The organism is Arthrobacter sp. CMU6 (genome assembly GCF_059090205.1).
Genome location: NZ_JBNHFL010000001.1, coordinates 1 through 56,252, shown reverse-complemented (window position 1 = coordinate 56,252; position 56,252 = coordinate 1). Strand labels below are relative to the sequence as shown.

Annotated in this window: 54 protein-coding genes, 1 tRNA gene, 1 pseudogene and 2 riboswitches (1 of these 58 running past the window's edge); of the genes and pseudogenes, 23 read left to right on the top strand and 33 right to left on the bottom strand. The window is 67.1% G+C overall.

Annotation, left to right across the window (positions count from 1 at the left end; genetic code table 11):
* The 7 genes from AC5RWD_RS00280 to AC5RWD_RS00250 all read right to left on the bottom strand — a co-directional run.
* Positions 1–176, bottom strand: partial view of a tautomerase family protein gene (locus AC5RWD_RS00280; protein ID WP_494018119.1) — the beginning only. The gene continues 229 nt to the left of window position 1, outside the view; only the first 176 of its 405 coding nucleotides appear in the window; its start codon is at positions 174–176; the stop codon falls past the left edge of the window.
* Between the two features lie 173 nt (positions 177–349).
* Complete coding sequence (locus AC5RWD_RS00275; protein WP_494018118.1) at positions 350–823, bottom strand: SRPBCC family protein; 474 nt, start codon at positions 821–823, stop codon at positions 350–352.
* A 171-nt stretch (positions 824–994) separates the two neighbouring features.
* Positions 995–1,897, bottom strand: coding sequence for a succinate--CoA ligase subunit alpha (gene sucD, locus AC5RWD_RS00270; protein WP_494018117.1), 903 nt, complete (start codon positions 1,895–1,897; stop codon positions 995–997).
* 30 nt (positions 1,898–1,927) lie between these two features.
* Entirely contained in the window at positions 1,928–3,094 is a 1,167-nt protein-coding gene (sucC, locus tag AC5RWD_RS00265; protein WP_003804621.1) for an ADP-forming succinate--CoA ligase subunit beta, read from the bottom strand.
* A gap of 224 nt (positions 3,095–3,318) precedes the next feature.
* Positions 3,319–3,990 (bottom strand): hypothetical protein, encoded by a 672-nt coding sequence (locus tag AC5RWD_RS00260; protein ID WP_494018317.1) that lies wholly within the window; start codon positions 3,988–3,990, stop codon positions 3,319–3,321.
* Positions 3,991–4,046: 56 nt separating this feature from the next.
* Positions 4,047–6,602 carry a DNA helicase PcrA gene (gene pcrA / locus AC5RWD_RS00255; protein WP_494018116.1) on the bottom strand — a complete coding sequence of 852 codons (2,556 nt, stop codon included), beginning with the start codon at positions 6,600–6,602 and terminating at the stop codon, positions 4,047–4,049.
* A gap of 100 nt (positions 6,603–6,702) precedes the next feature.
* Positions 6,703–7,551, bottom strand: a complete 849-nt coding sequence (locus tag AC5RWD_RS00250) for an inositol monophosphatase family protein (protein ID WP_494018115.1) — start codon at positions 7,549–7,551, stop codon at positions 6,703–6,705.
* A 99-nt stretch (positions 7,552–7,650) separates the two neighbouring features.
* Between AC5RWD_RS00250 and AC5RWD_RS00245 the strand changes: the two genes are divergently transcribed.
* A complete protein-coding gene (locus tag AC5RWD_RS00245; protein WP_494018114.1) occupies positions 7,651–8,295 on the top strand; it encodes a hypothetical protein in 645 nt (214 codons plus the stop codon).
* Positions 8,296–8,322: 27 nt separating this feature from the next.
* Here the strand turns inward: AC5RWD_RS00245 and AC5RWD_RS00240 are convergent, their stop codons facing one another.
* Positions 8,323–9,219: a DUF998 domain-containing protein gene (locus AC5RWD_RS00240; protein WP_494018113.1), complete on the bottom strand. Its 897-nt coding sequence runs from the start codon at positions 9,217–9,219 to the stop codon at positions 8,323–8,325.
* Here AC5RWD_RS00240 and AC5RWD_RS00235 point away from each other — a divergent pair.
* From AC5RWD_RS00235 to AC5RWD_RS00220, 4 genes and pseudogenes are all read left to right on the top strand, one after another.
* Positions 9,193–9,265, top strand: a tRNA-Arg gene (locus AC5RWD_RS00235). The two genes, AC5RWD_RS00240 and AC5RWD_RS00235, sit on opposite strands and share 27 nt — an antisense overlap.
* Position 9,266: 1 nt before the next feature.
* On the top strand, positions 9,267–9,818 hold the full coding sequence (locus tag AC5RWD_RS00230; protein ID WP_494018112.1) for a DUF6314 family protein: 552 nt from the start codon (positions 9,267–9,269) through the stop codon (positions 9,816–9,818).
* Positions 9,815–10,219, top strand: a complete 405-nt coding sequence (locus AC5RWD_RS00225) for an NUDIX hydrolase (RefSeq protein WP_494018111.1) — start codon at positions 9,815–9,817, stop codon at positions 10,217–10,219. Before AC5RWD_RS00230 ends, AC5RWD_RS00225 begins: the two co-directional genes overlap by 4 nt.
* A gap of 148 nt (positions 10,220–10,367) precedes the next feature.
* A pseudogene (locus AC5RWD_RS00220) lies at positions 10,368–10,907 on the top strand (discoidin domain-containing protein); the annotation flags it as partial.
* 200 nt (positions 10,908–11,107) lie between these two features.
* On the opposite strand, the gene AC5RWD_RS00215 reads toward AC5RWD_RS00220, so the two are convergent.
* The gene (locus AC5RWD_RS00215; protein ID WP_494018331.1) at positions 11,108–11,245 is read right to left on the bottom strand and encodes a hypothetical protein; all 138 of its coding nucleotides are present in this window, start codon (positions 11,243–11,245) and stop codon (positions 11,108–11,110) included.
* 103 nt (positions 11,246–11,348) lie between these two features.
* On the opposite strand from AC5RWD_RS00215, the gene AC5RWD_RS00210 reads away from it, so the two are divergent.
* Positions 11,349–13,139: a galactose oxidase-like domain-containing protein gene (locus AC5RWD_RS00210; RefSeq protein WP_494018316.1), complete on the top strand. Its 1,791-nt coding sequence runs from the start codon at positions 11,349–11,351 to the stop codon at positions 13,137–13,139.
* A gap of 25 nt (positions 13,140–13,164) precedes the next feature.
* Here the strand turns inward: AC5RWD_RS00210 and AC5RWD_RS00205 are convergent, their stop codons facing one another.
* Positions 13,165–15,078, bottom strand: a complete 1,914-nt coding sequence (locus AC5RWD_RS00205) for an ABC transporter ATP-binding protein (protein WP_494018110.1) — start codon at positions 15,076–15,078, stop codon at positions 13,165–13,167.
* Positions 15,075–16,739 carry an ABC-F family ATP-binding cassette domain-containing protein gene (locus AC5RWD_RS00200; RefSeq protein ID WP_494018109.1) on the bottom strand — a complete coding sequence of 555 codons (1,665 nt, stop codon included), beginning with the start codon at positions 16,737–16,739 and terminating at the stop codon, positions 15,075–15,077. The genes AC5RWD_RS00205 and AC5RWD_RS00200 overlap by 4 nt, the downstream gene beginning before the upstream one ends.
* Before the next feature lie 193 nt (positions 16,740–16,932).
* Here AC5RWD_RS00200 and AC5RWD_RS00195 point away from each other — a divergent pair, with 193 nt between their 5' ends.
* The 7 genes from AC5RWD_RS00195 to AC5RWD_RS00165 all read left to right on the top strand — a co-directional run bounded on the left by AC5RWD_RS00195 (position 16,933) and on the right by AC5RWD_RS00165 (position 22,544).
* The gene (locus AC5RWD_RS00195) at positions 16,933–17,688 is read left to right on the top strand and encodes a hypothetical protein (protein ID WP_494018108.1); all 756 of its coding nucleotides are present in this window, start codon (positions 16,933–16,935) and stop codon (positions 17,686–17,688) included.
* On the top strand, positions 17,685–18,419 hold the full coding sequence (locus AC5RWD_RS00190) for a hypothetical protein (protein ID WP_494018107.1): 735 nt from the start codon (positions 17,685–17,687) through the stop codon (positions 18,417–18,419). Before AC5RWD_RS00195 ends, AC5RWD_RS00190 begins: the two co-directional genes overlap by 4 nt.
* A gap of 48 nt (positions 18,420–18,467) precedes the next feature.
* On the top strand, positions 18,468–19,199 hold the full coding sequence (locus tag AC5RWD_RS00185) for a hypothetical protein (RefSeq protein WP_494018106.1): 732 nt from the start codon (positions 18,468–18,470) through the stop codon (positions 19,197–19,199).
* A complete protein-coding gene (locus tag AC5RWD_RS00180; RefSeq protein ID WP_494018105.1) occupies positions 19,196–19,930 on the top strand; it encodes a hypothetical protein in 735 nt (244 codons plus the stop codon). The genes AC5RWD_RS00185 and AC5RWD_RS00180 overlap by 4 nt, the downstream gene beginning before the upstream one ends.
* Before the next feature lie 285 nt (positions 19,931–20,215).
* Positions 20,216–21,037, top strand: a complete 822-nt coding sequence (locus AC5RWD_RS00175; protein ID WP_494018104.1) for an amino acid ABC transporter substrate-binding protein — start codon at positions 20,216–20,218, stop codon at positions 21,035–21,037.
* On the top strand, positions 21,038–21,703 hold the full coding sequence (locus AC5RWD_RS00170) for an amino acid ABC transporter permease (RefSeq protein WP_494018103.1): 666 nt from the start codon (positions 21,038–21,040) through the stop codon (positions 21,701–21,703).
* Positions 21,690–22,544, top strand: coding sequence for an amino acid ABC transporter ATP-binding protein (locus AC5RWD_RS00165; protein ID WP_494018102.1), 855 nt, complete (start codon positions 21,690–21,692; stop codon positions 22,542–22,544). The genes AC5RWD_RS00170 and AC5RWD_RS00165 overlap by 14 nt, the downstream gene beginning before the upstream one ends.
* 20 nt (positions 22,545–22,564) lie before the next feature.
* Here the strand turns inward: AC5RWD_RS00165 and AC5RWD_RS00160 are convergent, their stop codons facing one another.
* The 10 genes from AC5RWD_RS00160 to AC5RWD_RS00115 form a co-directional block, all read right to left on the bottom strand.
* A complete protein-coding gene (locus tag AC5RWD_RS00160) occupies positions 22,565–25,609 on the bottom strand; it encodes an alpha-mannosidase (RefSeq protein WP_494018101.1) in 3,045 nt (1,014 codons plus the stop codon).
* 171 nt (positions 25,610–25,780) lie between these two features.
* A complete protein-coding gene (gene fdhD / locus AC5RWD_RS00155; RefSeq protein ID WP_494018100.1) occupies positions 25,781–26,653 on the bottom strand; it encodes a formate dehydrogenase accessory sulfurtransferase FdhD in 873 nt (290 codons plus the stop codon).
* Positions 26,654–26,699: 46 nt separating this feature from the next.
* A complete protein-coding gene (locus AC5RWD_RS00150) occupies positions 26,700–28,247 on the bottom strand; it encodes a molybdopterin molybdotransferase MoeA (protein ID WP_494018099.1) in 1,548 nt (515 codons plus the stop codon).
* The gene (locus tag AC5RWD_RS00145) at positions 28,244–28,591 is read right to left on the bottom strand and encodes a DUF6457 domain-containing protein (protein WP_494018098.1); all 348 of its coding nucleotides are present in this window, start codon (positions 28,589–28,591) and stop codon (positions 28,244–28,246) included. Before AC5RWD_RS00145 ends, AC5RWD_RS00150 begins: the two co-directional genes overlap by 4 nt.
* A 36-nt stretch (positions 28,592–28,627) precedes the next feature.
* Positions 28,628–29,221: a molybdenum cofactor guanylyltransferase gene (gene mobA, locus AC5RWD_RS00140; RefSeq protein WP_494018097.1), complete on the bottom strand. Its 594-nt coding sequence runs from the start codon at positions 29,219–29,221 to the stop codon at positions 28,628–28,630.
* Between the two features lie 35 nt (positions 29,222–29,256).
* Complete coding sequence (locus AC5RWD_RS00135) at positions 29,257–29,757, bottom strand: HNH endonuclease (protein WP_377962333.1); 501 nt, start codon at positions 29,755–29,757, stop codon at positions 29,257–29,259.
* Between the two features lie 221 nt (positions 29,758–29,978).
* Positions 29,979–30,767: an NlpC/P60 family protein gene (locus tag AC5RWD_RS00130; RefSeq protein WP_494018096.1), complete on the bottom strand. Its 789-nt coding sequence runs from the start codon at positions 30,765–30,767 to the stop codon at positions 29,979–29,981.
* 100 nt (positions 30,768–30,867) lie between these two features.
* Positions 30,868–31,578: a C40 family peptidase gene (locus AC5RWD_RS00125; protein ID WP_494018095.1), complete on the bottom strand. Its 711-nt coding sequence runs from the start codon at positions 31,576–31,578 to the stop codon at positions 30,868–30,870.
* Between the two features lie 52 nt (positions 31,579–31,630).
* A riboswitch (cyclic di-AMP (ydaO/yuaA leader) is annotated at positions 31,631–31,800 on the bottom strand.
* 137 nt (positions 31,801–31,937) lie between these two features.
* Positions 31,938–32,762, bottom strand: coding sequence for a M23 family metallopeptidase (locus tag AC5RWD_RS00120; protein ID WP_494018315.1), 825 nt, complete (start codon positions 32,760–32,762; stop codon positions 31,938–31,940).
* Positions 32,763–32,773: 11 nt separating this feature from the next.
* Positions 32,774–33,015: riboswitch (cyclic di-AMP (ydaO/yuaA leader) on the bottom strand.
* Between the two features lie 143 nt (positions 33,016–33,158).
* On the bottom strand, positions 33,159–33,854 hold the full coding sequence (locus tag AC5RWD_RS00115) for an iron-dependent transcriptional repressor DtxR (protein ID WP_494018094.1): 696 nt from the start codon (positions 33,852–33,854) through the stop codon (positions 33,159–33,161).
* A gap of 348 nt (positions 33,855–34,202) precedes the next feature.
* Here AC5RWD_RS00115 and serC point away from each other — a divergent pair, with 348 nt between their 5' ends.
* Positions 34,203–35,333 carry a phosphoserine transaminase gene (serC, locus tag AC5RWD_RS00110; protein WP_494018093.1) on the top strand — a complete coding sequence of 377 codons (1,131 nt, stop codon included), beginning with the start codon at positions 34,203–34,205 and terminating at the stop codon, positions 35,331–35,333.
* A gap of 150 nt (positions 35,334–35,483) precedes the next feature.
* Here serC and AC5RWD_RS00105 read toward each other — a convergent pair whose 3' ends face one another.
* Positions 35,484–36,029, bottom strand: coding sequence for a DUF3027 domain-containing protein (locus AC5RWD_RS00105; RefSeq protein ID WP_494018092.1), 546 nt, complete (start codon positions 36,027–36,029; stop codon positions 35,484–35,486).
* An 8-nt stretch (positions 36,030–36,037) separates the two neighbouring features.
* Positions 36,038–36,421, bottom strand: coding sequence for a cold-shock protein (locus AC5RWD_RS00100; RefSeq protein WP_003804678.1), 384 nt, complete (start codon positions 36,419–36,421; stop codon positions 36,038–36,040).
* 183 nt (positions 36,422–36,604) lie between these two features.
* Between AC5RWD_RS00100 and AC5RWD_RS00095 the strand changes: the two genes are divergently transcribed.
* The 6 genes from AC5RWD_RS00095 to AC5RWD_RS00070 all read left to right on the top strand — a co-directional run bounded on the left by AC5RWD_RS00095 (position 36,605) and on the right by AC5RWD_RS00070 (position 43,794).
* Positions 36,605–36,838: a hypothetical protein gene (locus tag AC5RWD_RS00095; protein WP_494018091.1), complete on the top strand. Its 234-nt coding sequence runs from the start codon at positions 36,605–36,607 to the stop codon at positions 36,836–36,838.
* Between the two features lie 10 nt (positions 36,839–36,848).
* Positions 36,849–39,341, top strand: a complete 2,493-nt coding sequence (locus AC5RWD_RS00090; RefSeq protein ID WP_494018090.1) for a helicase-associated domain-containing protein — start codon at positions 36,849–36,851, stop codon at positions 39,339–39,341.
* A gap of 13 nt (positions 39,342–39,354) precedes the next feature.
* Positions 39,355–40,998, top strand: coding sequence for a DNA repair helicase XPB (locus AC5RWD_RS00085; protein ID WP_494018089.1), 1,644 nt, complete (start codon positions 39,355–39,357; stop codon positions 40,996–40,998).
* 61 nt (positions 40,999–41,059) lie between these two features.
* The gene (locus tag AC5RWD_RS00080; RefSeq protein WP_043419482.1) at positions 41,060–41,773 is read left to right on the top strand and encodes a response regulator transcription factor; all 714 of its coding nucleotides are present in this window, start codon (positions 41,060–41,062) and stop codon (positions 41,771–41,773) included.
* Between the two features lie 74 nt (positions 41,774–41,847).
* The gene (locus tag AC5RWD_RS00075) at positions 41,848–43,380 is read left to right on the top strand and encodes a sensor histidine kinase (RefSeq protein ID WP_494018314.1); all 1,533 of its coding nucleotides are present in this window, start codon (positions 41,848–41,850) and stop codon (positions 43,378–43,380) included.
* 126 nt (positions 43,381–43,506) lie between these two features.
* Positions 43,507–43,794 (top strand): WXG100 family type VII secretion target, encoded by a 288-nt coding sequence (locus AC5RWD_RS00070; RefSeq protein ID WP_494018088.1) that lies wholly within the window; start codon positions 43,507–43,509, stop codon positions 43,792–43,794.
* A gap of 66 nt (positions 43,795–43,860) precedes the next feature.
* Here the strand turns inward: AC5RWD_RS00070 and AC5RWD_RS00065 are convergent, their stop codons facing one another.
* The 6 genes from AC5RWD_RS00065 to AC5RWD_RS00040 form a co-directional block, all read right to left on the bottom strand.
* Positions 43,861–44,958, bottom strand: a complete 1,098-nt coding sequence (locus AC5RWD_RS00065) for an RNase H family protein (protein ID WP_494018087.1) — start codon at positions 44,956–44,958, stop codon at positions 43,861–43,863.
* 130 nt (positions 44,959–45,088) lie between these two features.
* Positions 45,089–46,717 (bottom strand): chaperonin GroEL, encoded by a 1,629-nt coding sequence (gene groL / locus AC5RWD_RS00060; protein ID WP_494018086.1) that lies wholly within the window; start codon positions 46,715–46,717, stop codon positions 45,089–45,091.
* 290 nt (positions 46,718–47,007) lie between these two features.
* Positions 47,008–48,282, bottom strand: coding sequence for an ABC transporter substrate-binding protein (locus tag AC5RWD_RS00055; RefSeq protein ID WP_494018085.1), 1,275 nt, complete (start codon positions 48,280–48,282; stop codon positions 47,008–47,010).
* A complete protein-coding gene (locus AC5RWD_RS00050; RefSeq protein ID WP_494018084.1) occupies positions 48,282–48,485 on the bottom strand; it encodes a cold-shock protein in 204 nt (67 codons plus the stop codon). The genes AC5RWD_RS00055 and AC5RWD_RS00050 overlap by 1 nt, the downstream gene beginning before the upstream one ends.
* 167 nt (positions 48,486–48,652) lie before the next feature.
* Positions 48,653–49,291 carry a LytR C-terminal domain-containing protein gene (locus AC5RWD_RS00045; RefSeq protein WP_494018083.1) on the bottom strand — a complete coding sequence of 213 codons (639 nt, stop codon included), beginning with the start codon at positions 49,289–49,291 and terminating at the stop codon, positions 48,653–48,655.
* Positions 49,292–49,339: 48 nt separating this feature from the next.
* Positions 49,340–49,645: a DUF3263 domain-containing protein gene (locus AC5RWD_RS00040; RefSeq protein WP_494018313.1), complete on the bottom strand. Its 306-nt coding sequence runs from the start codon at positions 49,643–49,645 to the stop codon at positions 49,340–49,342.
* A 233-nt stretch (positions 49,646–49,878) separates the two neighbouring features.
* Here AC5RWD_RS00040 and AC5RWD_RS00035 point away from each other — a divergent pair, with 233 nt between their 5' ends.
* Together AC5RWD_RS00035 and AC5RWD_RS00030 are read left to right on the top strand one after the other, a co-directional pair.
* On the top strand, positions 49,879–50,667 hold the full coding sequence (locus AC5RWD_RS00035; RefSeq protein ID WP_494018082.1) for a uracil-DNA glycosylase: 789 nt from the start codon (positions 49,879–49,881) through the stop codon (positions 50,665–50,667).
* Between the two features lie 15 nt (positions 50,668–50,682).
* Positions 50,683–51,522: a siderophore-interacting protein gene (locus tag AC5RWD_RS00030; RefSeq protein ID WP_494018081.1), complete on the top strand. Its 840-nt coding sequence runs from the start codon at positions 50,683–50,685 to the stop codon at positions 51,520–51,522.
* Here the strand turns inward: AC5RWD_RS00030 and AC5RWD_RS00025 are convergent.
* The 3 genes from AC5RWD_RS00025 to AC5RWD_RS00015 all read right to left on the bottom strand — a co-directional run bounded on the left by AC5RWD_RS00025 (position 51,519) and on the right by AC5RWD_RS00015 (position 55,068).
* Positions 51,519–53,015, bottom strand: coding sequence for a threonine/serine exporter family protein (locus AC5RWD_RS00025; RefSeq protein WP_494018080.1), 1,497 nt, complete (start codon positions 53,013–53,015; stop codon positions 51,519–51,521). The genes AC5RWD_RS00030 and AC5RWD_RS00025 overlap by 4 nt on opposite strands.
* Positions 53,016–53,064: 49 nt before the next feature.
* Complete coding sequence (locus AC5RWD_RS00020; protein ID WP_494018079.1) at positions 53,065–54,138, bottom strand: lipid II:glycine glycyltransferase FemX; 1,074 nt, start codon at positions 54,136–54,138, stop codon at positions 53,065–53,067.
* A gap of 108 nt (positions 54,139–54,246) precedes the next feature.
* Positions 54,247–55,068, bottom strand: a complete 822-nt coding sequence (locus AC5RWD_RS00015; protein WP_494018078.1) for a DNA/RNA non-specific endonuclease — start codon at positions 55,066–55,068, stop codon at positions 54,247–54,249.
* Between the two features lie 80 nt (positions 55,069–55,148).
* Between AC5RWD_RS00015 and AC5RWD_RS00010 the strand changes: the two genes are divergently transcribed.
* Complete coding sequence (locus tag AC5RWD_RS00010; protein WP_494018077.1) at positions 55,149–55,718, top strand: TspO/MBR family protein; 570 nt, start codon at positions 55,149–55,151, stop codon at positions 55,716–55,718.
* Position 55,719: 1 nt separating this feature from the next.
* Here the strand turns inward: AC5RWD_RS00010 and AC5RWD_RS00005 are convergent.
* The coding region (locus AC5RWD_RS00005; RefSeq protein WP_494018076.1) for an L-serine ammonia-lyase, iron-sulfur-dependent, subunit alpha at positions 55,720–56,252 on the bottom strand (533 nt) is incomplete at its 5' end.

Below are 56,252 nucleotides of genomic sequence, written 5' to 3'. Positions count from 1 at the left end.
CCAAGGCCCGCGTCCTGCGCCACAATCTGGCCCGGCGCGTGTTCGGTGACGATATGGAAGTAGTCGCGTTCCGGGATGCCATACTCAGCCAGGATCGCGTCATGGATGCCTCGGCTGAGGCGGTTGAGTTCATCCTGGCTGCGCCCCGAGTGGACGTCGATTCGTACTAGCGGCATGCGATCTCCTTTGATAGTTTGTCCTGACATATTATCAAAGTGACAAGCTGGCGCAAGGGCCCTTCCCTGCGCCCGCCCAAACGTGAGCTTCGCGACAAAGCCCGACGGCGGCCGGTGACCTTCAATGTGAAAGTCACCGGCCGCCGTCGGACGATTTTGCTGCGGTGCGTGCCCTACCCGGCCAGCACCTCCTCGAGCCGCTCATACCCGTCGCGGAGTCCGGTTTCCATCCCGGAGTTGGCCATGCCGTCGCGGGCCTCCAAGGTGGGACAGACAACATGGTTGTGGAGCCGGGACCGTCCGCCGCCGAGATCCTCGAAGTGGGTGAACTCGATGCAGACAATGTCCGGGTAGCCACTGAACTCAAAGGTCTGGACGGCAAACTCGTTCTCCCGGACGGTGTGGAAGAGACCGTTGGCGAGGTAGGTCACACCATCGGGTGCGGCGTGGCTGTAGAGGTAGCTGCCGCCGGTGCGGAAGTCGTAATGGTCGATGTCCACGCTGGTTCCGCGCGGGCCGAGCCACTGCGCGATCAGCCCGGGCTCGCTGTGGGCGCGGAACACGTCCGCCACCGGAAAGTCGAACTCCCGCTCAATATCGATGAAGGGTACGCCTGCCGGGATGGTGAGTTTAAGTGCGTTGGTCATGATCGGTCCTTGTCGCTGCTGCCGTGCTCCGAGACCGCCAACATAGACCTCACGGCACGCATAGGCAAGGCTCTGCCGGCCCGGCTTAAACGAAGAAACGCGGGGTCACTCTGCGCCCAATCCGGGGGGTGGATTGGGCTGGGAGTGACCCCGCGTTGCCTGAGGTGGGGCTTAGAGCGCTGCGTAGACTTCGCGCAGCAGCTTGGCGGTCTCGGACGGCGTCTTGCCGACCTTCACGCCGGCAGCCTCGAGGGCTTCCTTCTTCGCCTGGGCGGTACCGGCGGAACCGGAGACGATGGCGCCTGCGTGGCCCATGGTCTTGCCTTCGGGCGCGGTGAAGCCGGCCACGTAGCCGACAACCGGCTTGGTGACGTTGGCCTTGATGAAGTCGGCGGCACGTTCTTCGGCATCGCCGCCGATTTCGCCGATCATCACGATGGCCTTGGTCTCCGGGTCGGCCTCGAACGCAGCCAGGGCGTCGATGTGGGTGGTGCCGATGACGGGGTCACCGCCGATGCCGATGGCGGTGGAGAAGCCGAGGTCGCGCAGTTCGTACATCATCTGGTAGGTCAGCGTGCCGGACTTGGACACCAGGCCGATGGGGCCCTTGCCGGTGATGTTCGCCGGGGTGATGCCCACGAGGGCCTCGCCGGGGGTGATGATGCCGGGGCAGTTCGGTCCGATGATGCGGGTGACCTGGTTGCCGTCGGCGTCGACCTTGGACTGTGCCAGTGCCCAGAACTCGGCGGAGTCCTGGACCGGCACGCCTTCGGTGATAACGACGACGAGGCCGATGCCGGCCTCGATGGCTTCAACGACGGCGTTCTTGGTGAATGCCGGCGGGACGAAGACGATGGAGACGTCTGCGCCGGTCTCTGCCATGGCTTCCTTGACGGTGCCGAAAACGGTGATCTCGTTGTCGCCGTGCAGGACGGTGGTGCCGGCCTTGCGGGCATTGACGCCGCCAACAATGTTGGTGCCGGCCTTGAGCATGAGGGCGGTGTGCTTGGTGCCCTCGCCGCCCGTGATGCCCTGGACGATGACCTTGGAGTCCTTGTTCAGATAAATAGACATGTTTTCTTTCCTAGATCTCGGCAGGCTCGATCAGCGGGCGTTGGCGAGCTCGGCGGCCTTGTCGGCGCCCTCGTCCATGGTGGCAGCCAGGGTGACCAGCGGGTGGTTGGCCTCGGCGAGGATGCGGCGGCCTTCTTCGACGTTGTTGCCGTCGAGACGGACAACCAGCGGCTTGTTGGCGGAGTGGCCCAGCTCGGCCAGGGCGCCCACGATGCCCTTGGCGACAGCGTCACAGGCGGTGATGCCACCGAAGACGTTGACGAACACGGACTTGACCTGCTCGTCGCCCAGGATGACATCCAGGCCTGCGGCCATGACCTCGGCGGAGGCTCCGCCGCCGATGTCCAGGAAGTTGGCGGGCTTGACGTTGCCGTGGTTCTCGCCGGCGTAGGCGACGACGTCCAGGGTGGACATGACGAGGCCTGCACCGTTACCGATGATTCCGACTTCACCGTCCAGCTTGACGTAGTTCAGGTCCTGCGCCTTGGCCTTGGCCTCGAGCGGGTCTGCGGATTCCTTGTCCTCAAGCTGGGCGTGCTTGGGGTGGCGGAACTCAGCGTTCTCATCGAGCGTGACCTTGCCGTCGAGGGCAACGATCTCGCCGGCGCCGGTCTTGACCAGCGGGTTGACCTCCACGAGGGTGGCGTCTTCCTTCTTGAAGACGTCCCAGAGCTTTAGAATCACGCCGGCGACTTTGCCGCGCAGTTCTTCAGCGAAGCCGGCGGCAGCGACGATTTCGTCAGCTTTGGCCTGGTCTATGCCCACGGCGGGGTCGATGGCTACCTTGGCCAGGGCCTCGGGCCGCTCAACGGCGAGCTGCTCGATTTCCATGCCGCCTTCAACCGAGCACATGGCCAGGTAGTTGCGGTTGGCCCGGTCCAGCAGGACGGAGAAGTAGTATTCCTCGGCGATGTCCGCACCCTGGGCGATCATCACCTTGTTGACGGTGTGGCCCTTGATGTCCATGCCCAGGATGTTGGTGGAGTGCTCAAGTGCCTCGTCCGCGGACTTGGCCACCTTGACGCCGCCGGCCTTGCCGCGGCCACCGACCTTAACCTGTGCCTTGACGACAGTTACGCCGCCGATCTTCTCGGCAGCTGCCTTTGCTTCTTCAGGGGTGTGCGCCACGATGCCGGCGAGCACGGGTACACCGTGCGCTTCGAACATATCGCGCGCCTGATATTCAAACAGGTCCACGGTTTAGTGTCCTTCTACGTCGAAGTAGTTTCTGTACAGCCGGACAACACCAAAGGGTGCGGACCGGGCTGCGGAATTAACGCGCCCTGCGGCAGGTCCGGAAACGAGCCACGCGGCGCAATGCTCCTTTGGGAACTCTAGTCCTTTGGAGGGACCGGCCCGTTCCAGACTACCTGTTCTGTGAGTAAGGACACTATTCTATGGACCGTAGAAAAACCCCGGGATTACGGGGTTTTTGAGGCCTTGGCGGGCGCCGGTTGGACGTTTTTGCCGTTCGCGGAGATGAGTTCGTAATGATCCCGGCTGACAAAGAAACCGACGCCGCCGGAGACGTTTCCGCAGGCCACACCGGAGCGGTAGACGGAGCACCGCAGGCCGTTCCGTTCGAGGTTGCCGCCCTCCGGCAGGACCGGAAGCTTGGAGACGGGCCCGTTGGGCGTGCCCTTTGGCCCGTACTCGGCCTCCATCTGGGTGACGCCGGACCGGCATTCACCGTACCGGGCCCGGCCGGGCGTCAGGAGGGCCGCGCCGCCCAGGTAGCCGAGTCCGGTCCCCGCGCAGTCGTCGCCGACGTCCGCGGCCTCCGGCGCCGGGTACACCGCGAGCTCGCAGTGCGCCACGGGCACGGTTGCCAGTTTTTGGTTGTCGGAATCGCTGAAGTTGTTGGTTTCGTAGGGCAGGTTCAGGTGCGGTCCGCGGGCTGAGGTCAGGGCGCACACCACATTCCGGTCTGCGGTCGCGAATGCCAGCACGTCGTCGCCTGCGGCAAACCCGGCGGGGTCTGTGAGCGGTGCCTGTTTCAGCTGCTCCAGGGCGGGCAGCGGCGGCGGAGGGGTGTACTCCGGATCCGCGACTGTGACGGAACAGCCAGCCAGGACCAGTGGGAGCAGGGCCATCGGGAACAGCAGCACCCGGCCGGCGGCAACGCGATCAAGGCGCCCCACCGGCACGCTCAGGCGTCGATCTTGGTCAGCGGCGCGTAACGGAGCAGCAGCCGCTTCTCGCCGACGTCGAACTTCACCTTCGCCACGGTTTTGTCCCCGGCTCCTTCGACAGCGAGCACGGTGCCGTTGCCGAAGCTGGTGTGGTTGACCTTGTCCCCCACGCTGACCGCAATGACTTCCTTCTGCGGCTGCACGCGGTTTTTTGCGACGGCGGCCGGAACGTCCGCGTTGAAGCCCGCGGAGGAATCAGCCCTGGTGCCGCGGGCCGATCCGGCGCCCCAGAAGGATCCGCTGTACCGGCCCGAACCGATAGCGGCGCCGCTCCCCCAGCCGCCGGCCTGCCGGCTTGTGCCCTCGCGCTTCCATTCGACGAGCTCGGAGGGGATTTCCTCCAGGAACTGGCTGGCCGGGTTGTACTGGCTTTGCCCCCACATGTTGCGGACCTCGGAGCGCGTGACGTACAGGCGTTTCCGGGCGCGCGTCAGTCCCACGTATGCGAGCCGGCGTTCCTCCGCCAGTTCCTTGGGGTCCGTTGCGGAACGCTGGTGCGGGAAGAGCCCGTGCTCCATGCCGGTCAGGAAGACCACGGGGAATTCGAGGCCCTTGGCCGTGTGCAGCGTCATGAGCGTGACCACGCCCAGCCTTTTCGCCTCAGCCACCGCGGCGTCGATGTCCGCGCCGGGGGCGTCCGGGATCTGGTCGGCGTCGGCCACCAGGGAGACCTGCTCGAGGAAGGCGCCGAGGGACCCTTCGGGATTATCGCGCTCGTACTCGCGGACGACGGCGACAAGCTCGGCGAGGTTCTCCACCCGGGACTCGTCCTGCGGATCGTTGCTGGAGCGCAGGGTGGCGAGGTAGCCGGTCTGTTCCAGCACGGCCTCGAGCGCGGCCGCGGCGCCGGAACCCGCGGCGACCTCGGCGAGGTCGTCCAGGAGCTTCACGAAGCCGAGCACGGCGTTGACGGAGCGGGTGGCCATGCCGGGCGCCTGGTCGGCGCGGCGGGCCGCAGCGATGAAGGACGTGCGCTCCCGCGCGGCAAGGGCCGCCACGGCACCCTCGGCCCGGTCCCCGATCCCGCGCTTGGGTTCGTTGAGGACGCGGCGGAGGTTGACGTCGTCGTCCGGGTTGACCAGCACGCGCAGGTACGCCAGGGCGTCCTTGATTTCCTTGCGCTCGTAGAACCTGGTGCCGCCAACCACTTTGTACGGCAGCCCCACCCGCACCAGGACGTCCTCGATGGAACGGGACTGGGCGTTGGTGCGGTAGAAGATGGCGACATCGCCCGGGCGGAGGTTGTCCTCGTCCTGGAGCCGGTCGATTTCCTTGGCAATGAACTGGGCTTCGTCGTGCTCGTTCTCGCCGACGTATCCGATGATCTTGTGGCCCTCGCCCTCCGCGGTCCAGAGCCTTTTCTCGGGGCGGTTGGGGTTGCGGGAGATCACGGAGTTGGCCGCGCTCAGGATGTTCTGGGTGGAGCGGTAGTTCTGCTCCAGCTTGATGGTGCGGGCGTCGGGGTAGTCCTTCTCGAACTCCACGATGTTCCGGATGTCCGCGCCGCGGAACGCGTAGATCGACTGGTCGGAGTCGCCGACGACGGTCAGCTCCGCCGCCCCGGGCCCCTCGCCGACGATTTCCCGGACCAGGGCATACTGCGCGTGGTTGGTGTCCTGGTATTCGTCCACCAGGACATGCCGGAACCGGCGCCGGTAGGAGTCTGCGAGCGCCGGGAAGGCCCGGAACATGTAGACCGTCTGTGCGATCAGGTCATCGAAGTCCATGGCGTTGGCCTGGCGCAGCCGCTGGGTGTAGCCCTTGAAGACGTCTGCCACGGCGCTTTCGAAGGGGTCACTGTGGTTGGCGGCGGACGCGAACGAGTCGTCGTCGATCAGTTCGTTCTTGAGCGCGGAAATCTTGTGCTGGATTGCCTTGGGCGCGAACTTCTTGGGGTCAAGGTCCAGGTTCTTGGCCACCAGCGTAATCAGCCGAAGGGAGTCGGCGGAGTCGTAGATGGAGAAGTTGGACTTCAGGCCGACGTTGGCGGCCTCGCGCCGCAGAATCCGGACGCAGGACGAGTGGAACGTGGAGATCCACATGGCCTTGGCCCTGCCGCCAACAAGCGCCTCGATGCGTTCGCGCATTTCGGCGGCGGCCTTGTTGGTGAACGTGATGGCCAGGATTTCACCGTGGTGGGCCCGCTTGGTGGCAATCAGGTAGGCGATCCGGTTACTGAGGACGCGGGTCTTGCCGGAGCCGGCTCCGGCCACGATCAGCAGTGCGCTGCCGGAGTGTTTGACCGCTTCCTCCTGCTGAGGGTTCAGGCCGGCCAGCAGCGCCCCGGCGTCAGGCAGCTGGTGCCGGGCGTGTTCCTCCGGGCCCCCGCCGCCCGGGCCCCCACCGGCAGGTCCGGCCGCGGGCGCGGCTGCCGGGCGGCCTGCGGATTCACGCGGGCCGCCGCCGAACGCGGGCGTCATCAGCCCTGTTTCGGGGCGCGACTTGGTGATGGCACCGGCGTGGGAACCAGCCTTGAACGGACCGTCAGCGTAGGGGTCAAACAACATATCCATGGTGACTACAAGTCTAGGCGGTGGGGCTGACACTGGATTCCGCCCTGTGGATAACCCCGCCGCGGGGCGCTCCCACGGGGGGAAACAAGCCAGCGGCTATCTAGTCGACGGAGCCTGACTCGAGGGCGGCACGCAGCTGGTGCACCGCCGTCGTTCCTCCCGCCATGAACCATTCCAGGCCGTTGACGTGGACGCTGCCGGCGAGGCCGCCCGCGGCCGTCACGATCGCTTTCCCGGGAAGCCAGTCCCATTCGGGGCAGCTGTGCTGGAACCAGCAGCCAAGCTGCCCGTCGGCGACCCGGCCGAGGTCGCACGAGCCGGACCCGAGCATCCGCAGCGTCGCGGCCGAGGTCGCTGCGGCGTGCCACGGCATGGCGCACATCGGGTCGGAGAGCCAGCGCGGGTGGATGTAGGTGGCGGCGCCGAGGTGGGACAGGTCGGCGGCGTTGCGGTTGGTGCCATCCTCCCTGAAGGTGGTGACGGGATCGCCGTTGAGGGTGGTGGCCCGTTGCTTGCCGCCGATCCAGAGTTTGTCCTCCTCGGGCTGGAAAATGGCCCCGAGCAGCACATCGGATTCGTCCTTGAGGGCGATGGCTGAACACCAGTAGGTGGAGCCCTGCAGGAAGTTGTAGGTGCCGTCCACCGGGTCGATGACCCAGGTCCGCCCGCTGCTGCCATGCACCGCGGCGCCTTCTTCGCCGAGGACGCCGTCGTCCGGGCGGCAGCGCTGCAGCTGCTCCAGCACATACGCTTCGGCTGCGTGGTCCGCGGCTGTGACGATGTCGGAGATCGAGGTCTTGCGCTGGGCGTCGAGGCCACCCTGGCGCATGAGTAGCGCCAGCTGCCCGGCCTCGCGGACCAGTTCAGCCGCCAGCTCATAGTCGTCGAGCTCGGGGCTCAGGTTGGTGGCGCTGTGTTTGCCGAGTTTGTGTCTGCCCAGTTCCGTCACGGTTCCCACCCTATCGGCGCCGGGCACGCCCTGCACAGCAGGGGCAGTACCCAGCAGCGGTGCAGGCGGCCCCGGTTTGCGGCGGGCGATAATGGACGCATGGCCAAAACACCTGCACAGCGGATCAAGAAGCACGGCGCGAAGGCCGCAGTACCCCAGCACCACCTGCCGCCGGTCATCAACCCCGGCACCGCCCGCACTCCCGCGAAGGCGCAGAACAACGCCAACCTGATTGTTATTGCCGGCGTGGTGGCCAGCCTCTTCCTGTTCTGGTACGTCCACCTGCTTACGCTGAACCAGCTCACCCAGCTGTCCGGCGGGCTGGCCATGCCCGATTCCCTGATCGGCGGCTTCGATACCGGCTATACCGAGCAGCTCCGCCGCGCCCTGAACGCCGACGCCCGCGGCCAGCTCAATTACGTCCACAAGACGGCGGGCACCCTGTTTCCGCTGATCTTCGGCTTCACCTGGCTGCTTCTGATCGGCACCAACGTTGCCCGGAAGGCGCTTCGCTGGGCGCTCTGGGCGCTGCCGCTGCTGTTCGTCGTGGTCCGGCTGTGGGGCACCGTCACCATCGACTCCATGATCGCGGCGGTAAACCTCGACGCCGGCCAGGTCGCCTTGGCGTCGGGCCTTACCGTGACCGGCTGGGTCCTGTTCGTGGCCAGCCTTATCGCCGGCGGGGCCGCCGTGCTCCTGGGGCGCCGGTCCCCGAAGAAAGCCGCCCCGCAGCAGGAAGCCTAAGCGCCTGGTCTGCCCAAAGCGGGAAGCCTAGGCGCTCCGGGCCGCCCGGACCCGGGCGGCGGCCCTGCGCACCTGCCGTTCCTGCCGGACGCGCTGGGCGATGATCAGGCCGGCGGCGGCGAGGCCAATGGTGATCGGGTAGCCCATCAGCCGTTCGAGGGTTCCCGGCTCGGGGACGTCGAGGCCGGTGACGGCCGCCGTAACGAGCGCGGCCGCGGACACCCCGCCGCAGGCCAGAACGAACCAGCCCAGCGGCGTCTGCCGGAGCCACAGGGCGCCGAGCACCAGCAGCGCCAAAGAGCCGGCAATGAAGTACATCACCGCCCCGGCGTAGTGCCAGCCGGATTCCAGGTCCTCCGGGACCAGCCCCACGATGATCGTTCCGGCACCCGCTGTCCCGGTCAGGATCCGCGCCGCCACCGCCGAGTACCAGGGCACTTCACCGGAATGGGTTGCCGCCACCCGCACGCCGGCCCGGGCGGCCACCCGCAGCAGCGCCGAGCTCAGCAGCAGCGCGCCCAGCAGCATCCCCAGGCCCTGCACCACGAAGGAGGAATTCATCAGCACGTGCAGCGGCGAACAGATGCTGCGGCCGTCGTAGAGCCCGCAGGTGACGGCCCCCAGGTCGCTGATGAGGCCGGTCCGCCGGCTGTAAGGGTCGGGACCGGCCCAGGCGCCGATCACGGCGGCCTCCGCCACGAAATACTGGACCACGCTGAGCACCGCCCACGCCCCGATGTACTGGCGCGTGGAGGCTGTGTCTGGCAGGAACGTTGCCCGGACGGTCGGGACTTGAGCTGCGGCGGCCATGCCAAGAGCGTAGTACGCGCCGTCACCTTGTATGCTTGTAAGCGTGCCCGAACGGGCCGGTCCAAAACCCGGCCGCGGCGGGCGCCCGCCCTCGTAGCTCAGTGGATAGAGCACGGCTCTCCTAAAGCCGGTGTCGTTGGTTCGATTCCAATCGAGGGCACTTGAATCTGCAGCACCCGCCAGGGCTCCGCGACTATCTGCTGGGCACAACGCCGGCGGACCCATCCCCCGGCCGTCCCCAGGCAGGGCGCTGGTCCGTGGAACGGACACTGCTGGACCGGGCCGCCGTCACCCGCGGCACCTTCACCGGCGTCGTGATCTTTTCCCCCGACGGCGACGGCGGGCTCCGCTTCCACGAGGAAGGGACCGTGGTCTGGCCTTCAGTGACCTGGCCCGCCGGCGACGGCGACACCTTCACCGGCCCGGCCACCCGCGACTACCTGCTCAGGCCCGCGGACACGCCGGACGCCATGGACATGCTGTTTCCCGACGGCCGCCCATTCCACCGGATGAGCTTCTCGCCGGAGGCCAGCCAGGACCGGCACTGGTGCGATCCGGACACCTACCGCGTCACCTACGTCCGCCACGGCGAGAACGAGTTCAGCTATGTCTGGGATGTCACCGGCCCGCGCAAGGACCTGCTGCTGGAATCGGTGCTGCGGCGGCTGCCCGGAAGGGCGGAAGCCGCAGAGAGGCTAGGCTCGAAACCGTGAATCCGCGCATCATCGTTTCCGCCGTGTGTGTCTACGACGCCGCCGGCCGGCTCCTGACCGTCCGCAAGCGCGGCACGGACAAGTTCATGCATCCCGGCGGCAAGCCCGAACCCGGCGAGACCGCAGTGCAGGCCGCCGCACGGGAGCTCCAGGAGGAAGTCGGCATTATCGTGGATCCGCGGGAACTGACCCTCATGGGCGTCTGGCTGGCCGAGGCCGCCAACGAGGCAGCCACGGAAATCGAAGCCACCGTCTTCACCGCGCCGGGCACCTGGGTGGCCCACCCATCCGCGGAGATTGCCGAGATCAGGTGGCTGGACCTCGCGGCGGAGTTGCCCGGGGACCTGGCGCCGCTGCTCACGGACCACATCCTTCCGGCGCTGGCGGAATCCCGGCGCTGACGCCGCCCTACGGCCATTTCCCCGTCTCCGCCTTCGGCGGCCGCCATCCTACGGACCGCCCAAGGGTCCATGCTGGTGCCAAGGTTTTTGCAAGCCGCCCCGCCTAGCCTTTGTCCTGTCATCGGTCACTGGAACCGGCGGAGGCAAAATGTATTCATATGCCGCACTTGTGGTCGTGCTGCTGTTGACCGCGGGCTGCGCGGCGACCGCCCCCTCTCCTACCGCGACCTCGCGGGGAACGCACGAACACGTCATGCTCCTGCCGGCCGAGGCGGCGCAGGCGGCGCCGGACGCCCTGTCACGGGCTGGATGGACAGTCACCCCAAGTGACGAAGAGATCTCGGGTGACAACGGCCGGGGGGCGAACGTACTTGACGGGGACATCACCACCTTCTGGCAGAGCAGGACAACCGCCCCCGCAGTCCAACTGCCGCACGCCCTGATAATTGACACCAAGGTAACTCAAAGAATCTCGGGCTTCCGCTACCTCCCGTCCAAGGAGCCAAACGGGCGGATAGGCGGCTTCGAGATCCGCGTCAGCACGAACGGCACTACCTGGAGCGCGCCGGTGGCCCGCGGCACCTGGGCGGACACCGGGGACGAGAAGAGTGTGACGTTTGCGCCAGTCTCCGCCCGCTATGTTCAGCTGCGCGCCACTGCGGAAGCCGGGCACCGCGGGCCCTGGAGCAACGCCGCGGAGATCAATCTAATCGGCCAGACCGGTAGCAAGTTGTCAGTGCAGGCAGTGGCAACCGGCTCCCCGGGAGCCTGGGGGCCCACAATTAACTTCCCGATTGTCCCCGCCGCAGCGGCGCTGCTGCCAGGCAATCGGCTACTGACTTGGTCTGCCAGCGCTCCCGCCACGTTCGGTGGCGGCGGGAGCTTGACTCAGACGTCCACGCTGAACTTGACCACAGGGGAAGTGGCCCAGTCCCAGGTGGCCGCCACCGGCCATGACATGTTCTGCCCCGGGATTTCGATGTTGCCGGACGGACGGATTATGATCACCGGCGGCAACAGCAGCACCAAAACCACCCTGTATGAACCGGGGACCGACACGTGGACTGCGGGACCGCCCATGACAACCGCCCGCGGGTATCAGTCCACGGTGACCACGTCAGCAGGCGAGGTGTTCACCGTCGGCGGGTCATGGTCCGGTGGCGTCGGCTACAAACACGGTGAGGTCTGGTCCGCCGCCAGCGGCTGGCGCCCGCTGCCTAACGTGCTTTCAAGCGGCATCCTGACCAAGGATCCTGCGGGCGAGTTCCGTTCCGATAATCATGCGTGGCTGTTTGCCGTCTCCGGCGGCCGGGTTTTCCACGCAGGGCCGAGCCGTCAAATGAACTGGATCTCAACAACCGGGGCCGGCACCATCACCCCGGCCGGGTTGCGTTCCGACAGCGCAGACGCGATGAACGGAAATGCCGTGATGTACGACATCGGCAAAATCCTTACCGTGGGCGGGTCCACAGCCTATTCGGGCGCCCCTCCCACGGCGCGGGCGTACACCATCGACATCAATAACGGCGTTACCGTTGCCCCGACCGCGAGTATGGCCGTCGACCGGCAATACGCCAACGGGGTGGCGCTGCCTGACGGCCAGGTACTCGTGATTGGCGGTCAGGGCACTCCGGTGACCTTCGGCGCCAGCGGGGCCAGACTGTCGCCGGAAATCTGGAACCCTAAGACCGGGCAATGGACCACGCTGGCCCCCATGACCATTCCCAGGACTTATCACAGTATCGCCACGCTCCTCCCCGACGGCCGGGTATTCGCAGGCGGCGGCGGACTATGCGCGGGCGCCTGCGCCACCAACCACCTGGACGGGCAGATTTTCACGCCGCCATACCTGCTGGACGAAAACGGCAACGAACGGGTCCGACCAAAAATTGTTAACGCGCCCGCCAGTGCAGGGAACGGCGCCACCATATCGGTAACCACCGGTTCACCGATCACCAAGTTCTCGCTGGTGAGGATGAGCACGGTGACGCACAGCGTGAACACCGATCAGCGGCGGATCCCTCTGACGGCAACTTCGGTGTCGGGAAACACCGCCTCGCTGAGGTTGCCGGCGGATCCCGGCGTGCTGGTGCCAGGCAATTATTTACTTTTTGCGATGGACGATTCCGGAGTTCCCAGTGTTGCAACCACCATCAGCATCGGATCCCAGACGGCTCCCGCTGCAACCGGGCTGGCCATCGGCAGCGCCGCTGACACCGTAGCACCCGCTCCGGATGGCGTGCTATGGAACTACCGACCGACCGGGCAGGGCAGCTTTCAGGCCCGGAAAAAAATTGGCAGCGGCTGGGCAGCGCTAGCGAAAGGCTTCGTGACCGACTGGAACGCCGACGGCGTGTTCGACATCATCGCGCAGTGGAAGGATGGGCGACTGAGTCTCTACCCTGGTAGGTCCGATGGAGGATTCGCACCGGCCCGGCAGATCGGTTCGGGATGGGGCGGGTACCACCTTGTGGTGGGCCGCTGGCGATCGAGCGACAAATACCCAAGCATCATTGCCTACGATTCCGCCGGAACCCTCTGGCACTACGGCAATGGCAGCGGACAGACATTGAGCACACGCACCAGAATCGGGCCCGGTTGGAAGGGCCTTTACCTCACAATGGCAGATTTCGACCAAGACGGGAGGCAGGACCTCCTCGCCAAGCGGAGCGACGGCAGCCTGCTGCTGTACCGGTCCACGGGGGCCGGCGCCTTTATCTCCGAGCCCAGAAGCATTGTGGGCACCGGGTGGAGCATCGTCAACAGCGTCACCAAGGTGTCGGGATTCACGCCCGGAAATCAGGGATTAATCACTCGGCTTACTGACGGCAGGCTGGCCCACTACCCATACAGGAACGGGAGCTGGGGCGCGCGGACGATTGTCGGATCAGGCTTTAGCGGCTACAACATCTTCCGGTAACGCGGTGGCTAGCGGCGCCGAAAACTCAGTACTCCGGCACGGCTTCCTCCGCCACAGCCGTGGCCTCGGCGAACTGGGTCCGGTACAGTTCGGCGTAGCGGCCGTCCGCGGCCAGCAGCTCGGTGTGGGTTCCGCGTTCCACGATCCGTCCGTCCTCCACCACCAGGATGACGTCCGCCGCGCGGATCGTCGAGAGCCGGTGGGCAATAACGACGGCGGTGCGGCCTTCCAGCGCAGCACCCAGTGCCGCCTGCACGGCGGCTTCGTTCGTGGAGTCCAGCGCGGCGGTGGCTTCGTCGAGGATGACCACGCGCGGCTGGGCGATCAGCAGCCGGGCGATGGTGAGCCGCTGCCGTTCCCCGCCGGAGAGCCGGTAACCGCGCTCCCCCACCACGGTTTCCAGGCCGTCGGGAAGCGAACGGATCATGGTCTCGAGCCGGGCCTGGCGCAGCACCGCCCACATGTCCTCGTCGGTGGCCTCCGGGCGGGCCAGCCTGAGGTTGGAGGCGATGGTTTCGTGGAACAGGTGCCCGTCCTGGGTGACCATGCCCAGGGTGGCGCGGATGGAGTCGAAGGTCAGGTCGCGCACGTCCAGGCCGGTGGCCGGGGCGGTGCCGCCAAGGCGCACGGCGCCGGAGTCGACGTCGTACAGCCGTGACAGCAACTGGGCCACGGTGGACTTGCCGGCGCCGGAGGAGCCCACGAGTGCGACGGTCTGGCCAGGTTCCACCCGGAAGCTGATGCCGTGCAGCACTTCCTCGCCGCCGCGGGTGTCCAGTGTGGAGACCTCCTCCAGCGAGGCCAGCGAGACCTTGTCCGCGGAGGGATAGGAGAACCGCACGTCGTCGAACTCCACGGCTACGGGCCCGGGCGGGACTGCCAGTGCACCGGGCTTTTCCTGGATGAGGGGCTTGAGGTCCAGGATTTCGAAGACCCGTTCAAAGCTGACCAGGGCGCTCATGATCTCCACGCGGGCGTTGGACAGCGCGGTGAGCGGCGCGTAGAGGCGGGTAAGCAGCAGCGCCAGCACCACGACGTCGCCCGGGGCAAGCTGTCCGCCGATGGCCAGCCAGCCGCCCAGGCCGTAGACCAGGGAGAGAGCCAGGGCCGAGACGAGCGTCAGCGCGGTCACGAACGTGAACTGGAGCATGGCCGTCCGCACGCCGATATCGCGGACCCGGCCGGCACGGAGCGCGAACTCGCGGGATTCCTCGTCAGGCCGGCCGAAGAGCTTCACGAGGGTGGCGCCGGGGGCGGAGAAGCGCTCGGTCATCTGGGTGCCCATGGCGGCGTTATGTTCGGCCGCCTCGCGCCGCAAGTCAGCCAGCCGGGAGCCCATCCGCCGCGCCGGGATGAGGAAGATCGGCAGCAGGACCATGGCCAGCACCGTGACCAGCCAGGAGGTGTTCAGCATCACCGCGAGAGTGAGGATGAGGGCCACCACGTTGCTGACCACACCGGACAGGGTTCCGGCGAACGCGGACTGCGCGCCGATGACGTCGTTGTTCAGGCGGCTGACCAGCGCTCCGGTACGGGTTCTGGTGAAGAACGCGATGGGCATTCTTTGGACATGGTCGAACACCCGGGTGCGGAGGTCCACGATCACGCCCTCGCCGATGGTGGAGGACAGCCAGCGGCTCACCATGCCCAGGGCTGCCTCGGCCACCGCCACGCCGGCGATCAGGGCCGCCAGCCGGATCACCTCGCCGGAGTCGGCGCGGGCAACGATCGTGTTGACCACCTGGCCGGCCAGGACCGGCGTGGCCACAGCCAGGAACGCCATGGCGACGGACACGGCCACGAAGGCGATCAGCCTGCCGCGGTGCGGACGGGCAAAGCCGAGGACACGTTTGAGGGTCTCTTTGGAGAACGGCCGGGAGCCGCTCTTGGCCCGGGTGATGTTGTAAAGCGAGCGCCAGGCGACGCCGTCCATGCTCATCTTTTCTGCTCCATCTTGCCTGCCGCCAGTTCGGTGACGACGCCGTTGTCCACGTTCCAGCGCACGTCCAGGCGGACGTTTTCCAGCAGCCGCCGGTCGTGGGTGACCAGCAGCAGGGCGCCGTCGTAGCTTTCCAGTGCTTCTTCCAGCTGCTCGATCGCCGGGAGGTCCAGGTGGTTGGTGGGCTCATCCAGGACCAGCAGGTTCACGCCGCGGGCCTGCAGCAGGGCCAGGGCGGCGCGGGTCCGCTCCCCCGGCGACAGCGAGTCCACGGTGCGCGCGGTGTGGTCCGCCTTGAGGCCGAACTTCGCCAGCAGGGTCCGGACCTCGGCGGGCGTGTAGTCGGTCAGGACGGCTTCGACGGCGTCAGCCAGTCTTAGGTGTCCGGCCAGCAGCCCCCGGGCCTGGTCGATCTCGCCGACGGCCACGGACACGCCGAGGGACGAGTCGCCGGAGTCCGGTGCCTGGACTCCCAGGAGCAACCGGAGCAGCGTCGACTTGCCGGCCCCGTTCGGCCCGGTGATGCCGATTCGCTCGCCGGCGTTGAGCTGCAGGTTGACAGGCCCCAGGGTGAAGCCGCCCTGCCGGACCACGGCGTCGCGCAGCGTTGCCACCACAGAGCTGGAGCGCGGCGCCTGCCCGATGCTGAACTGCAGCTGCCACTCCTTGCGCGGTTCGTCCACCACGTCCAGCCGGGCGATGCGCGACTCCATCTGCCTTACCTTCTGCGCCTGCTTTTCAGAGGACTCCGTGCTGGCGGCGCGGCGGATCTTGTCGTTGTCAGGGCTCTTCCGCATGGCGTTCCGGACGCCTTGGGAGCTCCATTCCCGCTGGGTGCGGGCACGTGACACGAGGTCCGCCTTGGTCGCCGCGAATTCCTCGAACCGTTCGCGCGCATGCCGGCGGGCCACGGCACGCTCCTCCAGGAAGGCCTCGTAGCCGCCGTCGTACACTGCCACCGAGTTCTGGGCGAGGTCCAGTTCCACGATGGAGGTCACGCAGCGGGCGAGGAACTCGCGGTCGTGGGAGACCAGCACCACTCCGCCGCGAAGGCCCTGCACGAACGCTTCCAGCTTGGCCAGGCCGTCCAGGTCAAGATCATTGGTGGGCTCGTCCAGGAGCACGACGTCGAAGCGGCTCAGCAGCAGGGCCGCGAGCGCCACGCGCGCGGCCTGGCCTCCGGAGAGCCCGGTCATCTCGGCGTCGGGACCGACGTCCAGGCCAAGGTCGGCGAGGACGGGGGCTATCCGTTCATCCAGATCCGCGGCGCCCGAGGCCATCCACCGGTCAAACGCCACCGAGTAGGCGTCGTCGGCTCCGGGCACCCCGGAGCCCAGGGCCTCGGCCGTGGATTCCATCTCAGCGGTGGCTTGGGCGCAGCCGGTGCGGCGGGCAATATAGCCAGCGACAGTCTCCCCGGCGATGCGTTCGTGTTCCTGCGGCAGCCAGCCCACAAAGGCGTCGGCCGGGGCGAGGCTGACTGTGCCGGCCTGCGCCTGGTCCACGCCGGCAAGGAGCCGCAGCAGCGTGGACTTGCCTGCACCATTGGCGCCGACCACGCCAACGACGTCCCCGGGAGCCACGGTGAGGGACAGCCCGGAGAAGAGGGTGCGGTGATCATGACCGCCCGAAAGGTCCTTCGCAACAAGGGTTGCAGTCATCAATCCATCCTCTCACCGCTGCCCGTTTTCACCCGAAAATTCAGGCGGGCATGAAAGAACCCGCTGGTCCGGACTTGGGGGGTGTACGGACCAGCGGGTTCGACCACCTAGCATAGTTGATGCGGCGCGCTAAATAAAATCGAGGCTTGCGGGCTGCCTGCAAACCACCCTTCCAGTCAGCAGAAAGCGTTCCATGCCCCTCCCCGCCAAGGCCTTCCAGCGCTGGCTGCACGGCGTCGCGCCGGACGCCAGCGTTGCTGATGTGGCCAGGGCTTCAGGGGTCAAGCGCACCACTCTGGCCCAGCAGCTGGTCCGCGGCAAGGTGGCCGAGGCAACCGTGGTGGGGATCAGCCGGGCTTTCAACATCAATCCGGTGGCAGCGCTGGGCTGCTTCGAGCCTTACCGGGATCTGGGAAAGCCGCCCCTCCCGCCCACGCTGCAGGAACCGGTCAGCCAGATCGCCACCGCGGACCTGCTGCACGCCATCATTGCCCGCACCGAGCCGGGCACCGGCAACGGCACTGACATAAGAACAGGGACGGGCGCCGGACCGCCCGGGCTCAGCCCGCCGCCGCACGCCACCTCCGTAAAGAACTGGGTGGATGCCATCGACGACGGCGAACTCCGCCACCGGGTCTCCGCCGCCACCGGCGTGGCCCCCCAGAACTACTCAGCACAGCTGACCGCCAACCGGCTCGCCCCCGAACTGGCCGTCGCCACCTCCCGGGCAGCCGGCGTCGGACTGGCAGGCGGACTGGTGGCCACAGGACTGGTGACCGAAGCCGAAGCCGGCTGGCGGGCCGGCGCACGGCAGGCTGCCCTGGACAGCCTGACCGACGGCCAGCTGACCATCCTGGCCGGCGAACGCCTCCAGGCACTCGGCAAGACCCTGCGGCGGCAGGAACATGACCAACGACAAACCGAACAGATCTGGGAGAACCTCGGATGATTGAAATCCTGCAGTGGACCACCCTGGTGGTCTCCGGGGCTGCCACCCTCAGCCGGATCCCCAACCTGGCCCGCCGGAAGAACAGCTCCATTTTCTACGCCCTGGCCCTCCTGACGGTGGCCATCCTGCTGAGCATCCGCGGCCCCTACATGGCCATCGATGCCCTGCTTGGCGGCACAAACCTTGCCAACCTGCTGCTGCGCTTCATCATCTTCGGGGCTATCTTTTTCCTCGGCATCCGGATCGCAACGGGCTTCGGCGACAAACGGGGATTGCGGCTGGTCCGTGGCCATGCCGGCATATCCGCACTGGCGCTGATTTCCACCGCACTGGTGGTACTGTTCGCGCTGATGGACACGGCCGGTTCGGCCGTGGGAATGACCGGCCTCGAATCCAGGAGCGGGCAGAATGCTGCGCTGCTCCAGTACTACGCCGCCGCCGGCCGGGCCTATCCGGCCTATGTGTGCCTCGCGATCCTGCCGGGGATGCTGCGGGCCATCAGGAGCTCGCTGCCCGCCCTGCTCCGGATCAGCGCGGCGCTCCTGGCCATTGGCAGCATAGCGATTCCGCTTACCTTGCTGTTCCCGGTCATCCCACCGGGGCTGGCGTTCCTGCGTTTCGTCATCAACTACACGGCCATCCTGTGCTTTGTTGCCGGCCTGGCACTTGTCTGGCTGGACAGCGGCCGGGCCGGGCGCAAGCACCGGATGCTGTCCGCCGAGCGCCGGTAGTAGACGCCGCTAATATGAGTCAAACATTCGTTCAGCAGAGAGCGTTTCATGCCCCTCCCCGCCAAAGCATTCCAGCGCTGGCTTAGTGGTGTAGCACCGGATACCAGCACGGCCGATGTCTGCCGGCTCTCCGGGGTCAAGCGAACCACCCTCGCCCAGCAGATGGTGCGGGGAAAGGTTGCCGAGACCACAGTCGTGAGCATCAGTCGGGCCTACAACATCAATCCGGTTGCGGCACTGGCCACCTTCGAGACGTACAGCGACCTTACCGGTTCCTCCATCCCGCCGACCGACAAGGAACTCGTAAGCCAAATCGCCACTGTCGACCTGCTGCGGGCCGTCATTGTCCGCACCGCGCCCAAAGGCTCCGCCGGCGCGGACCAGCCGGAACTCAGCCCGCCGCCGCACGCCACCTCCGTAAAGAACTGGGTGGATGCCATCGACGACGGCGAACTCCGCCACCGGGTCTCCGCCGCCACCGGCGTGGCTCCCCAGAACTACTCAGCACAGCTGACCGCCAACCGGCTCGCCCCCGAACTGGCCGTCGCCACCTCCCGGGCAGCCGGCGTCGGGCCGGCAGGCGGACTGGTGGCCACCGGGCTGGTGACCGAAGCCGAAGCCGGCTGGCCGCCCCGCGCACGGCAGACTGCCCTGGACCGGCTCAGCGATGGGGACCTTGCCGCCCTGGCCGGCGAACGCCTCCAAGCACTCGGCAGAACCCTGCGGCGGCAGGAACAGGACCAGGAACAGACCGAAAGAATCTGGGAGAACCTGGTATGAGCGAGATTCTCCCCTGGGTAACGCTGGTTGTTTGCGCGGGTGCCGCACTGGCCCGTTTTCCCAGCGCCGTGCGCGGCGTGAACCCGGCCCTGTTCTTCATCTTCCTGTTGGCGACCGTGGCAGCGGTCCTGAGCATCGGACAGTTCTATGTGGCCATCGACGGTGCCCTCGGCGGCATCAACATTGCCCACGTCGTGCTGCGCCTGGTTGTTTTCGCCACGATCTACCTCATCGCGGTCCGGGTCACGAAGGGGTTTGGCGCCCCTGACGCCCACCGCATGATCGCCGGCCCACCTGGCCTGGCCATGCTCGCGATTTTCTCCGCTGCCCTGGTGGCGATTTTCCTCATGATGGATGCCTCCGCCTCATCAGTTGGCTTCAGGGAAGCCGCGTCCAGCGCCAGGAATGAGGCCCTGATCCCTTTTTACTGGGCCGCCGCCCGGGGCTACCTGGCATACGTGTCCCTCGCGCTGCTGCCTGCCCTGCTCCGCAGCGTCAAGGAAAGCCTGCCCCCGCTCGTCAGGACCGGCGCGGCCCTGATGGCGGCGGGCGCCGTTGCCACTGTTGCCGGTCTCTGCCTTGAATTCGCGCCGCCCCAACTCCTGCCGGCGGCGCCGGCGGTGAACAATGCGGCGGTGGTTTTCTACGTCTCCGGCCTCGTTATGGTCTGGCTGGCACGGGTGAAGGCCGCCAGTCCCAGGGGTCACGGAACGTCATCTACCGACAGGTAGCAACCCGGGATTCACAAAATCATTAGACCGTGAGAGAATCATGAATGTGTGAAAGCAGTTGCTGCCTGGCTTACAAGCCGTGGCGCCTGCCGGATCGCACATTGGGGGGATGAGTGGTGGCGGCCGTTGGGGACCGCCCCCACTCAGCCTTTTTAAGGGCCCGTTTCAGCCCCGTATGATGGCGAAATAAAGGACTTTGCCAATGAGTTGCATGCACTGGCACCGCGGGGCCGGATCCGGCCGCCGCGTTGCCACCGCCGCAGCCTGAAGAAGAAGGTACCCGCCATGAACCGTGTCCATTCCCGCCGCTCCGCCCTTGCAGCCACCCTTGCCGGACTGGCCCTGGCTCTGACGGCCTGCGGCGGCGGAGGTACCCAAGCCCCGGCCACCAGCAGCTCGGACACGTCACTGAGCGATGTGAAGTCCAAGGGCGAGATCGTCATCGCCACGGAGGGCACCTACAAGCCGTTCTCCTTCCACGCCGAAGGCGCCGGCGACCTGACCGGCTATGACGTGGAGATCGCACGTGCTGTGGCGGAGAAGCTGGGCGTGAAGGCCTCCTTCCAGGAGACCCAGTTCGACGGCATCTTCGCCGGCCTCGACGCCAAGCGTTTCGACACCATCGCCAACCAGATCTCCATCAATGACGAGCGCAAGGCCAAGTACGACTTCTCCAAGCCGTACACCGTCTCCACGGGTGTGATCGTGACGAAGGCGGACAACAACAGCATTACCGGCTTCGACAGCCTCAAGGGCAAGACCACAGCCCAGTCGCTGACCAGCAACTTCTACAAGATGGCCGTCGACGCCGGCGCCAACGTCCAGTCCGTGGAGGGCTGGGCCCAGGGCGTGGCGCTGGTCCGGCAGGGACGCGTGGACGCCATCGTGAACGACAAGCTCACCTACCTCGACTACGCCAAGACGAACCCGGACGCCGGGCTGAAGGTTGCCGCCGAAACCACCGAGAAGTCCGAGAGCGCCTTTGTGTTCCGCAAGGGTTCCACCGAGCTCACCAAAGCGGTGGACAAGGCCCTGGACGACCTCCGCGCCGACGGGACGCTGGCCAAGATCTCGGAGAAGTACTTCGGCACGGACGTCACGAAGTAGATGCCGTTGAACTGGGATCTCATCTGGAGCTCCTTCGGCCCTATTGTCACAGGGGCAGTCACCGGCACCATCCCGCTAACGCTGGCCTCGTTCGTCATCGGCCTCGCCCTGGCCCTGCTGGTGGCGCTGATGCGGCTGAGCCGGAACACCGTGATGTCCGGCGTGGCGCGGTTCTACGTGTCGGTGATCCGCGGCACGCCGCTGCTGGTGCAGCTGTTTGTGATCTTCTACGGCCTGCCCAGCCTGGGCGTGAAGCTTGATCCGTGGCCCAGCGCCATCATCGCCTTCTCGCTCAACGTTGGCGGTTATGCCGCCGAGGTCATCCGCGCCGCCATCCTGTCCGTGCCCAAGGGACAGTGGGAAGCCGGGCACACCATCGGCATGTCCCGCGGCCAGTCGCTGCGCCGGATCATCCTGCCACAGGCCGCGCGGGTGTCCGTGCCGCCGCTGTCCAACACCTTTATTTCGTTGGTCAAGGACACGTCCCTGGCCTCGCTGATCCTGGTCACGGAACTTTTCCGCAACGCCCAGCAAATCGCCGCCTTCAGCCAGGAGTTCATGGCGCTCTACCTCGAGGCTGCCCTCGTCTACTGGGTGATCTGCCTGGCGCTCTCCTCCGGGCAGTCCGTCCTTGAAAGGAGATTGGACCGTTATGTCGCCCACTGACGGAGCAGCCCACACGGCAGCCCACGGAGCCTCGGCACAGGCCAGGCCCGTGCTGTCGGTCCGCAACCTCGCAAAGGCGTTCGGCAGCAACGTGGTGCTGAGGGACATCGACCTCGACGTGCGCAGGGGCAACGTGGTGGCCCTGATCGGGCCGTCGGGTTCGGGCAAGACCACCGTGCTGCGCTCACTGAACGGACTGGAAACGCCCGACGCCGGGACGGTCACCTTTGCGGGGCCGGGCACCTCGTCCGGGCCTGGCGCTTCCGGAAAACCGGGAACCGATCTGGCGCTGGATTTCTCCGCCAGGGTCTCCAAGAAGGAGATATCAGACCTGCGGGACCGCAGCGCCATGGTGTTCCAGCACTACAACCTGTTCCCGCACATGACCGTTTTGCAGAACGTCATTGAAGGACCCGTCCAGGTGCAGAAGCGCAAGCGGGCCGAGGCGGTGGCCGAGGCCGAGAAGCTGCTCGCCAGGGTGGGCCTGGCGGACAAGCGCGACGCCTACCCGTTCGAGCTCTCCGGCGGCCAGCAGCAGAGAGTAGGGATCGTGCGGGCCCTGGCCCTGAAACCCCAGCTGCTGCTGTTCGACGAGCCCACCTCGGCGCTGGACCCGGAACTCGTGGGCGATGTCCTGGCCGTCATCCAGGAACTGGCCGACGAGGGATGGACCATGGTCATCGTCACCCACGAACTTGCCTTCGCCCGCCAGGTGGCGGACGAGGTCATCTTTATGGACGGTGGCCTTGTGGTGGAGCGCGGACCTGCCGCCGAAGTCCTCCGCGCACCGCGGCAGGACCGGACCCGGCAGTTCGTCCGGCGCCTGCTGCACGAGTTCTGAGCGCTGCGCCGGCCGTTACCTCAGCGGGTGAGCCTCAGTGTCACCAACTGGAACGGCCGCAGGGTAAGCTCCGCGGAGTCCGCCCCTGCCGTCACGCCCGTCGCCTCAACCGGCCGCTCGAGCAGGTCCACGGAGTGGATTCCTGTGGCCGGGAAGTTGGCCGTGAGCCGTCCGGCCGAGCGCTGGCCGAGCGATTCGTACAGCCGGACGATGACGTCGCCGGAGCCGTCTTCGGCCAGCTTCACGGCTTCAACCACCAGGGCCGGGTTGTCCACGGTGACCAGTGCCTCGGCCGGGCGGGCGCCCCGCACCGTCCTCGGCGCGAGGTTGGCGCGGTAGCCCTCCTCCACGGCCTCGTCGATTCCCGCCGCCGGGCGGACCCAGACGTCAAGCACGTGTCTGCCTCGGTCTGCTTGGGGATCGGGGAACTTGGCCGCCCGCAGCAGCGAGAGCCGGACGGTGGTGGTGGTCCCGCCGTCGTCCCGGACGGAGCGGGCGACGTCGTGCCCGTAAGTGGAGGCGTTGGCGATCGCCACGCCGTAACCGGGTTCGGCGACGTGGATCCAGCGGTGTGCGCAGATCTCGAACTTCGCCGCCTCCCATGAGGTGTTCACATGGGTTGGCCGGAACACGTGGCCGAACTGTGTCTCCGCCGCCGAGCGGTCGGCCCTCAGGTCCAGCGGGAATCCCAGCTTGAGCAGCTTCTCCCGTTCCTGCCAGTCAACCTCAGTCGAGATTCCCAGGGACGGGCTGCCCGCTGCCAGCGTGATGCGCTGGGTGATGCGGGAGGAACCGGTAAGCCGTTCCACCACGACGACGGCGTCCCCGCCGTGCCGCTCCAGCCGCACCTCCGCGGCGTCGGCAAGGCTGGTGACGTTTCGCCGGTAGAACTCGTCAATGTCCCAGGCGTCCCATTCGTTGGGGGTGTCGCGGTGCAGTTCCAGGTGGTTGCCGAACTGGCCTGGGGCGATCGCCTCGCGGCCTGACCCGTGGTCCCGCAGGGACGTGAGGAGCCCGTTGTCATCGAGCACGGCACGGATGACGCCGTTGTCCAGGACAAAGCCGCCGTCCAGCGGCGTGGCCTCCACCTGGTCAGTGGCTGACGCTGCGTCCCGGGTTGAGTCAGGCACCCCCGCTGCGAGCGCCGGGACTCCCAGCCGGCCATGGGGGCTGGCATTGAGCAGGAATTCCTGTGTGCCGTCGCCAAGGAGGGCCGCGGCAGCTTCGCTGATCAGTGCTTCCAGCCCCCTGGCCACGGCCGCGTAGTTGCGTTCGGCGTCCTGGTGCACCCAGGCGATGGCGCTGCCGGGCAGGATGTCGTGGAACTGCTGCAGCAGGACCAGCTGCCACAGCCGCTTCAGCTCAGCCGCAGGGTAGGTGTACTCCCCGCCGGAGCGGACGGCGGCGGTGGCGCACCACAGCTCCGCTTCGCGGAGGAGGTGCTCAGACCGGCGGTTGCCCTGCTTGGTCCTGGCCTGGCTCGTGTAGGTGCCGCGGTGCAGCTCCAGGTACATCTCCCCCACCCAGACCGGCAGCGCCTTGTACTCGGCCTCGGCCTGCTCAAAGAAGCTGCGCGGCGAACCGATCCGGACCTTCGGCGAGCCTTCCAGGTCGGCCGCGCGGTGCGCGGCTGCGACCATCTCCCGCGTCGGTCCGCCGCCGCCGTCGCCGTAGCCGAAGGGAACGAGCGAGATGGTCCCGTGTCCGTGGTCGCGGTAGTTGCGCTCGGCGTGCGCCAGGTCCCGGCCGCTGAGTTCGGAGTTATACGAGTCCACCGGCGGGAAGTGCGTGAAGAGGCGGGTGCCGTCAATGCCTTCCCAGTTGAAGGTATGGTGCGGCATCCGGTTGATCTGGTTCCAGGAGATCTTCTGGGTCAGGAACCAGCGGCTGCCGGCGGCCTTGACGATCTGCGGCAGGGCCGCGGAGTAACCGAAGGAGTCCGGCAGCCAGGCTTCCCTGCACTCGACGTCGAATTCCCTGAGGAAGAAGCTCTTGCCTTCCACGAACTGCCGGGCCATGGCCTCCCCGCCTGGCATGTTGGTGTCGGATTCCACCCACATGCCGCCCACGGGAATGAACTGGCCCGACTTCACCTTTTCCCGGATGCGCCCGAAGAGCTCCGGGTAATATTCCTTGATCCAGGCGAGCTGCTGGGCCGAGGAGCAGGAGAACACGAAGTCCGGATCCTCATCCATGAGGGCAACCACGTTGGAAAAAGTCCGGGCGCATTTGCGCATGGTCTCCCGCACCGGCCACAGCCAGGCCGAGTCGATGTGCGCGTGCCCTGTGGCGAGCAGCCGGTGGGCGGAGGCGTAGGCAGGCCTGGCCAGCACCTCGGCCAGGGCAGCCCGCCCTTCCGGTGCCGTGCCCGCGACATCGTCGGGGTCCATGATGTCCATCATGCGTTCGAGGGCGCGGAGGATCTCGTGCCGGCGCGGCAGTTCCGTGGGCAGCTCGTGCATGAGGCCGCTGAGCGTCAGCACGTCCTGCTGGAGCTCCCAGACGGCGCGGTTCAGTTCGGCTATGGCGATGCTGCCAAGGCGGTACTGCGGTTCGGTTCCGGCGGTGGCCTTGTCCCCGTACGGCGTCGCGGCGAAACTCCAGCCCTGGGCGACGTCGGGGTTGGCTGCCGCCTCAACGTAAAAGTCCACAGCCAGTCCGCTGCCCAGGAGCTTCAGCGGGATGTGCTGGTTGCGGGGCGAGATAGCCTTGATGATGGTGCCGTCCGGGCGCCAGGCGATCCCCTCGCACTGGAAGCCGGGAATCTCCGTGGTGAATCCGAGGTCCACCACGATCTCCACTTCGGTATCCGGCGCCGTTCCCCAGGCATCCGGCACCTCCCCCTGGAGCCGCAGCCATTTGGTGCTCCACGGACGTCCCCAGGGGGCACCGTGTTCCTGCGGCGTAAACTCCTGGCGCAGCGCCTCCAGTACCGGAACGGGTTCATCCGGAACGTCCCAGCTGCTGAGCTCCAGCGGCACGCTCCGGCCATAGATGGCGGGGGAAATCCGTTCGCGGACGAAGCGGTCCAGGCGGACTTCCGTGATCCGGCGGTCGTCGTGCAATGTGTACCTCTTTAGTACGTGAAAGCAGAAGCGACTGTGCTGGCTTTCGTGCGGGCATGGGCGTCGCGGTCAGCTTGGGTCCGGGCAGTTCAGCTGCCGTGTGGGATCAACGCTTCTATTCGATGGATAAAATCTACTGCTTTGGCGTCCGGACGCCAAGGTGCCACGCCCCTACCGCGGCACCGGAGCAGGCGTGGAAATGCGGCCAGGACCTGCGTAGACATTCAGGCTGGTTCCCCGGCTGAACCCGGCAAGCGTCACACCAGTGGACTCGGCCAGCTCCACCGCCAGGCTGGAGGGTGCGCTGACCGCGGCGAGCACCGGGATGCCGGCGAGGGCGGCCTTCTGGACGAGCTCGAAGGATGCCCGCCCCGACACCTGGAGCACGGTGTTGGTGAGCGGCAGCCGGCGTTCACGCAGGGCCCAGCCAACTACCTTGTCCACCGCGTTGTGCCGGCCCACGTCCTCACGGAGGCACAGCAGCTCCGCACCGCCGTCGTCGTCTATCCTGAACAGTCCGGCAGCGTGCACTCCCCCGGTCACCTCGAAGACTGCCTGCGCCTCCCGCAGCCGGTCCGGCAGGGCGGCAAGCGTTTCGACCGGAACGGTAAGCCGGTCGGCGGCGGGGTTGAAGTGCGAGGACTTCGTTACCGATTCAATGGAGTCCGTGCCGCAGATCCCGCAAGAACTGGACGTGTAGACGTGCCGGCCGGTGTCCGGCAGGGGCACGTCGGGCCGCAGCTGGGCCTCGACCACGTTGAATGTCTGGACCCCGTTCTCGTCCTCGCCGGCGCAGAACCTGAGCGAGATCAGCTGGTCGGCGTCCCAAATGACGCCTTCCGAGACGAGGAAACCTGCCACGAGGTCGAAGTCGTCCCCTGGCGTTCGCATGGTGACTGAAAAGGACAGGTTGCCCAGCCGGATCTCCAGCGGTTCCTCGACGGCGAGCACGTCCTCGCGGTGCCTGACGGGGAATTCCAACGCCGCGGGCGAGCCGTCCAGGACGTAGCGGTGCACCTTGCGTCGTTGCGTTACGCGGCCCATGCGAGACTCCGCGCTGAGTGGCTGTTCATGCCTCCATCATCGCATCTCAGTCGAGCAGGGCACTCCAGTCCACGGGCCCGCTTTGGGCTGCCTGCTTGCCGGACGTGCGGGAGGAGGACTTCCGCGCCGCGCTCTTGGGCTTGGGTTCGGCGGTCTTGGGCTCGGGAATGTCCGGACCCCAGGGCAGGGCGAAAGCCGCCACCATCTCGCCGAGCTGCACGCCATGCGGCGGCACCACCAGGACGCCGTCGGCGGACGCCAGTCCACGCATCATGCCGGGCCCGGTGTGCTGCGCCGGCGATGCCATGCCGTAGAGGAGCCGGAAAGGCATCAGCCGGGTGCGGCCGGGGTCGGGTTCGAGCATGGTCCCGGAGGGAACTTCCCCGACGGGCGGCAGCTGGCCGTGTCCGAGGGCGGCCAGAAGCGGCGCGCCCACGGTGGACAGAGCCATCATGGCGGCCAGGGGGTTGCCCGGCAGCCCCAGCACGAAGCGCCCGTCCGGCAGTTCGGCGAGCACGGCCGGGTGCCCCGGCCGCATGGCCACGCCGTCAATGATGAGCCGCCCGCCCAGTTCAGCGATGGCACGCCTGAAGTGGTCGGTGCCGGAACGGCCGGTCCCGCCGGTGGTGATGACGACGTCGGCCGGCAAGTTCTGTGCCTCGGCTATGCCTGTGTCCTCGAGCCCCTGCAGCCATTCCGCGTAACCGTCGCCGATGCGGACCTGTTCCCGGCACAGGCCCCCGAGCATCTCCACCACCGTGGCCAGCTGTGGCCCGAACGTGTCACGCACCCGCCCGGGCTCGGGTACTCCCTGTTCCACCACTTCGGAGCCTGTCAGCAGCAGTTTCACCACGGGTTTACCCAGGACCTCCACCTCGTCGTACCCGGCGAGGGCGGCGAGGGCCACATGGGCGGGGTTAAGCACGACGCCGGCCTTGACCAGCACGTCCCGGGCAGCGGCCTCCTCTGCAGCCTTGCGGATGTGCTGGCCGTTCCTCGGTTCGCCGGGCCGGGCGCCGCCGCCAAGCGTCAGGACAGGCAGCCCGTCGTCGTCCGTGGAGATCACGCCGCTCTCGGTGCGGAGCACCGCCTTGGCGCCTGGCGGAATCAGTCCGCCGGTCACGATCACACTCGCCTGATGCGGTGCCAGACGCTGTCCCGGTTCGGCCAGGATCCACGGACCTGTTCCGTTAACGGCCCAGCCGTCCATGGCGGACGACGCATAGTGCGGCATGTCCTGGCGGGCAGTGATGTCCGCCGCCAGCGTCCGGCCCACGGCGTCGCGCAAGGGAACGGGTGCCGCCGGTATCGGGGCGGCACAGTCGAAGGCGGCCTGCCGGGCCTCCTCCCAGGTGTGCGCCAGGTGCTTGGCGTGCGCGTCCGGCTCCCGCGGCTCCCCGTGACCGTCCGCCTCCCCCGCCGCGGCGGGTTGAACATCGGGCGCGGGTTCGCCGTCGGTCGAGGGTGGAACATCGGGCGCGGGGTCGGCGGCGGAACCGGGTCCGCTGACGGCGGAAGCAGTTCCGTCCCCGGCGGGGTCTGCCTCCGTGGAGGAGTGGGGGTCGTCGGAGCGGTGCTCGGGCGAGGCTGTCATTCCCCCGGGGTCCCGCTGGGCGCCGAAGTTCCGGCGGAGCCTGCGGCCGGGGAACCTGCCACAGCCTGCGCCTCATCGGCAGCGTAGGCCTTGGCCACCGCACGGGCCACGTCCATGGCGCTTTGCATGGCGTGGGCGGCAGGCGCCTGGCCCGAAGCGCATTGCAAGCCGACGGCGAGCCCCGCTATGAAGGTGGTGAGGGGTGCAGCCGGACGCACCACGGAGTGCGCAGCTACTCCCGCGACGGACAACACCTCGTTGATGTCGACCTCCACATCTTCGAGCTCAAAGGCCCGCAGCAGCAGACGGCACCATTCCTCAAGCGTCTCGTCCTGGCTTTTCATGCCTGCCTCCAAATTCACGGCGGTCCGGAATGCGGGTCATTGCTCCCGGACAGCTACTCCCAACGCGGCCGCATCGTCCCACGTGTCCACGTCATCCGTGGAGCCTGCGGGGACAACCACAGCCTGCACGTCAAGACTAGCAAGGAGGGCGAAGACTGACCCGTGAACCAGGGCGTCGCGTGCGGCGGCGTCCTCCACCGCACGTTCTAGCGCGGCTGTGCTATAAAAACCTGCCAGCGGCTGCCGCCGCCCGTCGTCCGACGCCGCCATGACGCCGTCCGCACCAGCCCCGGGGAGGGCGTCCACAAGTGCGCGGACGGCAACACCCACGCGCGGCATGTCGCAGGCGAGGACCAGGACCATGTCCGCGGGGCTTTCAGCCCGGAGCGCGGCAAGGCCGGCGGCGATGGCCGCGGCCGGACCTGCAAACGGCGGATCCTCACGCGTGGTGAGCACACCACCGGGGAGGCCCGCCGTGTCAGGTCCCACCACAACAGTGTGCCGGGCACCCGCGGCCGACGCGAGGGAGCGCTCAAGGAGGGTGGCGCCGTCGAACACCAGGCCAGACTTGGGTGAGCCGCCCAGCCGCGAGGAGCGGCCGCCGGCCAGGATTATTGCGTCAAAGTCCACACACCCAGCGTAATGCCGGGAGGCTCAGACCAGTGTCAGGCTGCCCTTTCCGGAAGCAGGAACGGATCCCACGCCGGTGTGGGCTTCTCCAGTTCCTTGATCTGCCACATGGTGCCCACGGGCGGAGCCGGATCGAACCGGAGCTTCCAGCCCATTTCGGCGGGCGTGTGGTCACCCTTGACGTTGTTGCAGCGGAGGCAGGCTGCCACGAGGTTCTCCCAAGAGTCGGCACCGCCCCGGGATTTCGGCTGGACATGGTCTATGGTGTGGGCTGCCTTGCCGCAGTAGGCGCACCGGTGCCCGTCGCGGCGAAGCACACCGCGTCTGCTCACCGCGGTGATCATGTTGTACCGGGGGCGGATGTAGCGGTTTAGGAGAATCACGGACGGACGGCCCATGATGTCCTGCGGCCCGACGACAGGATCGTCGCCTTCGGCCACCACGCTTGCCTTTCCGGTGAGCACAAGGACCAGCGCCCGGCGGAATGTCACTACCGCCAGCGGTTCATATCCAGCATTCAGAACGAGTGTGCGCATGCACATACCTCTTCACGGCCGCACCCGGCAGAGGCGCGAGGGCCGGCTGCCCTCTGCATGTCCGGGCTATGGATCGACACCATAAGAGTAAACACTCACTAGGCAGATGAGCGAATCGAACACAAGCATCGTCATGGCGTGTCACCAAAAATTCATCCGGGCGCAAGGCAAAAAAGGACCCCCGCCAGTTGGCGGGGGTCCTTTTGTAAGGCTTGGGTGTCTTAGCCGCCGACGCGGATGAAGACCGGGCCGGAGCCGACGTTCACGCTGAACAGTGCGGTGGTTCCGCCGTTCCAGCCGCCGTGGACGGCCTGGCCGTTGCCGACGTACACAGCGATGTGGGCCAGGCCCATGCCGCCGTTCTGGTAGTAGGCGAGGTCGCCCGGCCGAGCCTCAGCAGCGCTGACGGTGCGTCCGAGGGACAGGTAGCCTGCCGGCCAGCCGTGGTAGTGGATGCCCACGGCGGCGAGTGCGTTGGTGGCCAGGGCGGTGCAGTCCTGGGAGACGCCCAGCTGCGCGTAGGCAGCAGCAGCGATCGCAGCGCCCTTGCCGCTAGCGGCAGTGGTCTTCGGCGCTGCCGGGGCAGCGGTCTCGACGGCGGCGGTGGCCTGGACTGCCGGTGCGGCGTCGGCAACCGGAGCAGCCTCAACGGCGGGGGCGGCTTCCTGGACCTTGACAACAGGCTTGGGGGCCTCGACGACGGGAGCCGGCGTGGTGGAAACAGCAGGCTTCTCGTAGGAGATGGCGATGCTGGACGCGGCCGAGATGGTGGACGGTGCAGCGGACTGGACTTCCAGCGTGGAAGCTGCAGCGGACTCACGCTGAACGTTGGTCTCAGCGGCGTTGGCGGCGATGCCGCTGGTCAGGACAAGACCGGAAGCAGCAGCGATAACTGCGGCCTGGCGGCCCATGCCACCTGCGTTGTCGCCGACGGCTTTGGCAATGACGGCCAGCGAGTTGGTCTTGGTGACCTCGGCGCGGTGCCGTGCAATGGTCGCACGTGTAGTCATGAGTTTCTCTCTTTCGTGTTCCACGGACCGCGGTAGCAGGCCATGGGTTATCGACGCGCCGGCATCTTGGGGGTAAGCCGGCCCGCCTCGAATCGGATTCTTAGCGAAGGGTGTAGAAAGCGGACGTGCCCGTTGCGGACACCGCGTGCAGGAGCGTGCCCTGCGAGGGGTTCAGCGCGCTGATCATCATGCCGTTGCCGACGTAGATGCCCACATGGGCGCCGCCGTTCTGCATGACCAGGTCGCCGGGAGCAGGCGTGGAGGTGGGCTTCATGGCGTTCCACGCGTTGACGCGGGGAATGCTGATGCCTGCCTGAGCGTAAACCCACTGGGTAAAGCCGGAGCAGTCCCAGCCGCTGGGGGTGGTGCCGCCCCAGACGTAGGGGCTGCCGATGCCGGTGTACGCGATTGCAGCCAGCCCGGAAGCTGCGGCCGAGGCCGCACCGTCGGTGGACTTGGCGGTGACGGCCGAGGCCGCACCTGCGCTCTCGTTGCCGGCCTGGCCTGCATCGGCCGTCTGGCTCTCATCGTTCGACTGGGGAGCGATGATTTCGGCGACCGGGGCTGCCACCGTGGTGACGGCCGGACGCTCGAAGGAGACAGTGGCGGTGGGCGCGGCGGTCACAGCAAGCTGCGCAGCCTGGGATCCGGTCTCCGAGGAGGCGGAAACACCAATGTTGGCGTCGGCTGCGTTGGCAGGCATGCCAACGCTCAGGATGAGTCCTGAAGCAGCCGCGATGACAGCTGCCTGGCGACCTACTGTGCCGGCATTGGCGCTAACCGCCTTGGACACGGAGTCCAATGGGTTCATACGAACCGTTTGCGCGCGGTGGCGCGCGGCATTGTGGCGTGAAGACACGAAGGTAGCCTCTCCCAATGCCTGCGAGGTGAGCTGTCGGATTCGGATGGGAGTCACCCGGCCGCTCCGCTTCCTGGGAAGCTTTGCGACTTAACCCCAAGGCCTTCTTGCGAAGACCAAAATTGGTTCCCCCGCCCCTGCCAGACGATGTAATGCGAACGGACCTTGAGCGGTGGCAGAGCTAGGCAATCCACTCAAGAGCGTCAACTTCGGAAAAGTTGACGCGGTTTAGACGGTACAGCAGTTCGGAGCGAATGTCACATTCAGGTCACGGCGTGTCACAGGAATGAGAGTGCTCACTCGGCTTGGCCCTAAAGCCAGCCGGTGGGATCAACGACGTCGCCGTTGACCATCACCTCGAAGTGGAGGTGGCAGCCGGTGGAGGCGCCCGTGGTCCCGCTGAGGGCGATCATTTCGCCCCGGGTGACCTTCTGGCCAACCTCGACGCTGGAGGACGACAGGTGGTTGTACGTGGTCTCCAGGCCGTTGCCGTGATTGATCACCACGCGGTTGCCTCCCCCGTACGGGTGCCACCCGGAGAACGTCACCGTGCCGCTGGCTGCGGCCAGCACCTCGGTGCCGCACTGGGCGGCAAAGTCCTGCCCGCGGTGGAACTCGCCGGCGCCGCCGGTGATCGGGCTAACCCGGTAACCGAAGGGCGAGGACTTGACCATCGTGGTCAGCGGCGCCCCCAGGGTGCCCACCGAGGCCGAACGGCTGATGGTGCCGGCCGACTGGGCACTCAGGAGTTGCTTGAGCTTCCCGTCGGGGTCACCGGTGGTGGACACGGATGTGCGGCTGAAGTCGATTTTCGCCGCCGCTTCAGCCGAGACCTTGGGCTGGGCCGGTGAGGCAGCGGACGCGGACGCCGCGCCCTGTTGCTCTCCGGCTGCCAGGACAGGGCTGGTGGCGGGGACAGTAACAGTCAGCAGCAGGCCGGTGGCCGCAAGGGCTACGCCGGCTTTCTGTCCAACGCCACTGGCCGAGGCAAAATCCGCAACCTGCCGGAACGGACCCCGGCGGCGGCGGCGCGCTTCGCGCTGGGCGTCCCGGGGGCGGTCCGCGGCAATGGCCTCCGCGAGGCGCGGCTCCGGAGCGGGACCGGACGCGCGGCGGCGGCCCCGGGCATTCTGCATGGACAAGTACTGCTTCCTCTCTGGATAGCCTGCGAAGTTAGCTGTCGGATTCGGGTCAGAGAGTTCGGACCCGGTCCGCCGTAACAAGCCATTCCGGCACAGGGGTATCCCCGGAGGGTTCCTTCTGCGGAAGAGACTCGCTGCTGCGGACTTCACCCCAAGGCTGTAGAAACAGCCGGTTGTGGTTCCCCCGCCCCTGCCAGTGGGTGACTCGTGCTGCTGATCTGCTGGCAGGGTTCGGCTCCAGATCAGGTAACGCTTTGGTATCGGCGTTGCCGTTTAACTATAGGCGATTAACGGGCGCAGTAATAATTCCGTTATATACACTGTGCAGAAGTGGTGGGTCGTCCTGCCTGCAGATGTCAGACAGGCTGCGGTGTTTCGCCTGGTGGGCGACTAGCCGACGCGTACGAACACGTGCGCAGCAACTTCCGGCGGCAGCTCAAGGGCACCTTCGAAGCCGGGCACGCGGACCGAGATGTACTCCCCCACACGCTCCAGCGAGACGGCGGCGCCGGGCCGGATCCCGCCTTCATCCAGCTGGAGCAGCAGCTCCGGCTCCACCTGGATGGGTTCTGCCAGGCGGCTGACGGTGACCTTGGATCCCAGGCCGTAACCGGTCATAGCATCGAGCAGGTTCACCACTCCGTCCGAGAAGGGGCGGGCAGGCTGGCCGCCCAGTGCTGCCAGGCCGGGGATCGGGTTGCCGTATGGCGACTCGGTGGGGTGGTCGAGCAATTCGTAAATCCTGCGCTCTACCCGTTCGCTCATGACATGCTCCCACCGGCAGGCCTCGTCATGAACGTAGGCCCAGTCGAGGCCGATGACGTCGGCGAGGAGGCGTTCGGCGAGCCGGTGCTTGCGCATCACCTCGGTGGCGCGTTTCCGGCCCACTTCGGTCAGTTCAAGGTGGCGGTCACCGGAGACGACAACGAGGCCATCGCGTTCCATTCGGCCGATGGTCTGCGAAACGGTGGGGCCCGAGTGGCGGAGGCGTTCGGCGATGCGTGCCCGAAGCGCCACGATGTTCTCTTCCTCCAGCTCCAGAATGGTGCGAAGGTACATTTCCGTGGTGTCGATCAGATCCGTCATTCAGCTCAGCTCCTCGAGCACAGTTTTGTGTCCGTCCCACCGTACCGCGGGCCCGCCGCACCGGGTTCCGGCAGGCTGCAGCGGCGGTCACATGTCCGACGGCGGCGCAGCACCGGCTATGTGCCCGTACGTCCAGTGCCAGCTTAGCCTATTTTGAATTAGTCCGGATAATCTGCGGCACGGGGACGGCGGGCACTGTCTCAATGACTGGACTATGACGGGTGCGTGTTCCTGCACTATCCGCGCTTCGGGCAGAATAAGGAGGGTCTTCGTGGCGGTCAAGGTTGCCTGCCGGCCATCGCCCCGACCCAGCCGAACCGCACTTCCATGCCGAAAATTGGAGCCACTGTGAGCGACACCAGCATCACTATTCCCGCAAACCTCCTGCCCAAGGACGGACGGTTCGGCGCCGGTCCCTCCAAGGTCAGGCCGGAGCAGATCGAGGCACTCTCCGCCGTGGCCACGACACTCCTTGGCACGTCCCACCGCCAGGCCCCGGTGAAGAACCTCGTGGGCTCCGTGCGCGAAGGCCTCAGCACCTTCTTCCGTGCCCCCGAAGGCTACGAAGTGGTCCTGGGCGTCGGCGGCTCCACCGCGTTCTGGGACGTCGCCAGCTTCGGCTTGGTGGAACAGAAGGCACAGCACCTGTCCTTCGGTGAATTCGGGTCCAAGTTCGCCGCGGCCACCAACAAGGCGCCGTTCCTCGCGGAGTCCTCCATCATCAAGTCCGAGCCCGGCACCTGCCCTGCCGCCAAGGCCGAGGCGGGCGTTGACGTTTACGCCTGGCCGCAGAACGAAACCTCAACCGGCGTTGCCGCGCCCGTCCAGCGGGTGAATGGCGCCGACGAGGGCGCACTGATGCTGGTGGACGCAACCTCTGCTGCCGGCGGTCTTGACGTCGACGTTGCCCAGACGGATGTCTACTACTTCGCACCGCAGAAGAACTTCGCCTCCGACGGCGGGCTGTGGCTGGGCCTCTTCTCCCCGGCAGCGCTGGAGCGGGCCGAGCGCGTCAAGGCCAGCGGACGCTGGATCCCCGACTTCCTGGACCTGAAGACCGCCATCGACAACTCCAAGCTGAACCAGACGTACAACACCCCGTCGCTGTCCACGCTCGTCACGCTGGACGCCCAGGTGCAGTGGCTGAACGCCAACGGCGGTCTGGACTTCGCCGCCGGACGCACGGCGGACTCGGCCAGCCGCATCTACAAGTGGGCGGAAGCATCCGAATTCGCCACGCCGTTCGTTGCCAATGCCGCCGAGCGCTCCAACGTCATCGCCACCATCGACTTCGATGACTCGATCGATGCCGCCGCCATTGCCAAGGTGCTCCGCGCCAACGGCATCGTGGACACCGAGCCCTACCGGAAGCTGGGACGCAACCAGCTGCGCATCGCCACCTTCGTGGCCATCGAGCCGTCCGATGTCTCAGCCCTGCTCGAGTGCATCGACTACGTGGTGGGCGAACTGAAGAAGTAATCGCCCGGTGAGGAGTTTTGTCCAGATAATCGGGGTTTGAAGCCCGTTTAGCCCCATTATCTGGACAAGAACTCTTCGGTTAAAGCACGACGGCGCCGTCCGGACTTTCGTCCCGACGGCGCCGTTTGCGTTGTGATCAGTTTGCCGTTGTCAGTCCTGCTCCGGGCTCCCTGACTCTGCATCGGCGTCGGACTCTATTTCATCGTCGGACGCCGATTCAACGTCCGCGGCAGTCTCGCCGAGAGCTCCGTCCGCAGCCACGCCTTCAGCCGGAGCTTCCTCCCGGGCGGCATCCGCGTCCTGCTCCTGGGCGTCCTCGGGACGCACGCGCTCGGCCCACGGCACCCACTCCGGGGCGAGGATCGAGTCCTCAGACGGGAGCAAGCCAAGCTCGTTGACCGTGATCACCTTGGAGCGGGAGTTCCGGGTCAGCACGGCATACCACTGCCAGCCGAGGTACCCCGGCAGCCGTGATTCGAAAAGATGCGTCACCACGCGGTCGCCCTCGGTACGGGCAGCCAGGTGGTCTCCGATTTCGGATGCCTTCGCAATGCCTTCGATGGCGGTCCGGGCGGTGTCCACGGCAGCGGCCAGCACGGCGTCGGGTTTCCCCGTCCGCCACACCGGGACACCGGCGCGCCGCTTGGGTGCCTTGGGTTCCACCCTGGATTCGGCCTGTTCAGGTTCCGGGTTCATCGGGAGGCCTAAGCGTCCAGCTCGTCGGCAACCTTACGCAGGGCGGCGGCAATGGCCTTGCCCTTGTTGCCATCCGGGTACTTGCCGGACGACAGCGTGCCGGACAGGTTGTCCAGAACCGTCACCAGGTCCTGCACCAGCGGGGCAAGATCCCTCGCGCTGGGGCGCTTGGCCTTTGCGATGGACGGCGTCTTTTCGAGGACGCGCAGGCCCAGGGCCTGGGCGCCCTTGCGTCCGTCGGCGACGCCGAACTCAACCCGGGTGCCGGCCTTCAGTTCCGAAACTCCGGCGGGCAGCGCGGATTTGGGGAGGAACACTTCCTGCCCGTCCTCGCCCGCGAGGAATCCGAAACCCTTGTCCTTGTCGTACCACTTGACCTTGCCGGTAGGCACCTAATCAACCTTCTTCGTTCTGACGTTCTGGGACACGGCCGGCTGTCACCGCATCCGCACTGATGTGCGGGTTCAGGGTATGACTGCCTGGTCCATGTTGGTCTGTTCCTTCAAGGTTATCCTGACTGGCAGGCGAATCCCGCTTTGAGGCGCGGCCGCGGCGCTGCTGTTAGCGTTACGTCCATGACATCCGCGCGTATCCGGCGGCCCCTGATGGCCACCGCAGTGCTCCTTGCAGTCCTGTCCCTCGCAGCCGTCGGGGCGGTCATGGCGCTGGCCGCTGCCGGCCAGGCCGCGCCGCAGTGGATCACGTCGACGGCGCTTTACGGCCTTCCCGCGGCCTTCCTGCTGATGCTCGTGCTGGTGGTCGACGGCGTTGCCGCCCGCCGCCGGGCAGGAAGCCCCGGCGGGCGGTAACGTTGGACTGATGTCCCTCATTCGAGCGCTCAGCAAGGAACTGGAGGCACGCAGCGACGAGTCACTGCGGGCCCTGTTCGCTGCGCGGCCGGACCTGATCTCCCCCGGCGTTCCGGACTTTCCCGCACTGGCCGCCAGGGCCAGCGCGCGGGTGAGCGTGCAGCGGGCCCTGGAACGCCTGAACCGCCCGCAAATGCAGGTCCTGGAGACCCTGCATCTGTGCACCAACACGGACACCGGGCACAGCGCATCCGCCGCGGTGCTGAAGAAGACCATCGCAGGCTCCACGGTGACGGCCATCGAGCAGCTCCTGCAGTCGCTGCATGACCTAGCCCTCGTACAGCGGGCGGAGCCGCCGCACGGAGCGGGACCCGGCGCCCAGCGGCAGCGCTTCTACCTTCCGGTGAGCAGCCTGAAGGACGTCATCGGGATTTACCCGGCCGGGCTGGGGCGCAGCTACACCGAGCTCGTCAGGCTGCAGCCGGCCTTTGCCCAGCGCGTTGTCCAGCTTGTCGCGGAGCTGCACCGCAGCGGCGCCGCCGTGCAGGCTGCCACCACCCCGATGGAGGCAGCGCTGGCCCTGCAGCACTGGACTTCTTCCCCCGAGGGACTGCAGGCGCTACTCGCGGGCGCCCCGGAACGGACCACCGCACTGCTGGCACGGTTCAGCAACTGGGCCATGGGCGCCGTCCCCCAGGCCCAGCGGAAGGCTTCGGTCACAACTGAAGGTCACGACGTCGGGCCCGTCGACTGGCTGCTGGCCCGGGGCCTGCTGGTGCCGTTGGACGCCGCCCACGTGGAACTGCCGCACAGCGTGGGAATCTCCCTGCGGGGCGGGGCCATCATCGACAACTTCTCCCTGGCTCCCCCGGCGCCGACGCTCGGCTTCACCACCGCCGCCCTCCGCCGCAACGCCGCCCTCGGCGCCATCGCCGAAACCCTGCGCCTCACCGGCGAGCTCCTGCACGCCGTCAGCAGCCAGCCCCTGGCCACCCTGCGGAGCGGCGGCGTGGGCATCCGCGAAATGCGGAGGCTCGCCGAGACGCTCCGCGTGGACCACCACACCACCGCTGTGCTGCTGGAGCTCAGCGCCCTGGCTGGCCTGATCCGGCTGGACGTGGACAGCTCGTGCTGGGTGCAGCCGCCCCAGCTGGAATGGCTCGGGCTGCCGCGGCAGGAACAGTGGCTGTGGCTCGTCAACGCCTGGCTGGCCAGCGAGCGGGCCCCGTCACTTGTGGGCCAGCCCATCAACGGCCAGCCGGCCGCGCCTGCGAACAACCGGACCGCCCCGGCGGCCACCGTCAATGCCCTCTCCGCCGAGGCGCAGCGGTCCGATGCACCGGTCATCCGCAAGCGGATCCTGGAGATTCTGCGGGAGCTGACTCTCGAGGCGGAAATGCCGGATGGAACAGCTCCGGTGCTCAACGCGGAGGCAGTGCTGCAGCGTGCCGAGTGGTCCCAGCCCCGCATGGCGCGCCGGTTCAGTTCCCTGATCGGCGGCGTCCTCGCCGAGGCGGAGCTGCTGGGGCTGATCGGGTCCGGCGCCCTCAGCCAGCTGGGTGCCGCCATCGCCGCGGATGCGCCCGACGACGCCATGAACCTCCTCGGCGAACACCTGCCGGCGGCCCTCAACCACGTGCTCCTGCAGGCCGACCTGACCGCAGTCGCGCCGGGCTATCTGGCCCCGGACCTGGCAGAGCAGCTCCAGCGGATGGCCGACGCCGAAGGGCAGGGCCCGGCCACGACGTACCGGTTCTCCGTGGAGTCCATCCGGCGGGCTCTGGACTCGGGCCTGGACGCCGCAGCCATCCTCGATTTCCTCCGCCGGCACTCGGCCACCGCTGTGCCGCAGCCGCTGCAGTACCTTGTGGAGGACACGGCCGCCAGGCACGGCAAGCTGCGGGTCGGGGCGGCCGCCAGCTTCATCCAGAGTGACGACGAAGCCGCACTCACCGAGCTCTGCAGGGAAGCTGCGGCCTCGTCCCTGGGCTTGGTCCGGATCGCCCCAACCGTCCTGGTCTCCATGGCTTCCCCCCGCCAGACGGCCCTCGTGCTGCGCGGGCTGGGAATGTCACCCACCGTCGAAGATGCCGGGTCCGCCGTCGTCCGCCTCAACCGCACCGCGCCCCTTGCCGGCACCGCGCGGCCCGTCTACAGCGCACCGCGCTCGGCCCTTCCCGACGCCGACGTCACCGCCCAGCTCGCCGTTCTCCGCAGCCATGCTGGCGCCGGTTCCGGCCCCAACGGCTCCCGCCCGGCTGCCGCCGGCGGCGAGGAGGCAACCCAGCTGGGACTGGAGACCCTGCACAAGGCCATTCGGCTCAGGCAAAAGGTCGTGATGAACGTGGTGGACAGCCTGGGGAATGCGAAACTGGAGACGGTTGTTCCTGTATCCGTGGCGGGCGGGCGCGTGCGTGTCTTCGACCCCGCGAAGGATACGGAGCGGGTGCTTTCCATCCACCGGATCATCGACATCGAGGCAGCAGAGGAAATGCAGCAGTGAAGGTTCTACCTGCGTGAATGACGGCCCCCTGATTGTCCAAAGCGACAAAACCATCCTCCTCGAAGTGGACCACGAGCAGGCGACGGAGGCCCGGCACGCCATCGCGGCCTTCGCCGAACTGGAGCGCGCGCCCGAGCACATGCACAGCTACCGCCTCACGCCGCTGGGGCTTTGGAACGCCCGGGCAGCAGGGCTCGACGCCGAGAAGGTACTGGACACGCTGCTCACCTATTCCCGCTTCCCCGTACCGCACTCCCTGCTGATCGACGTCGAAGAAACCATGTCCCGGTACGGCCGGTTGCGGCTTGAGAAGGACCCCCAGCACGGGCTGGTCATGCGCACCAGCGACTACCCGGTGCTGGAGGAGGTCAGCAGGGCCAAGAAGATCCAACCGCTGTTGGGCCCGCGCATCGACGCGGAGACCGTGGTGGTCCATTCCTCGCAGCGCGGCCAGCTGAAGCAGCTGCTGCTGAAGATCGGCTGGCCGGCGGAGGACCTGGCAGGCTACGTCGACGGCACGCCGCACCCCATCATGCTCAACGAAACCGGCTGGACGCTGCGGCCCTACCAGCGGCTGGCCACGGAGAACTTCTGGGCCGGCGGCAGCGGCGTCGTCGTGCTCCCCTGCGGCGCCGGAAAGACTCTCGTGGGCGCCGCGGCCATGGCCACGAGCTCCACCACAACGCTGATCCTCGTCACGAACACGGTCTCGGCACGGCAGTGGAAGGACGAGCTGCTCCGCCGGACCTCGCTGACCGAGGAGGAGATCGGTGAGTATTCGGGCGCCGTGAAGGAGGTCCGCCCGGTGACGATCGCCACCTACCAGGTCCTCACCACCAAGCGGGGCGGCCTGTACCCGCACCTGGAGCTCGTCGACGGCCACGACTGGGGCCTGATCATCTATGACGAGGTCCATCTGCTGCCCGCGCCGATCTTCCGGATGACAGCGGATCTGCAGGCGCGGCGACGGCTGGGCCTCACAGCAACCCTGGTGCGTGAAGACGGCCGGGAAGGGGAGGTCTTCAGCCTCATCGGCCCCAAGCGCTACGACGCACCGTGGAAGGACATCGAGGCCCAGGGATACATCGCCCCCGCGGACTGCGTGGAGGTCCGCGTGGACCTGCCCAAGGACGAGCGCGTGGCCTACGCCATGGCCGAGGACGCGGACAAGTACCGGCTGTGCGCCACGTCCGAGACCAAGACCCTCGTGGCCGAACAGCTGGTGGAGCACCACAGCGGCGAGCAGGTCCTCGTGATCGGGCAGTACATCGACCAGCTCGACGAACTCGGCGAGCGGCTGGACGCGCCGGTCATCAAGGGCGAAACCTCGGTCAAGGCCCGCCAGAAGCTCTTTGACGCCTTCCGCGCCGGGGAAATCCAGACCCTCGTGGTGTCCAAGGTGGCAAACTTTTCCATCGACCTGCCCGAAGCCTCCGTGGCCATCCAGGTCTCCGGATCCTTCGGCTCCCGCCAGGAAGAGGCCCAGCGGCTCGGCCGGCTGCTGCGGCCCAAGCAGGACGGCCGGGCCGCACGCTTCTACTCCCTCGTTGCCCGCGACACCCTGGACCAGGATTTCGCGGCCAAGCGCCAGCGCTTCCTGGCCGAGCAGGGCTATGCCTACCGGATCATGGACGCCAAGGACGTCGAGTCCTGCTGACCCAAGCAACGCACAACATACATCCAGAAAACTCCCAGATTCTGGGAGCATCATGGGAGGTATGAAAAAGAACAGCGCCGAAGCGAAGCTCCTCGTGGTTGATGATGAACCGAACATCCGCGAGCTGCTTTCCACGTCCTTGCGCTTCGCCGGCTTTGAAGTGGTGTCCGCGGGGAACGGGCGGGAAGCGCTGGCTGCCGTCGAGGCACATGCCCCCGACCTCGCGGTGCTGGACGTCATGCTTCCGGACATGGACGGCTTCACGGTCACCCGCCGGCTGCGCGCCGCGGGCAAGCATTTCCCGGTCCTCTTCCTGACCGCCAAGGATGATACCGAGGACAAGGTCACGGGGCTGACTGTGGGCGGTGACGACTACGTCACCAAGCCCTTCAGCCTGGATGAGGTGGTGGCCCGTATCCGCGCCGTGCTCCGCAGGACGCAGCCGATGCTGGAGGATGACGAGGCTGTCATCCGGGTGGACGATCTGGAGCTCGACGACGACGCCCACGAGGTGCGCCGCGGCGGCAAGGTGATCGAACTGTCGCCCACCGAATTCAAGCTGCTCCGCTACCTGATGCTCAATCCGAACCGGGTCCTGTCCAAGGCACAGATCCTGGACCACGTCTGGGAATACGACTTCAACGGTGACGCTTCCATCGTCGAGTCCTACATCTCCTATCTCCGGCGCAAAGTGGACATCGATCCCGACGCCCCGGCCCTCATCCAGACCAAGCGCGGCGTCGGCTACGTGCTGCGGACAGCAGAAAAGCGCTGACCTTGCTGGCGCGATGGAAGTCCGCGCTGGAGCGCTGGAAGTCCGCCAACCTCCGGTCCCAGCTGGTCGCCATCATGATGGCGCTCCTGCTGGTGGCCCTGGCCGTGACCGGGACGGGTGCGCTGACGCTGCTGCGCGGCTACCTTGAGGGGCAGGTGGACAACAAGCTGCGGGCCGCCGTCGACGCCGCCCAGCGGCAGCGCTCCATCTCCCCCATCGCCAACCCTGTAGTACCTACTGATTACACGGTGACCCTTTACTATCCGGGTGCCGGGCCAACGCCCATTGACGACAAGGACGACCGCCCCGACATCGCGTCCGTCTCCGTTGACGAGGCCCGCAGGAGTGATGTCCGTCCGTATCAGGTGCGCGGCACCGACGGTAAAAACTGGCGCGTGGTGGCCGTTCCCGTGGTTGTTGGCAGTGAACAGCAGCGCGCCGTGGTGGTCATCGGGCTGCCGCTGTCCCCGGTGGATGAGGTACTGCGTCACGCCACCTTGGTGGTGGTGGGTGCCGGGACGCTGACGCTCATCCTTGCCTTCTTCATTGCCAACTGGACCGTGACCAGGTCCTTCCGCCCGCTGGCCAGGGTGGAGAAGACCGCCGCCGCCATCGCCGCCGGCGACCTGTCACGCCGCGTCGATGTGGAGAACCCCTCGACGGAAGTGGGCCGCCTCGGCAGGTCGCTGAACGCCATGCTCGCCCACATCGAGGCGGCCTTCGCGGCCCGGATGGCGTCCGAGGACCGGATGCGCCGGTTTGCCGCGGACGCCTCCCATGAGCTGCGCACCCCGCTGGTGACGATCAGGGGCTACTCGGAGCTTTACCGGCACGGCGCGCTGCAGTCGCCGGAGGATGTGGCCAGCGCCATGGGGCGGATCGAGAGTGAGGCCAAGCGGATGGGCTCCATGGTGGAGGACCTGCTGCTGCTGGCACGTCTTGACGAGCAGCGGCCGCTGCAGCGCAAGCCTATCGACCTGCAGCTGCTCGCCCACGACGCCGTGGTGGACACCCAGGCCAGCGAACGGAAACGCAGCATCACGTTGACCGGCCTGCACAATGGCAGCGCCGAACCTGCGCCGGTGCTCGGCGACGAGGCGAAGCTCCGCCAGGTGATCGGCAACCTGGTGGGCAACGCACTGCGCTACACGCCCCCGGGGACTCCCATCGAACTCGCCGTGGGCGTCCGGCGGGCCGACGACGGTTCCACCCAGTCGGTCCTGGAGGTCCGGGACCACGGCCCCGGGATCTCCGACACGGAGGCGCCAAGGGTCTTTGAGCGCTTCTACCGGGCCGATACGTCCCGCACCCGGGAGACGGGCGGCAGCGGGCTGGGACTGGCGATTGTGGCCGCCATTGTCGGCTCGCACGGCGGCTCCGTCCGGGTGGAAGGTACCGACGGCGGCGGCGCAACCCTCGTGGTCAGCCTCCCCCTCCGGGAGGACTCCCCCGGGGCGGACAGCCCCGAGGCGGACGGCCCGGAGGTCGACAGCATCGGGACGTTCTCGGACAGCGTCGACGGAGACCGCAGCACCGGAAACAGGGCGGCCGGGGACAAGGCTGCGAACGGGAACCGGACAGCCGGCGGGAACCGGTTATCCACATAGCGAAACCCGCCGTGGCGGCGCCCGCCGGCGGTTCCTAGGCTCGACGTAGCGGACCGGAACAAGCCGGTCCGCCAGCCACAGCGACTGTCCTGCCGGACAGTCCCTCACGTTGTCGAGAGGCCCGCCATGAGCATCATTTCCGTCGATACCGACCTACTGCAGGTGAAATCAGCCAACGTCAGGGCGACCGTTGACCGGATCAGCGCCGACGTCCAGGCGATGAAGCACGGCCTGGACGAACTGCAGGCCACGTGGCGGGGTTCGGCCGCCACCAACTTCCAGGCCCTCGTTGCGGAGTGGACGCTCACGCAGGGCAAGGTGGAAGCCTCCCTCGCCTCCATCAACCTGGCCCTGTCGTCGGCCGCCGACACCTATGTGCAGGCGGAGCAGGGCAACGCGCAGCGCTTCAGCTGACACCGCCGGCGGCGGCTCAGGCCCGGAGCCCAGGTTGGGGCTCAGGCCCGGAGCTCAGGTTGGGGCTCAGGCCTCGGGCGTCCCCTGGTGGAACCTCAGGCGCCACTGTCCGCCGTCCAGGATCCACAGGGAACTCCGCAGGGCTGAGCCCGCACGGGAGTAGCTGCGGTAGGTCAGCAGAACCGTGTCCGTGCCGATCCGGTCGGCGCTGAGCACATCGAGGTCGACATGACCGGCCGGGCTTTCCTCGAGGGACATCATCATCGCGTCGCGGGTCCAGAGGCGCCCGGCGGTTCCGATTTCCGTGAAGTCCGGGTGCAGGAGCTGGCCCGTCCGGCCGATGTCGCTGCGGACATCCGGGCGGAGGAGCTCACGTTCCAGGGCCTCGACAATCTCTTCAGGCGTGGCGCCCGCCGCGGGTTCCGCAAATGCCTCGTCACCGAGTTCGGCGGCCCCAAGTTCGCTGAACAGGTCAGGTTCGTCTCCGAACAAAGCGGGGGTTCCGGACCCGAAGAGATTCTGGCTGCGGGCTTCACCCCGCGCCGGTACTTCGGCCGCGCTCCGGGTCGGTGCTTCGGCTGTGCTCCGGGCCAGAGTTTCAGTCGTGCCCCGGGCCGGTGCTTCAGGATCAAACAGCGAAGGGATCCCGCCCTCGCCGCGGCCCTCCTTGACGGGCCGCCGGCCTACCGCCGGTTGCGCGCCGGGGAAGCCGGGTCCTGAGCGGGCGGCAACGCCCTGCTGGTAGGCGAGGGCCACGGCCCTGGCGCGTTCGTCGGCGGCCTCGTTCAGCTCGTGTCCGGCGTGGCCCTTGACCCATTCGAACCTGTACTTCCGCCCGGCGAGCTCCCGGTCGATGTCTTTGAGGATGTCCACGTTCAGCACGGGCTTGCCGTCCGCCTTGCGCCACCCTTTGCGCTTCCATCCGGGCATCCACTTTGTCACGGAGTTGATCACGTACTGGCTGTCGCAGAGGATGTGCAGGTCCTCGTCGGGAAGGTGAGCCGTGGAGCGGAAGAGGTCCAGGACGGCCATCAGCTCACCCTGGTTGTTGGTGCCGTGCGGCCAGCCGCCGGCCCGCCAGCAGTCGTCGTTCACGTACCAGGCCCACCCCGCGGGACCCGGGTTTCCCAATGCCGAACCGTCGGCTGCTGCAGTAATCGTCACCGAACCATCCTGCCAGACTGCACGGACAAAAAGCGCACTCAACAATGCGCAGACAACAGTGCGCAGACAAAAGCGCGGCCCCCTCGGTGGAGGGGGCCGCGCTCGTTAGCCAGCTGGGAGCAGCGGGAGGCTAGAAGCCGCCCATGCCGCCCATCTCGTCGCCGCCGCCGACGGCCGGAGCGTTCTTCTCCGGCTTGTCGGCCACAACGGCCTCGGTGGTGAGGAACAGGCCGGCAATGGAAGCCGCGTTCTGCAGGGCAGAGCGGGTCACCTTGACGGGGTCGTTCACGCCGGCAGCCAGCAGGTCGACGTATTCGCCGGTGGCTGCGTTCAGGCCGTGGCCGGCGGGCAGGCCGCGGACCTTGTCAACCACAACGCCGGGCTCGAGGCCGGCGTTGAAGGCGATCTGCTTCAGCGGGGCGTCGATGGCAACGCGGACGATGTTCGCGCCGGTTGCTTCGTCGCCTTGGAGCTGCAGGTTGGCGAATGCCTTGGCGCCGGCCTGGATCAGGGCCACGCCACCACCGGCAACGATGCCTTCTTCGACGGCAGCCTTTGCGTTGCGGACAGCGTCCTCAATGCGGTGCTTGCGCTCCTTGAGCTCAACCTCCGTGGCGGCACCGGCCTTGATGACTGCAACGCCGCCGGCCAGCTTGGCCAGGCGCTCCTGCAGCTTCTCGCGGTCGTAGTCCGAGTCGGAGTTTTCGATCTCGGCGCGGATCTGGGAAACGCGGCCGGCGATCTGGTCGGCGTCGCCTGCACCTTCGACGATGGTGGTCTCGTCCTTGGTCACGACAACCTTGCGAGCCTTGCCCAGGAGGTCGAGGCCGGCGGTCTCAAGCTTGAGGCCGACTTCCTCGGCGATGACCTGGCCGCCGGTGAGGATGGCGATGTCAGCCAGCTGCGCCTTGCGGCGGTCACCGAAGCCCGGGGCCTTGACGGCGACGGACTTGAAGGTGCCACGGATCTTGTTGACGATCAGGGTGGCCAGGGCCTCGCCCTCGATGTCTTCGGCGATGATCAGCAGCGGCTTGTTCGACTGCATGACCTTTTCGAGGACAGCAACCAGTTCCTTGACGTTGGAGATCTTGGAGTTGACGATCAGGATGTACGGGTCCTCGAGGACCGTTTCCTGGCGCTCGGTGTCCGTGACGAAGTAAGCGGAGATGTAGCCCTTGTCGAAGCGCATGCCTTCGGTGAGCTCCAGCTCGAGGCCGAAGGTGTTGGACTCCTCGACCGTGATGACGCCTTCCTTGCCCACCTTGTCCAGGGCTTCAGCGATCAGGGCGCCGATTTCGTCGTCACCGGCGGAGATCGACGCCGTGGCTGCGATCTCTTCCTTGGTTTCGATTTCCTTGGCGGAGTTCAGCAGCTCAGCGGTTACGGCTTCAACGGCCTTCTCGATGCCGCGCTTCAGGGACAGCGGGTCAGCGCCGGCCGCGACGTTGCGCAGGCCTTCCTTGACCAGCGCCTGGGCCAGAACGGTGGCCGTGGTGGTGCCGTCGCCTGCGACGTCATCCGTCTTCTTGGCAACTTCCTTGACCAGCTCGGCGCCGATTTTCTCGTAGGGATCGTCCAGCTCGATCTCCTTGGCGATGGAAACACCATCGTTGGTGATCGTGGGGGCGCCCCACTTCTTTTCGAGGACGACGTTGCGGCCACGCGGGCCGAGGGTGACCTTGACGGCGTCGGCGAGGATGTTCAGGCCCCGCTCAAGACCGCGGCGTGCCTCTTCATCAAATGCAATGATCTTGGCCATAACGGCAGTAGTCCTTTCGGGACAGTCGTTAAGAAGGAACCTTGCTGCGGTGCCCGCGACGGACGATCCTTTCCGCAGGCCTCTGTACGCCTGACGGTCCGGATCTCACCCCAACCAGGTGTTTCTTTCGCTCCTTGTGCCGCCGCCGGGGTGATGCCGGTGTGAACCGGACGATCCTTTTAGCAGTCGGCACGCTGGAGTGCTAATCAATAATTAGCACTCTCCCGGGGAGAGTGCAAGCAGATGTGCCTGTTTTTCCCGCGATCGGGGGGAGTATTCGCTGCCAGCGATCAGCCGGCGGACCTGCCGGCAGCCTCGCTGCCGGTGAGCTTAGCCTTGTTATCGGCTCCGTAGGTGAACACCATGTACTTCGCGGCTGTGACGTCTCCGTTCGCATCAAAGCGGACAGGTCCCGACTCGCCGTCGTAGTCAATGGCCTTTCCGTCCCGGATGGCGGCAAGGCAGTCCTTGTACGTCGAGCAGGCGGTTCGATGGCCGGACGGCGCGGCGGACGCCCGGCTGCCGGAAGTACCGCCGGAGACGGAGATGAGCGTAGCGGCGATGGAGGCACCGGCGTCGTCCTCCGCCGCAGCAGCGGCCACGGCCGCGAGGTTCACAGCATCATAGGTCTCGGCCGCGAACGTCGTGTCCTTCAGGCCCGCGTCGACGGCGACGAGTTCAGCCTGGAAGTGCGGCGAGGGGAAGACCCCGGGCACCAGGGCGCGCGTTCCCTCCAGCGACTTCGAACCGAGGGCGGACCCGTACTGCCTGAAGGCGCCGTCGGCCAGGATGAGTTTGTTGCCGGGCAGTCCGGCGTTGGTGAGTTCGGCGATGGCGCCCTGCGCACCGTCCCGGGCAATGACGACGACGGCATCCGGCGCCGCGTCGCTTGCGGCGGCCGCCGACTTCTGGGCCTCGCCCGCCTTGAAGCCGGAAACGGTGACCGGGTCCAGCCCGCCGGCCTTGGCGGAAGCTGAGACTGCTGCAGACACGGCCTGGCCGTAGCTGCCATCCTCGAACACCACCGCGAGGCTCTTGGCTCCGGCGTCCTTGGCGAGTTTCACCAGGACAGGAGCCTGGGCGATGTCCGCCGCGGCGGTGCGGAAGTAGTAGCCGCCGCTCTTGTAGCTGCTGAGTTCCGGGGCCGTGTTGGCGGGAGAGATGAGCGTGATCCTGGCTTTGGACAGCACGTCGATCGCGGCCGGCGCGCGGCTGGAATCGGTGGGACCGATCACGACGTCCGCCTTGGCACCGGCGAGTTTCCGGGCCTGGTCGGCGGTGTCGCCGCCGGTTGCCTCCGGCAGCAGCTCGACGGGGCGGCCCTTGTGCCCGCCTGCCGCGTTGATCTCCTGGACGGCGAGCTTGGCGGCGGCCAGTTGGGCGGCGTTCAGGAAGGCCTGGGGTCCGGTGCTGTCGAGGAGCAGCCCGATCCGCAGGGTCCCGTCGCCGCTGGCTTCCACCGGGGCCGTCCGGGCGTTATCGCCGGACCCCGAGCAGGCGCCCAGCGTCAGCACGACGGCGGCGCCGCAGACAGCTGAACCCCGGAGACCTGTGCGGCGTGCCACTAGACGGGCCGGACCTTCTCTGCCTGCGGACCTTTTTCGCCTTCGCCCACTTCCAGCTCCACGCGCTGGCCCTCATCCAGCACTCGGTAACCGTCGGTCTGGATGGCCGACCAGTGCACAAAGACGTCGTCACCCGAATCGTCAACGGTGATGAAGCCGTAGCCTTTTTCCGCGTTGAACCACTTCACGGTTCCCAATGCCATGATCCCCACACTTTCAGGTTGCTTCCGTACGGCCCACGTCGGTGTGTGCCGTGAATTACTCCATGAAGCCTGCCATCACTCTATCCAGTCAGGACCTTGCAGACGCAGCAGACGCAGGCCAGCGGCCGGCAGCGGAGGCAATAGTTATTCAGGCGTAACCGGAATGGCTATTGGTAGCCGGGGCCCAGAACCACCGCAACGGGCGTCGGGAAGTCAGCACTCTCCACCAGCGTCGGAATGTTCAGCAAAGCACTGAGCGCCTCGGCGTTGGCCCTGTACGCAGCGTCCGAGTAGAAGATCACGGACTGCTGCTGGGGCGCACCCTGCCAGTTGGCCACCTCACCCAGCACCCAGCCGTCGGACTTGACTGTGGCACCCACACGTCCGGCCAGCCCGGAAGTCAGCGTGCCATTGAAAATGGCGACGGGCTGCGACTTGTCCACCGCCGCAGGGGCAATGGTCTCCGAGGTGGCGGGCTCCAGCGAGGAGGGCGAAGCCGGTTCGGAGACGGACGCCGAGGCCGAGGCGGTGGCGCTGGACGTCGCACGTGCCGACGGCGTCGCCGTTGGGCTGGCCGAGGCCGTGGAAGCGCCGGCCGCCGCGGCGGGCTGCGGCGCGAGGGCAGGCTGGAAACCCAGCTGCGGCAGCAGGAGGAAAGCAACCAGGCCGACGGCGAGCGCCCCTATTCCCACGGACAGGATCGGCCACAACTTCGGGCGCGATGGCGCAGAGACAGCGCGGTGTACGCCCTGCCGGGAGGAGACCTCAGGCACCCTGTCGAATTCGTCCCGAGCAAAATTAGTCATGGTAAACAGGCGTCCTTGTTGGTTTCGCCGGCAGTCCGGCACTGGCAGTTACGCGTCAGATCCAAGGCGGCGGGCAGTCCGGGCCCGCTGACGTGACGTACGTAGTCTACGCAATCTCTTCACGAGCATGGGGTCGTGGGCCAGCGCGTGCTCTGTATCAATGAGGGCGTTGAGGATCTGGTAGTAGTGCGTCGCGGACAGGTCAAAGAGCTCGCGGATGGCCTGTTCCTTGGCGCCTGCATACTTCCACCATTGCCGTTCCAGCGCGAGAATCTGCTGCTCCCGCTCGCTCAGTGGCGAGTCCCTGAGCTTGAAGTCATCGAGCAGCGAGCCGCCCCGCAGCCCATGCTGCAGCGCTGAATCCTGCTCCGATTCCTGCCCTGATTCCCGCCCTGGTTCCCGCTCTAGTTCCCGCTCCGCGAGGTGGTCCTGCAACGGCTCGGCCACTGCGCTCTCCTTAGCTGAATCGGGTCAAAGTACCTCCCCTATGTTACGGAGGAATAACAGCCTTGTCATTTGCGGTGCGACGGCACCGGCCCGCCGCGCCCCGGAGGACGGCACCGGACTCCCGGCATCGTTGCGGGAGAATGGACACCGTGACGGAACCTGAACCGCTCTTCGACCTCGAGCCCGCAGTGGCGGCCGGCCCGGACTTTGCGGAGCTGGCCGTGCTCCCTCTCGGCGAGCTGATGGCACCGGACTGGGCGGACGCGCTGGCGGGAGTGGAGGCCGAACTGCGGTCCGTCCTGTCCTTCCTCGCCGGCGAGGAGGCGGCCGGGCAGCGTGTGCTGCCGTCGGCGTCGAACGTTCTCCGGGCTTTCCGGCAGCCGCTGAACGGGGTACGGGTCCTGATCGTGGGCCAGGATCCCTACCCCACCCCCGGACACGCTGTGGGGCTCGCCTTTTCCGTGGACTCCGGCACCCGCCCCATCCCGCGCAGCCTGGCCAACATCTACAGGGAGCTTGAAGCGGACCTCGGCCTGCCGCCGCGGACCCACGGCGACCTGGGCGCCTGGGCGGACCAGGGTGTACTGCTGCTGAACCGGGTGCTGAGCGTGCGTGAGGGCGCAGCAGGATCCCACCGCGGCAAGGGCTGGGAAACAATTACGACGGCGGCGGTTGCCGCCGTCGTCGGCCGCCGGACAGCGGAGGGAACCACAGCGCCGCTCGTCGCCGTCCTCTGGGGGAAGGACGCCGAGAGCGTCCGCCCCCTGCTGGGCAGCACACCCGTGGTGGCCAGCGCCCACCCCAGCCCGCTCTCCGCCTCTCGTGGTTTCTTCGGTTCCAGGCCATTCAGCCGCGCCAACGGCCTGCTCAAAGAGCAGGGCGCTGGGCCCGTGGACTGGGAACTCCCGGCGTCCCGCCCAGGTACTTAGGATAGGCTTACCTGCATGACTTCCCTTCCGGCCACGACCACCGCCACAAAAAAATCCCGCCCCCAGGTCTCGCTGACTGTCCTTCGCCGGGAGCAGCTTTCCGCGCATATGGTGAGGATCATCGCCGGCGGCCCGGGGTTCGCCGATTACGTCAACAACGACTTCGTGGACCGGTACGTCAAAATCGTCTTTCCGCAGCCCGGGGTGGACTACCCCCAGCCCCTGGACCTCTGGGCTATCCGGGAAACGATGCCCCGGGAGCAGTGGCCGCACACCCGGACCTACACGGTCCGCTGGGTGGATACGGCCGCGGGCGAGCTGGCCATTGATTTCGTGGTCCACGGAGACGAAGGCCTGGCCGGTCCCTGGGCTGCCTCGGCCGAACCGGGTGACAGCCTCATCTTCACCGGCCCCGGGGGCGGATACAACCCCGATCCGGCCTCAGACTGGTACCTGCTGGCCTGCGACGAGGCCGCACTGCCGGCTGTGGCCGCCGTCATCGAATCCCTTCCGGCGCGGGCATGCGGCCTGGCCTTCATTGAGGTGGGCACGGAGGCGGACGTCCAGGAGATTGCTGCCCCTGCCGGGTTCGAGCTGGTCTGGCTTCTCCGCGGCGACGTTCCGGCCGGGGAGAGCAGCCAGCTGGTGGAAGCAGTGCGCAACGCCGCCTGGCCGGACGGCCGCGTGGACGTTTTTGCGCACGGCGAGCGCGGCTATATGAAGGGCCTGCGGGAGGTGCTGTTCCGCGAGCGTGGCCTGGACCGCAGCCAGGTTTCACTGTCCGGCTACTGGGCCAAAGGCCGCGTCGAGGACGTCTTCCAGGCCGAGAAGAAGCTGCCGATAGGCAAGATCTAGCGGCGGCGGGACCGCCGCCGCTCATTGCTGGCGAGGCTGCGCGTGAGCGGTCGTGCCAGCGTGTCACCAAGCACAATGCCGCCGGCAACGCCAAACACGATCGCCCCGGCGCTGAGCATCCCGCCCGCCCCGAGCAGGATCTCGGACTCCTCGATGGTCAGGACGTACATCGACCGGAAGATGGTGAGTCCGGGCAGCAGGATCAGACCGGCCGGCACGGCCACCACAAGCTGCGGGGCGCCCATCTTCAATGCCACCACGCGGGCCAGCAGGCCGATCACCACCGCGGCGAGCGCCGGCGAGAACCGCGGGCCAATGCCGACCGCCTCGCCGCCGATGAGGGCCAGGTGACCCACCACACCGACGGCCGCCGTCGGAAGCAGCAGCTTCCAGTCCGTCTGTTCCGTAACGCCGATCGCCACGACTGCGATGGCAACCAGGATCACCTGCACCCACAGCGGGTAGGCGGGCGGGAAGGTCTCCGTGACGTCGATGGGTTCCATGCCGATCCTGTCCCCCACCACAAACGCAACGGCGATGCCGGCGACGACGGCGCCGAAGGTCAGCAGGGTGGACAGGAACCTGCCCGCAGCCGTGACTGGGAAGCCGTTGATGGCGTCCTGGACCGAGGACACGAGTCGCCCGGTGGGAAGCAGCAGCAGAATTCCGCCCACCACCACAATGGCGGGGGCCAGCCGGATCCCAACGGGACTGCCGAACCTCCACAGCAGCAGCGCGATGACAGTCACTACAAAGGAGCAGGCCGCCGTGATGAAGAAGTCGGGCGTCCGCCAGCGGCCCAGCTTCCGGGCCACCAGGCTGATGAGCAGGTTGGAGGCGAAGGCGACGGCCGAGGCGCCGGGGCCGCCGCCGATGACGGCCACGAACACGGCCGCGAACACCGCGAACGCCACCGTCACCATCCAGCGCGGGAACGGCTTGGGGCGGCGGACGATCTCGTCCAACCGGCGGATGGCTTCGTCCCGGCCGACGCCGCCGGCCACGATATCGGTGACCAGTTGGTGGACCTGGGCAAGCCCCGCATAGTTATTCGTCCAGGACCGGACCACCCGCAGGAGGGTGATGGGTGTCTGGTCCTTGGCTGCGTAATTGATGCCCACGGACTGGTTGGTGATGTCCACCTCGATGTTTTTCAGCCCCAGCGCAGCCGTCACGGCAATGATGCTTGTTTCCACCTCAAGGGCACCGGCACCGTACCGGAACATGGATTCGGCAAGGTGCAGCGCAAAATCCATCGTCTTGCGTGCTGACTCATCGATCCCGCCCACCTGGATCGTTGGGTTGGCGTAGGGGCTCCCGGCGAGCCGGTCCACGATGCTCAGTGGCGCCGTCGGCGGATTTTCCCCCTGGACCAGGCGGCGCAGCATACGCTTGGCGGCCGCGTTCTGGTGCAGCTGCGAGGCGGTGAGGGGCTCTGTCTTAGGCAGCCCGTCCGTGTGCGGCCGGTTGGCGCCGCGGGGTTCTTTGGTCATCAGCAGCTCCCTCCGTTTCAGTGCCTTAGCCGTTCTGTGGCTTCGTGCCTCAGTAAAACTGCTGCCCGGTGCGGCGGGTGTACAGCTGCCGGGCGACGCGTTCGCCGGCAGCGATCCACGCCTTGTACTTCAGTGGGCTGATGACCTGGTCATAACAGCCGACGAAATCCGTGACCGTCTTGCTGAAGCTGGTCTTGAAAAGCCCCAGTCCGTGGAAGGGGTTTGACGTGTCCTTGAGCTTGTCGCTGGGCGGTGTTCCGCAGAAGTCGTATTCGGTGCAGCCCAGCTCCTTGAGCTGGTTGATTGCAGTCCACTGCACCAGGTGCGAATCGCCGTACTGGCTGCGCTTCTGCAGGGAACCGCCGTCCTTGTAAGTGCCCTTGCGGCCGTAGTTGATCACGAAGGCACCCACCGACGGAACGCCGTTTTCGTACACAAACAGAAGCCTGCCCTGGCCGCGTTTGATGAAGTTCGTCCAGAACTGGCGGTAGTAGTCGTATTCGCGGACCCGGACCTGTGACTTCGCCTGGACGGTGTCGGTCATCAGGGCGTACATGGCCTTGAAGTTTTCCTCGCTGGGGTCCACGTTGTGCACCTCGACGCCCTCGCGGATGGCGCGGCGGACGGCGTTGCGTCCCCGCGAGTGGAGGTTGCGGAGCAGCTGGTTCTCCTCGGGGGAAATATCCAGCAGTGCAGTGGAGTCGTTGGGCTGCAGATTGTGCGTCTTGACCAGCCCGGCCCCCTCGATGACCGCGCGGGCGGTGTCGCTGAGGATAATGTCCGGCTCGATCTTGATGGCAAAGACGCCCAGCCGTGCGCGCTTGACGAACTCAGCGTTCGCCGCGGCAATGCCGGGGATGTCCTCGACGTCCGCCACGTCCGGCCCTTTGATGAGGTACCAGAGCTTGCCCAGCACCGGGAAGCGCTTTTCCAGCACCAGGTTGTAGCTCGTGTAGTCGGCTGTTTCGTAGACAAGGTGCAGGGTCTTCCAGCCGAAGTGCTGCTTGACCTCGGCGAAGGCCTCCGACTGCAGCAGGTTTCCGCCGTTCGGATTCGCGGTGACGTGGGAGTCCCAGTTGGCAACCTCTTCGGAGGTGGCAAAGCGGGCAGTGAATTCTCGCAAGTGTGCCGTGTCCAATCTTCGCTTACGTTTCGTGCAGATGCCGGAGAAGCAGCCTCAAGTCTATCCGCCCGGCTTCGCGGACCGCTCGCCGCGGGCACGTGATCCTGGTCAGAGCCGCACCTGCCGAAGATCCGTAAGCGGAATCGCTGTGGGCCCCGGCCCGCCTTCCGGAATGCCTGCGGTGAACCGGTCGGCGCCGGCCAGCTTCGTCAGCGACATGCCGGTCAGGGCAGCGATCTGCGCAATGGCGACTTGGAAGGTCCGGTAGGGCCCCAGCGGCGGTGGCTCTTCCGCCAGCAGGCGTTCCCTGACAGCCCGGACCAGTTCCGCCGGGCCCAGCAGCGGGGACTGGTCCAGCAGGAAGCCGGCAGCGGCCAGCCGTCCATCCATGGTCCAGGCCGCGATCTTCCAAAACTTCCGGGGAATCTGGATGCCCCGGTAAGGCAGGTCACCGGCGTTGAGGACGGGCCCGGTGAAAACGCTGATCCTGGCATCGTATTGGCTGGCTTGGTTGAGCACGTGGTCCTCCAGGCCGGCCCAGAGTTCCTTGCCCTGGTTGAAGGCAGCCGCCTGCGGCGCCGCATTCGGGTAGGCGAAGGTGTCCTGGTTCGCGGCCAGTGCGGTGGTGCCGTCACCCCAGACGGGGTCCAGGCGCCGGACAAGGTGCCCCCGGTCAAGGTCGTTGTGCTGGTAAACATCCGGTCCGGTCTGCAGCCCCCGCGGCACCCGGGGGTCGTAGTGCCAGGCTCCCTCGCGTCCCAGCGGCACCAGTTCCTGTCCGCTGATGTTGACGCCGGTCACGGCTGCGAGCCTGCGTGCCGGCGACAGCCGCACCGAGAAATGCGTGTAATCCAGGAGGATCGTGGGCGCGTCCGGGCCCGGCAGGTCAAGGGCCTCGCGCAGGAAGCCGGGATCGTAGCCTTCGCCCATGGTTCCCATGGTGGCACGCCGGCCTGACAATCCGGCGTGCCCGCCTTGACTCCGGCTGTGCCCTTGGCAACTGTAGAGCAATGGAAAGCGTGGACCGCGGGCCAGCCGCGGAAGCCGGAAGAGGCAGTAACGGGAATGACGGCGCGCAGCCCCAGCGGCGGCGCACCGCCGTCGAACTGGCCGCACTCCTGGCCTTCCTGGCGGCCAGCGCCCTGGTGGCCTGGCTGGGTTCGCAGGCGACCATCAGCAACGTCACCGGCTGGTATGCGGCGGCCGACAAGGCGCCGTGGTCCCCGCCCAACTGGGTGTTCGGGCCGGTCTGGACGGTGCTGTACACGGCCATGGCCGTGGCGGCCTGGCTCGTTTGGCGGAGCCGAAGCCCGGACCGCCGTGCTGCCCTCATCGTTTACGGCGTGCAGCTTGCTTTGAACCTGGCGTGGACGCCCGTCTTCTTCGGGCTGTATCCGGTGTGGGGTTCGGCCGCGCTCTGGGTGGCCTTGGGCATCATCATTGCCCTTGCGCTTGCCGTCGCCGCCACGGTGCTGCTGTTCGGGCCCATCCGCCGCACCGCCGGCCTGCTGATGCTGCCCTACCTGTCATGGGTCATCTTCGCCACGAGCCTCAACCTGTGGGCGGCCACCAACAATTAGGTCAGCACTCGACGACGTTGACGGCGAGGCCGCCCATGGCTGTTTCCTTGTATTTGGAGCTCATGTCCTTGCCGGTCTCGCGCATGGTCACGATGACCTCGTCGAGTGAGACCCGGTGCGAGCCGTCGCCCCACAGCGCCATCTTCGCGGCATTGATGGCCTTGGCGGCGGCGATCGCGTTGCGTTCGATGCAGGGCACCTGCACCAGCCCGCCGATCGGGTCGCAGGTCAGGCCCAGGTTGTGTTCCATGGCGATTTCCGCGGCGTTCTCCACCTGCGCCGGCGTGCCGCCCATGACCTCGGCCAGGCCGGCCGCCGCCATCGACGACGCCGATCCCACCTCGCCCTGGCAGCCCACCTCCGCACCGGAAATGGACGCCTGTTCCTTATAGAGCACCCCGACGGCGCCCGCGGCGAGCAGGAAACGCACCACCACATCGTCCCGGTCCTCCTGGCTGGCGTTCTCCATCCCGGGGGCGAAATGCAGCGCGTAGTAGAGGACCGCCGGGATGATGCCCGCCGCCCCGTTGGTCG

Bases quoted from the DNA above. Each gene is read 5' to 3' on its own strand.
- AC5RWD_RS00025 (WP_494018080.1), bottom strand. From the start codon at position 53,015: ATGACCAAAGAACCCCGCGGCGCCAACCGGCCGCACACGGACGGGCTG.
- sucD (WP_494018117.1), bottom strand. From the start codon at position 1,897: ATGTCTATTTATCTGAACAAGGACTCCAAGGTCATCGTCCAGGGCATC.
- AC5RWD_RS00165 (WP_494018102.1), top strand. From the start codon at position 21,690: ATGTCGCCCACTGACGGAGCAGCCCACACGGCAGCCCACGGAGCCTCG.
- AC5RWD_RS00105 (WP_494018092.1), bottom strand. From the start codon at position 36,029: ATGAACCCGGAACCTGAACAGGCCGAATCCAGGGTGGAACCCAAGGCA.
- AC5RWD_RS00080 (WP_043419482.1), top strand. From the start codon at position 41,060: ATGAAAAAGAACAGCGCCGAAGCGAAGCTCCTCGTGGTTGATGATGAA.
- fdhD (WP_494018100.1), bottom strand. From the start codon at position 26,653: ATGGGCCGCGTAACGCAACGACGCAAGGTGCACCGCTACGTCCTGGAC.
- AC5RWD_RS00170 (WP_494018103.1), top strand. From the start codon at position 21,038: ATGCCGTTGAACTGGGATCTCATCTGGAGCTCCTTCGGCCCTATTGTC.
- AC5RWD_RS00125 (WP_494018095.1), bottom strand. From the start codon at position 31,578: ATGAACCCATTGGACTCCGTGTCCAAGGCGGTTAGCGCCAATGCCGGC.
- AC5RWD_RS00185 (WP_494018106.1), top strand. From the start codon at position 18,468: ATGCCCCTCCCCGCCAAAGCATTCCAGCGCTGGCTTAGTGGTGTAGCA.
- AC5RWD_RS00130 (WP_494018096.1), bottom strand. From the start codon at position 30,767: ATGACTACACGTGCGACCATTGCACGGCACCGCGCCGAGGTCACCAAG.
- AC5RWD_RS00120 (WP_494018315.1), bottom strand. From the start codon at position 32,762: ATGCAGAATGCCCGGGGCCGCCGCCGCGCGTCCGGTCCCGCTCCGGAG.
- pcrA (WP_494018116.1), bottom strand. From the start codon at position 6,602: ATGGATATGTTGTTTGACCCCTACGCTGACGGTCCGTTCAAGGCTGGT.
- AC5RWD_RS00115 (WP_494018094.1), bottom strand. From the start codon at position 33,854: ATGACGGATCTGATCGACACCACGGAAATGTACCTTCGCACCATTCTG.
- AC5RWD_RS00180 (WP_494018105.1), top strand. From the start codon at position 19,196: ATGAGCGAGATTCTCCCCTGGGTAACGCTGGTTGTTTGCGCGGGTGCC.
- groL (WP_494018086.1), bottom strand. From the start codon at position 46,717: ATGGCCAAGATCATTGCATTTGATGAAGAGGCACGCCGCGGTCTTGAG.
- AC5RWD_RS00245 (WP_494018114.1), top strand. From the start codon at position 7,651: ATGGCCAAAACACCTGCACAGCGGATCAAGAAGCACGGCGCGAAGGCC.
- AC5RWD_RS00050 (WP_494018084.1), bottom strand. From the start codon at position 48,485: ATGGCATTGGGAACCGTGAAGTGGTTCAACGCGGAAAAAGGCTACGGC.
- AC5RWD_RS00150 (WP_494018099.1), bottom strand. From the start codon at position 28,247: ATGACAGCCTCGCCCGAGCACCGCTCCGACGACCCCCACTCCTCCACG.
- AC5RWD_RS00075 (WP_494018314.1), top strand. From the start codon at position 41,848: ATGATGGCGCTCCTGCTGGTGGCCCTGGCCGTGACCGGGACGGGTGCG.
- AC5RWD_RS00090 (WP_494018090.1), top strand. From the start codon at position 36,849: ATGTCCCTCATTCGAGCGCTCAGCAAGGAACTGGAGGCACGCAGCGAC.
- AC5RWD_RS00190 (WP_494018107.1), top strand. From the start codon at position 17,685: ATGATTGAAATCCTGCAGTGGACCACCCTGGTGGTCTCCGGGGCTGCC.
- AC5RWD_RS00070 (WP_494018088.1), top strand. From the start codon at position 43,507: ATGAGCATCATTTCCGTCGATACCGACCTACTGCAGGTGAAATCAGCC.
- AC5RWD_RS00195 (WP_494018108.1), top strand. From the start codon at position 16,933: ATGCCCCTCCCCGCCAAGGCCTTCCAGCGCTGGCTGCACGGCGTCGCG.
- AC5RWD_RS00260 (WP_494018317.1), bottom strand. From the start codon at position 3,990: ATGGCCCTGCTCCCACTGGTCCTGGCTGGCTGTTCCGTCACAGTCGCG.
- AC5RWD_RS00200 (WP_494018109.1), bottom strand. From the start codon at position 16,739: ATGACTGCAACCCTTGTTGCGAAGGACCTTTCGGGCGGTCATGATCAC.
- AC5RWD_RS00135 (WP_377962333.1), bottom strand. From the start codon at position 29,757: ATGCGCACACTCGTTCTGAATGCTGGATATGAACCGCTGGCGGTAGTG.
- AC5RWD_RS00095 (WP_494018091.1), top strand. From the start codon at position 36,605: ATGACATCCGCGCGTATCCGGCGGCCCCTGATGGCCACCGCAGTGCTC.
- AC5RWD_RS00275 (WP_494018118.1), bottom strand. From the start codon at position 823: ATGACCAACGCACTTAAACTCACCATCCCGGCAGGCGTACCCTTCATC.
- AC5RWD_RS00035 (WP_494018082.1), top strand. From the start codon at position 49,879: ATGGACACCGTGACGGAACCTGAACCGCTCTTCGACCTCGAGCCCGCA.
- AC5RWD_RS00205 (WP_494018110.1), bottom strand. From the start codon at position 15,078: ATGAGCATGGACGGCGTCGCCTGGCGCTCGCTTTACAACATCACCCGG.
- AC5RWD_RS00175 (WP_494018104.1), top strand. From the start codon at position 20,216: ATGAACCGTGTCCATTCCCGCCGCTCCGCCCTTGCAGCCACCCTTGCC.
- AC5RWD_RS00010 (WP_494018077.1), top strand. From the start codon at position 55,149: ATGGAAAGCGTGGACCGCGGGCCAGCCGCGGAAGCCGGAAGAGGCAGT.
- AC5RWD_RS00030 (WP_494018081.1), top strand. From the start codon at position 50,683: ATGACTTCCCTTCCGGCCACGACCACCGCCACAAAAAAATCCCGCCCC.
- AC5RWD_RS00145 (WP_494018098.1), bottom strand. From the start codon at position 28,591: ATGAAAAGCCAGGACGAGACGCTTGAGGAATGGTGCCGTCTGCTGCTG.
- AC5RWD_RS00015 (WP_494018078.1), bottom strand. From the start codon at position 55,068: ATGGGCGAAGGCTACGATCCCGGCTTCCTGCGCGAGGCCCTTGACCTG.
- AC5RWD_RS00045 (WP_494018083.1), bottom strand. From the start codon at position 49,291: ATGACTAATTTTGCTCGGGACGAATTCGACAGGGTGCCTGAGGTCTCC.